Source organism: Pseudomonas sp. ICBG1301, assembly GCF_016918385.1.
Taxonomy (GTDB): domain Bacteria; phylum Pseudomonadota; class Gammaproteobacteria; order Pseudomonadales; family Pseudomonadaceae; genus Aquipseudomonas; species Aquipseudomonas palleroniana.
The window spans coordinates 114,594-170,690 of sequence record NZ_JAEKGB010000009.1 but is presented as its reverse complement, the minus strand read 5'-3'; the positions used below and the strand labels follow the sequence as shown (position 1 = coordinate 170,690).

Genomic DNA, 56,097 nt, shown 5'->3' with positions numbered 1-56,097 from the left:
CTTCGCTGCCGAACAGGTGGAAGAACGGTACGACCTGCCAGGTGCCCTGGGCCGGGTTGAACGGACGCGGTACCGCAGCGAACCAGTTCAGTGAATCACCGGTGCTTTCGATCAGGCGGGTGCCCGGGTCGCCAGCACGGATATGACCACCGACTTCATCCTGGAACTTGTTCCAGGCCTGCGGCGAGTTCCAGCCTGGAGACCAGGCAAACGGCACTTGCTGACGCGGCTCGGCCGAACCCGAGTAACCTTCCATGGAGAAGTTGAACGCGGTATCCGGGTCTTGCGGGGTACGTGGTTCGTGCACGCTGATGTTGGCGCGCATGGCGGTACGACCGGAGTAACGCAGCGGTTCGCGGGCCAGTTTCAAGCCCTTGATGCGGAACGCGGCGGATGGCGCGGCATCGACGATACGCGCCAGTTGCGGTGCGCTTGCGGCGGTAGCGGCGGTGACGTGGTCAAGCTGGGTCCAGTCGATCGGCTGGTTCAGCAGGGTGGCGCGCAGGGCATGCAGCCAGCGCCAGCCTTCGTGGACCAGGATGCTGGCGTCCATGTACTTCGGATCGAACACCTGGAAGAAGCGCTGGGCACGGCCTTCCTGGCTGACCAGGGTGCCGTCGCCTTCAGCGAAGGTGGCAGCCGGCAGCACCAGGTCGGCGCGTTCGCTGGTAGCGGTCTTCTGGTGGTCGGCAACGATCAACACCTTGGCGGCGTTCAGCGCAGCGTCAACCTTGGCCGCATCGGTGCGGGTGTACAGGTCGTTCTCCAGCACCACGATGGCATCGGCGCTGCCGTCGATGACTGCCTGCAGGGCCGCGTCCACGGACTCGCCACCGAGCATGGCCAGGCCAAGGCTGTTGGCTTCCGGCACGACCAGGCTGATGGAACCGTTCTTGTCGCGCAGCTTCAATGCCTTGGCGATGTTGGCCGCGGCTTCGATCAGCGCCTTGGAACCCAGCGAGGTGCCGGCAATGATCAATGGGCGCTTGGCCGCCAGCAGGGCGTCGGCGATACGCTGGGCCAGTGCAGCGGCCTCAGTGTCCAGGCCTTCGACGGCAGGTGCACTGGCGTCGAGGGCGTGGGCCACGGCGAAACCGAGGCGAGCCAGGTCGTCCGGCGCGGCATGGACGCATTCTTCGGCGATGTCGTCGAGCTTGGTTTCAGCCAGGCTTGCGATAAACAGCGGGTTCAGCGCGTGCTGGCCGATATTCTTCACTGCGGCGTCGAGCCAAGGCTGCACGCGCATGGCATCGGCCATGGCTTCGGCCTTGCCTTTGACCGACTGGCGCAGGGACAGGGCGATACGCGCAGCGGTCTGGGTCAGGTCTTCACCGAGCACGAAGATCGCGTCGTGGTCTTCGATGTCGCGCATGTTCGGCACCGGCAGCGGGCTGTCGTTCAGCACCTGCAGGACCAGGCGGATGCGCTCCAGCTCAGCGGCTTCGATACCGGAGTAGAAGTGCTCGGCGCCGACCAGTTCGCGCAACGCGTAGTTGCTCTCGAGGCTGGCGCGGGGCGAACCGATGCCGACGATGTTGCGACCGCGCAGCAGGTCGGCGGCTTTATCCAGCGCCTCGTCCAGGCTCAGCTTGGCGCCACCGGCCAACAGTGGCTGGCGCGGACGGTCTTCGCGGTTGACGTAGCCATAGCCGAAACGGCCACGGTCGCACAGGAAGTACTGGTTGACCGAACCGTTGAAGCGGTTTTCGATACGACGCAGTTCACCGTAACGCTCGCCCGGGGAGATGTTGCAACCGCTGGAGCAGCCATGGCAGATGCTCGGGGCGAATTGCATGTCCCATTTACGGTTGTAGCGCTCGGAGTGGGTCTTGTCGGTGAACACACCGGTCGGGCAGACCTCGGTGAGGTTGCCGGAGAACTCGCTTTCGAGCACGCCGTCTTCAACGCGACCGAAGTACACGTTGTCGTGGGCGCCGAATACACCCAGGTCGGTGCCGCCGGCGTAGTCCTTATAGAAGCGCACGCAACGGTAGCAGGCGATGCAGCGGTTCATTTCGTGGGAAATGAACGGGCCGAGGTCCTGGTTCTGGTGGGTACGCTTGGTGAAGCGATAACGGCGCTCGTTGTGGCCGGTCATCACCGTCATGTCTTGCAGGTGGCAGTGACCGCCTTCCTCACAGACCGGGCAGTCGTGGGGGTGGTTGGTCATCAGCCATTCGACGACGCTGGCGCGGAACGCCTTGGATTCTTCATCGTCGATGGAGATCCAGGTGTTGTCGGTGGCTGGGGTCATGCACGACATGACGATACGACCACGGGTGTCGTTCTCGTCGGTGTACTGCTTGACCGCACACTGGCGACAGGCACCGACGCTACCAAGTGCGGGGTGCCAGCAGAAATACGGGATATCGAGACCGAGTGACAGACAGGCCTGTAACAGGTTGTCCGCCCCATCGACTTCGAGCGCTTTGCCGTCTACGTGGATAGTGGCCATGGTTCAAAGTTCTTCGTTGGCCCGTTGTCAGCGGGCGTGGCTAATGGAATCTTGTTATTCATGTGCATCTACACAGCCATCAAGGCGTCAGCACATGAGAAAGCGAAGGGCACGGACCCTTCGCTTCTTTAAGCGTTACGCGCCGACTACGATCGGCCTTGCCAGAGGCGGGACGGCGGCGCTGACAGGCGCGATGCCGGCTTCGAACTCCGAGCGGAAGTATTTGATTGCGCTGCCCAATGGCTCCACGGCGCCCGGTGCGTGAGCACAGAAAGTCTTGCCCGGGCCGAGGAAGCCGACCAGACCCAGCAGGGTCTCGATGTCACCCTCGCGGCCTTCACCTTTTTCCAGGGCCATCAGCAGCTTCACGCTCCACGGCAGGCCGTCGCGGCATGGGGTGCAGAAGCCACAGGATTCACGGGCAAAGAACTGCTCCATGTTGCGCAGCAGCGAGACCATGTTCACGGTGTTGTCCACCGCCATCGCCAGGCCAGTACCCATACGGGTGCCCACCTTGCCGATGCCGCCGGCATACATTTGTGCGTCGAGGTGCTCGGGCAGCAGGAAGCCGGTGCCGGCGCCGCCTGGCTGCCAGGCTTTCAAGGTGTAGCCGTCGCGCATGCCGCCGGCGTAGTCCTCGAACAGCTCGCGGGCGGTGACGCCGAAGGGCAGTTCCCACAGGCCCGGGTTCTTGACCTTGCCGGAGAAGCCCATGAGCTTGGTGCCCATGTCTTCGCTGCCTTCGCGGGCCAGGGATTTGTACCAGTCCACGCCGTCGGCGATGATCGCCGGCACGTTGCACAGGGTCTCGACGTTGTTCACGCACGTCGGCTTGCCCCACACGCCCACGGCGGCAGGGAAGGGTGGCTTGGAGCGCGGGTTGGCGCGGCGGCCTTCGAGGGAGTTGATCAGTGCGGTTTCTTCACCGCAGATATAACGCCCGGCGCCGGTGTGCACGAACAGTTCGAAATCAAAGCCTGAACCGAGGATGTTCTTGCCCAGCAGGCCGGCGGCCTTGGCTTCTTCCACGGCACGGTTGAGGTGCTTGGCGGCGGTGGTGTACTCGCCACGCAGGAAGATGTAGCCACGGTAGGTTTTCAGCGCGCGGGCGCTGATCAGCATGCCTTCGATCAGCAGATGGGGCAGTTGCTCCATCAGCATGCGGTCTTTCCAGGTGTTGGGCTCCATTTCATCCGCGTTGCACAGCAGGTAGCGGATGTTGATGGATTCGTCCTTGGGCATCAGGCCCCACTTCACGCCCGTGGGGAAGCCTGCACCACCGCGACCTTTAAGGCCGGCGTCCTTCACGGTCTGGACGATATCGTCCTGAGCCATGTCGGCGAAGGCCTTGCGCGCAGCGGCGTAGCCGTTCTTGGCCTGGTACTCGTCGAACCATACCGGCTCGGCATCGTCACGCAGGCGCCAGGTCAGCGGGTGGGTCTCGGGCGAACGCTTGATCAGGTTGGCCGGGCCGAAAGATGTAAGGGTCATGGGTAGCCCTCAAGCAATTGGGTCACGCCAGCGGGCTGCACGTCACCGAATGTGTCGTCGTCGATCATCAACGCCGGCGCCTTGTCGCAGTTGCCCAGGCAGCACACCGGCAGCAGCGTGAAGCGGCCATCCGGGGTGGTCTGGCCGAGGCCGATGCCCAGCTTGTTCTGGATCTCGCTGACCACAGATTCGTGGCCACCGATGTAGCAGACCATGCTGTCGCACACGCGAATGATGTGGCGGCCCACGGGCTGGCGGAAGATCTGGCTGTAGAACGTGGCCACGCCTTCAACGTCGCTGGCAGGGATGCCGAGGATCTCGCCGATGGCGTAGAGCGCGCCGTCCGGCACCCAGCCACGTTCCTTCTGGACGATCTTCAAGGCTTCGATCGACGCCGCGCGCGGGTCTTCGTAGTGATGCAGCTCGTGCTCGATGGCCGAGCGCTCGGTTTCACTCAAGGTGAAACGGTCTGTCTGGATAAGCGTGCTGTTCATGCTTAGCGGTCCACGTCGGCCATAACGAAATCGATACTACCCAGGTACGCAATCAAGTCCGCGACCATCTCGCCTTTGATCACCGAAGGGATCTGCTGCAAGTGGGCGAAGCTCGGGGTACGGATCCGGGTGCGGTAGCTCATGGTGCCGCCATCGCTCGTCAGGTAATAACTGTTGATACCCTTGGTCGCTTCGATCATCTGGAAGGATTCGTTGGCCGGCATGACCGGGCCCCACGAAACCTGCAGGAAGTGCGTGATCAGGGTTTCGATGTGCTGCAGCGTGCGCTCTTTCGGCGGCGGCGTGGTCAGCGGGTGGTCCGCCTTGTACGGGCCTGCCGGCATGTTGCGCATGCACTGCTCGATTATCTTCAGGCTCTGGCGCATTTCTTCGACGCGCACGATGCAACGGTCGTAGGCATCGCCATTGGCCCCCAGCGGTACTTCGAATTCGAAGTTCTCGTAGCCGGAGTACGGGCGCGCTTTACGCAGGTCGAAATCGCAGCCGGTGGAACGCAGGCCGGCACCGGTGACGCCCCATTCCAGGGCCTCTTTGGTGTTGTACTGGGCGACGCCGATGGTGCGGCCCTTGAGGATGCTGTTGTCCAGCGCAGCCTTTTGGTACTCGTCCAGACGCTTGGGCATCCACTCGACGAATTCCTTGACCAGACGCTCCCAGCCGTTCGGCAGGTCGTGGGCAACACCGCCGATGCGATACCAGGCCGGGTGCAGGCGGAAACCGGTGACGGCTTCGATGACCTTGTAGGCGCGCTGGCGGTCGGTAAAGGTGAAGAACACCGGGGTCATGGCACCGACGTCCTGGATATAGGTACCCAGGAACAGCAGGTGGCTGGTGATCCGGAAGAACTCGGCCATCATGATGCGGATGGTGTCGACGCGGTCCGGCACCTTGATACCGGCCAGCTTCTCGACCGAGAGCACGTACGGCAGGTTGTTCATCACGCCGCCGAGGTAGTCGATACGGTCGGTGTACGGGATGAAACTGTGCCACGACTGGCGCTCAGCCATCTTCTCGGCACCGCGGTGGTGGTAGCCGATGTCCGGCACGCAGTCGACGATTTCTTCGCCGTCCAGTTGCAGGATGATACGGAAGGCACCGTGCGCCGAAGGGTGGTTCGGGCCCAGGTTGAGGAACATGTAGTCCTCGTTGGTGCCGGAACGCTTCATGCCCCAGTCTTCCGGACGGAAGCGGGCAGCCTCTTCTTCAAGCTGTTGCTTGGCCAGGTTGAGGCTGAACGGGTCGAATTCGGTCGCGCGGGCAGGGAAGTCCTTGCGCAGCGGGTGACCTTCCCAGGTCGGCGGCATCATGATGCGCGACAGGTGCGGGTGGCCCGGGAAGTCGATGCCGAACATGTCCCAGACTTCACGCTCGTACCAGCTGGCGTTCGGCCAGATGCCGGTTACGGTCGGGATGCTCAGGTCAGTTTCAGACAGCGCGACCTTGATCATCACATCGCTGTTACGTTCCAGCGACATCAGGTGGTAGAACACGGTGAAATCGGCGCCGCTCGGCAGCCCTTGGCGCTTGGTGCGCAGACGCTCGTCCACGCCATGCAGGTCATAGAGCATGACGTACGGCTTGGGCAGGTTGCGCAGGAAGGTCAGGACTTCGACGAGCTTGGCACGCGCCACCCACAGCACCGGCATGCCGGTGCGCGTGGCCTGGGCGGTGAAGGCGTCAGGGCCGAAACGGTTGTTGAGTTCGACGACCACATCCTGGTCGTCTGCCTTGTAAGGCGGGATATACAGAGCACTGCCTGTAGTCATGGTTTTTTATCGCTTTCGGTCAACGTAAAGAATGAAGCCAGGTTTTCGTTCTATAAAAGAAGCGGTGCTGGATCAGACTTCGTCAGGGCTGCGCAGGTTGGTGACTGCGATTCGCTGTTCGCGGCGCTGTTCCTTTTGAGACGGCATCTCGGCGCGATAGACGCCTTGTTCACCGACGACCCAGGACAGTGGGCGACGCTCCTTGCCGATCGATTCCTGCAATAGCATCAAGCCTTGCAGGAACGCTTCAGGGCGAGGCGGGCAGCCAGGCACGTAGACGTCCACGGGCAGGAACTTGTCCACCCCCTGGACAACGGAGTAGATGTCGTACATGCCACCGGAGTTGGCGCACGAACCCATGGAGATAACCCATTTCGGTTCGAGCATTTGCTCGTAGAGACGCTGGATGATCGGCGCCATCTTGATGAAGCAGGTGCCGGCGATAACCATGAAGTCCGCCTGGCGCGGCGATGCCCGGATAACTTCGGCGCCGAAGCGCGCGATGTCGTGGGGCGCCGTGAAGGCGGTGGTCATTTCCACGTAGCAGCACGAAAGACCGAAGTTGTACGGCCACAGGGAGTTCTTACGCCCCCAGTTGACCGCGCCACTCAGCACGTCTTCCAGCTTGCCCATGTAGATGTTTTTGTGGACTTGGTCTTCTAACGGGTCGGAAACGGTTTCCCGTTCGCCGATGGGGTACTGCTCGTTAGGAGCATCCGGGTCGATCCTGGTGAGATTGTATTGCATCGCCAAAGCCTCATTGTTTCAGCTTCGCTTGCCGCTTACGACGAGCTTCCGGAGCCCAGTCAAGGGCGCCCACTCGGAATAGGTAGACAAGGCCTGCCAACAGAATTGCTATGAAAACGAGGGCTTCGACGAATCCGGTCCAGCCGCTTTCGCGGACGGACACAGACCAGGCAAAGAGAAAGAGGGCTTCGATATCGAAGATCACGAACAGCATCGCGACCAGATAGAATTTGGCTGAGAGCCGCAAGCGGGCGCCACCTGTAGGCAGCATGCCGGACTCGAACGGTTCATTCTTGCTGCGGCCCCAGGCTTTTGACCCGAGGAGGCTGGAAACACCGAGCATGAAGGCGCAAAGGCCGACAACACCGAGGAGGAAAATGGCAAAGCCCCAGTTGTGGGCCATGAGTCCTGTCGCTTCGGTCATGCTGGAAATCCTTAACAGAGAGCAAAGGTCTCTGAGCTCGAAAAAGTAACGATGCAGTGACGATATGTCGCACTGCAATCAATCGCGGTGATTTTATGGCTAAACACCGGGCAAGTAAAATTCCGATAGCGAAATTATTCGATGGAATAAGCACATAGTGCACCTTTGTGGGGCTGTAGCCCTTGCGGGGCGGGGATTAGCCGGCTTTTCACCAATTATGTTTTGTTTTAGCTGTAAAGAAGTTCTCATGCTCTAAATGATAATGAATATTGTTTGGGTGGGTTTTAAGCGGATGTTTGTGGTGGGGGCGCAGAAGTTGCCGTTACTTGCTTGAGTGCCGCTTAGTTGCCTGAACGGATCCTTATAACCGACCAGGCTTGCGCAGATACCGCCCTGGATCAATGTTTTGCGCAAAATCCTCAGAAAGCCTGCGTTCCCTGTGGGAGGGGGGGCAGGCAAAAAAAACGCCCCGAACCAGTCGGGGCGTGATTGTTTTGCGGCATTGCGGTTAGGTCTTCCATGCGGCCGCAATGGCCGTTTGCTCGGTGCTTAGTGGAACTGCTCTTCTTCGGTCGAACCGGTCAGTGCGGTCACGGACGAGGTGCCGCCCTGGATCACGGTAGTCATGTCGTCGAAGTAGCCGGTGCCCACTTCCTGCTGGTGCGCCACGAAGGTGTAGCCTTTGGCGGCGTCAGCGAACTCCTGCTCCTGCAGCTTCACGTAGGCGGTCATGTCGTTGCGGGCGTAGTCGTGCGCCAGGTTGAACATGCTGTGCCACATGTTGTGAATGCCGGCCAGAGTGATGAACTGGTGCTTGTAGCCCATGGCTGACAGTTCGCGCTGGAACTTGGCGATGGTCGCGTCGTCCAGGTTCTTCTTCCAGTTGAAAGAAGGCGAGCAGTTGTAGGACAGCAGTTGGTCCGGGTATTCCTTCTTGATCGCTTCGGCGAAACGACGGGCTTCTTCCAGGTCAGGCTTGGCGGTTTCGCACCAGATCAGGTCCGCATACGGCGCATAGGCCAGGCCGCGGGCAATGGCCTGGTCGAGGCCGGCGCGTACCTTGTAGAAGCCTTCCTGGGTGCGCTCGCCAGTGACGAACGGCTTGTCGTACGGGTCGCAGTCCGAGGTCAGCAAGTCGGCGGCGTTGGCATCGGTGCGCGCCAGGATGATGGTTGGCGTGCCGGCGACGTCAGCGGCCAGGCGCGCAGCGGTCAGCTTCTGCACAGCTTCCTGGGTCGGTACCAACACCTTGCCACCCATGTGGCCGCATTTCTTCACCGAAGCCAGCTGGTCTTCGAAGTGCACGCCGGCAGCGCCGGCCTCGATCATGCTCTTCATCAGCTCGTAGGCGTTCAGTACGCCGCCGAAACCGGCTTCAGCGTCGGCCACGATCGGTGCGAAGTAGTCGATGTAGCCTTCGTCACCCGGGTTCTTGCCGGCTTTCCACTGGATCTGGTCGGCACGACGGAACGAGTTGTTGATGCGCTTGACCACGGTCGGCACCGAGTCCACCGGGTACAGCGATTGGTCGGGGTACATGGATTCAGCGGAGTTGTTGTCCGCTGCCACTTGCCAGCCGGACAGGTAGATCGCCTGGATACCGGCTTTTACCTGTTGAACTGCCTGGCCGCCAGTGAGGGCGCCCATGCAGTTGACGAAATCTTTGTCGGGACGGAAGGAAGGCTTGGCACCTTGGGTGACCAGCTTCCACAGCTTCTCGGCGCCGAGTTTTGCAAAGGTGTGCTCAGGTTGAACCGAGCCACGCAGGCGGACGACGTCAGCAGCGGAATAAGCGCGGGCTACGCCTTTCCAGCGTGGGTTTTCAGCCCAGTCTTTTTCAAGGGCTGCAATTTGCTGTTCGCGTGTCAGTGCCATGGGGAAAAACCTCGTCGCATAGGTCTAGGTGGAAAATTCCATTTGCCAGCCACGTAGTAAGTGCGTGGTTTTGGCTGCTCGCTGACCAGAAGCTCAGGTGGTCAAGCCGGGCTTGGCGGGGAAGGCGACGGGATGAACGATTGGCTCAAGGGTGGAATTGAGCAGGTAGGGGCAAACTGCGAACGGTCTTCGGGCGTCGTGGGCCTTGGTACGATCCATCAGTGTGTAGCCGGGTTACCTGGTTGGCTTCCGTCCCTCGGGACAACTTCGTTCCAGTCGCAACCTCGTCAAACACACCTTGTGGGCGGTACAGACACGAATCGGCTCGGGTGGGTAGCTTGGAGCGGCGATCCGAAGGCCCTTGCCAGGGCCCCTGATTAGCGGGAGCGAGGCCATCATGCCCAGGCTTTTTTCGATCGTCAAATGTTTTGTAGTGCTTTTTTTCAAGCACTACATCTTTGGTCTAATACGACTCATCAGTCAGTTTCCGGTGCTTCAGTTCAGGGTGTCGACCTTGACCCGCAAAGTCAGGTCATCGCGGCCCTGGGTAGAGTAGCTGCGGGTTGTAGAGGATTTGTCGGCCTGGGTCTCGCGATTGATACCGGCCAGGGGGATCCACTCGCCCAGGCGCCCGCTGACGGTTGTGTCGGTGCTCTGGACGTTCACTACATCGGGGCGTTCCTGGCTCATGCGGTCACGGTTGGTACTGATGCTCAGGTGTACGGTCTCGCCGGTGACGCTGACGGTGACGTAAAAACCCTGGGTGACGTTGCGATACTGGGTCTGGTTTTGCAGGCGGCCGTAGCTGTCTTGCTGGGTGGTGGTCAGCGGAACGCTCTGGCCGACCTGGATCAATGCGGGCACGCCTTCGCTCGCCTGGATCTGCTGGACACCGCCGTCGCGGCTGGCAGTGCCGTAGCTGATGATGCGAGTCTGGCTGTCGCCGGTGTTTTGCTGATTGTTCTCGTTGGTGTCGACGGTGATCAACAGGCGTTTGGCGGGCGTGTCCAATTGCGCGAGCAGTGCGCGCAGGTCCTGGATCTTGCCGGGGTCGGCCTTGACGATAAGCTGGTTACCGTAGGCGCTGACGCTGCCGTCCTTGCCGATGAAATTCTGCGCCACGGGCAGGAGGTCGGCGCTGGTGCGATTGCTCAGGTTGACGACTTCGGTGTCGGCCACGGCCGGGGCGCTGGCGGCCAGGAGGAGTGCGATGAGCAGGGTGCGTAGGGACATGTCCGTTATCTCTGCGAGTCAATTAGGCGTGATAGTGCCAGTTTGTCGGCCCGGCAGGCCGCAAATTGAATCGTAGACGGCAAAATGCCCTGGCAGGGCAGGGTATTGCTGGTGTTGCTGAAATAGCTATCGGGAGCAAGCCCCCTCCCACATTTTGACCGCGCTCCGAAGAATGACTCGGTCAAGTGTGGGAGGGGGCTTGCTCCCGATGGCAGCGACTCGATCCTGAATCAGCCCTCACGCACCATATCAACATGCGGAATCCCGACTTCCAGGAATTCTTCGCTGACGATCTTGAAGCCCAGCCGCTCATAGAACGGCGCGGCATAGACCTGTGCGCTGAGGAACTGCTTGCGCTGGCCGCGTTGCTCGGCCGCACCGATCACGGCTTCCATCAGCTTGTCGCCGACTTTAAGTCCGCGCCAGTCCTTGAGCACCGATACGCGCCCGATTTCGCCGCTGGGCAGCAGGCGGGCGGTACCGATCGGAAAGTCGCCTTCGAATGCCAGGAAATGCACCGCGCCGGCGTCGTCGGCGTCCCATTCAAGCTCGGGTGGAACCGATTGTTCGGCGATAAATACCGCTTCACGAATGCGCCGAATCTCAGCGATATCCTTTTGCCAGTCCGCGACACTTACGTGAATCTTATTCATCGGCAAACCCCAGGCTTCCTTGCTTGACCAGTTCGCACAGCAGGTCGCGACCGTCTTCGTCGGCGAGCCATTCGCCGAGGTTTTCGCTGTGCAGTGCGTCAGCCGAGCACACCAGCTTCAGCAGTTCGCGCAGTTTGCCCGGCAGGTAACGGCTCTGGCCGCTGGCAAACAGCAGCACATCGTCGTCGACTTCGGACCAGGCCAGGCGCGCACTCGGGTTGCGTACCAAAATCGCACCGTCTTGAAGGGCGTTGATAAAGTCATCTTCACCCAAGTCCTCACCGGCTACCAGTTCCGGGTAGCGTGGCTCGGTCATGAACTGGCCGAACCAGGTCAGCAGCATGCGCTCGTCGCTCATGTGCTCGGCCAGCAGGCTCTTGAGGCGGTCCAGTGCGTCGCCCTGGATCTGGTGCGGGTCGCTGGCCGGTTGGGCGTCGGCGTCGGTGTAGCGCTCTTCGTCAGTCAGGTATTGGCTGAGGAAGTCGGTGAAGTGGGTCAGCACTTCGGCGGCGCTCGGGGCGCGGAAGCCGACGGAGTAGGTCATGCAGTCATCTTCGGCAATGCCGAAATGCGCCAGGCGGGGTGGCAGGTAGAGCATGTCGCCCGGCTCCAGTACCCATTCGGCGCTCTCTTCGAATTCGGCGAGGATGCGCAGGTCGGCGTGTTGCAGCAGCGGGCTCTCGGAGCTGCACATCTGGCCGATCTTCCAGTTGCGCTTGCCTTGGGCTTGCAGCAGGAACACGTCGTAGTTATCGAAATGCGGGCCTACGCTGCCTCCCGGTGCTGCAAAGCTGATCATCACATCGTCGATGCGCCAGCTTGGCAGGAAACGGAATTGCTCCAGCAACTCGGCCACTTCCGGCACGAACTGGTCCACGGCCTGCACCAGCAGGGTCCATTCGCGTTCGGGCAAGGTGCTGAAAGCATCTTCAGCGAACGGGCCGCGACGCAGTTCCCACGGGCGTTCACCGTGTTCGATCACCAGGCGCGACTCGACTTCTTCTTCCAGGGCCAGGCCGGCCAGTTCGTCGGCGTCGATCGGGCTTTCGAAATCAGGGATGGCCTGGCGGATCAGCAGCGGCTTTTTCTGCCAGTAGTCGCGCAGGAATTCCCGTGCTGTGATGCCGCCCAGAAGTTGAAGAGGGATATCAGGATTCATGTGTAACCTATTGAAAAAAAGCACTTTTCAGACTGGAATAAAAACGCCCGGCGCGGCCGGGCGTCTCAAAGGGTCTTGCTATGATCAGATGCGCTTGGCTTGCTCTACAGCGTTGCCGATGTAGTTGGCCGGAGTGAGCAGTTTCAGCTCGGCCTTGGCGGCGGCAGGCATGTCCAGGCCGTCGATGAAAGTTTGCAGGGCTTCGGGGCTGATGCCCTTGCCGCGCGTCAATTCCTTGAGCTTCTCGTAAGGGTTTTCGATGTTGTAGCGGCGCATCACGGTCTGGATCGGCTCGGCCAGGACTTCCCAGCAAGCGTCCAGGTCGGCCGCAATTTTCTGCTCGTTGAGCTCCAGCTTGCTGATGCCCTTGAGGCTGGCTTCGTACGCGATCACGCTGTGTGCGAAACCCACGCCGAGGTTGCGCAGCACGGTAGAGTCGGTCAGGTCGCGCTGCCAGCGGGAGATTGGCAACTTGCTGGCCAGGTGCTGGAACAGGGCGTTGGCGATGCCGAGGTTGCCTTCGGAGTTTTCGAAGTCGATCGGGTTGACCTTGTGCGGCATGGTCGACGAACCGATTTCACCGGCAATGGTGCGCTGCTTGAAGTAGCCCAGGGAGATGTAGCCCCAGATATCGCGATCGAAGTCGATCAGGATGGTGTTGAAGCGTGCAATCGCGTCGAACAGCTCGGCGATGTAGTCGTGCGGCTCGATCTGCGTGGTGTAAGGGTTGAAACCCAGGCCCAGCTCGTCTTCGATGAAGGCGCGGGCATTGGCTTCCCAGTCGATCTCAGGGTAGGCCGACAGGTGGGCGTTGTAGTTGCCTACGGCGCCGTTGATCTTGCCCAGCAACGGTACGGCCGCCACTTGAGCGATCTGGCGCTCCAGGCGGTACACCACGTTGGCCAGTTCTTTGCCCAGGGTGGTCGGCGAAGCCGGTTGGCCGTGGGTACGCGACAGCATCGGCACGTCGGCAAAGCGGATGGCCAGTTCGCGGATGGCGTTGGCGGTCTGGCGCATCAGCGGCAGCATTACGTCATCACGGCCTTCGCGCAGCATCAGGGCGTGGGACAGGTTGTTGATGTCCTCGCTGGTGCAGGCAAAGTGGATGAATTCGCTGACCTGGGCCAGTTCCGGCAGCTTGGCCGCTTGCTCTTTGAGCAAGTACTCGATGGCTTTTACGTCGTGGTTGGTGGTGCGCTCGATCTCTTTGACACGCTCGGCGTGCTCCAGGGAGAAGTTTTCCGCCAGGGTGTTCAATACAGCGTTGGCTTCGGCGGAAAACGCCGGGACTTCGCTGATGGCGGGGTGAGCGGCCAGGCGCTGGAGCCAGCGCACTTCAACCAGAACGCGAGCACGGATCAAACCGTATTCGCTGAAAATCGGGCGCAGGGCCTGGGTTTTGCCGGCGTAGCGGCCGTCAACAGGGGAAACCGCAGTGAGCGAAGAGAGCTGCATGGGGTGTTCTCGGACAGTCGGGCAACGAAATGGGGCGCGTATCATACATGAAAAAATCCGCCGGTCCGTCGCCAACTGACCGGCGTATTACGCGTAATGCTTCAAAACTGGGGTTGCTGCGACTTATTCGTTGCGCATCAACGGGTAAAGCTCTTTGAGCAATTTGCGCCGGCTGATCACCAATTGCCAACGATGACCGCCCAATTGGCGCCACAGCCGCGCCGAACGAATACCGGCCAGGAGCAGGGCGCGGATCTTCGAGGCGTTGTTCGGTTGCTGCAGGTTGCGCATGTCGCCGTGCACCTGGATGCGCTGGCGCAATGTGCTCAAGGTGTCCTGGTATAGCGCGCCACAGGCCGCGATCACGTTTTCGTGGGCCGGGCCGAAGTGTTCCACCTGGGACTGGATCTGCGGCAAGCGTTTGCCGATGGTTTCCAGCATGTCGTCGCGCTTGGCCAACTGGCGCTCCAGGCCCAGCATCGACAGGGCGTAGCGCAGCGGTTCGCGTTGCAGGGTGCTGGGGTCGCGTTCCAGGGCGCCGATCAGTGCGCGATAACCTTCACGCAGCGCCAGGTCATCTCCGCCGTAGACCTCCAGGGTATCCTTGGGGTCGCGGATCAGCAGGCTGCCAAGCATGCAGGTCAGCCCGGCCTCGGTGACCTGGCCGGTCTTGGCGATCTTGTCCACCAGTACCGCGGCGAGGAAAACCCCGCCCAGTGCCGTCAATTGCTCCTGGGTCGGGCTCATGCCGGGCTGCTCCAGGCTTCGGCGACTTCAATCACGCCACCGCCCAGGCAGATTTCACCGTCATAGAAGACGACGGACTGGCCGGGGGTGACTGCGCGCTGCGGGTCATCGAAGGTGGCGCGATAGCCGTTGGCGGTTTTTTCCAGGGTGCAGGGCTGGTCGCTCTGGCGATAGCGCACCTTGGCCGTCAGGCGGCGCGGGGTGCTCAGGTCGATCGGGTTGACCCAGTAGATCTCGGAGGCCAGCAAGGCGCCGGAGAACAGCAGCGGGTGCTCATTGCCCTGGCCAACGATCAGTTCGTTGTGTTCCAGGTCCTTGACCAGCACGTACCACGGCTCTTCCCCGGCATCTTTCAGCCCGCCGATGCCCAGGCCCTGGCGCTGGCCGATGGTGTGGTACATCAGGCCGTGGTGGCGGCCGATCACTTCACCGTCGGTGGTCTTGATCTCGCCCGGTTGCGCCGGCAGGTATTGCTTGAGGAAGTCGCTGAAGCGGCGCTCACCGATAAAGCAGATGCCGGTGGAGTCCTTCTTCTTGGCAGTGGCCAGGCCGTGTTTCTCGGCGATCTTGCGCACTTCTGGTTTTTCCAGCTCGCCCACCGGGAACAGGGTCTTGGCGATCTGTTCGCCGCCGACGGCGTGCAGGAAGTAGCTCTGGTCCTTGTTCGGGTCCAGGCCCTTGAGCAGTTCGGTGCGGCCATCGATATCGCGGCGGCGCACGTAGTGGCCAGTGGCAATCAGGTCGGCGCCGAGCATCATGGCGTAGTCGAGGAACGCCTTGAACTTGATTTCACGGTTGCACAGGATGTCCGGGTTCGGCGTGCGGCCGGCCTTGTATTCGGCCAGGAAGTGCTCGAACACGTTGTCCCAGTACTCGGCGGCGAAGTTGGCGGTGTGCAGCTTGATGCCGATCTTGTCGCACACGGCCTGGGCGTCCGCCAGGTCGTCCATGGCGGTGCAATATTCCGTGCCATCGTCTTCTTCCCAGTTCTTCATGAACAGGCCTTCCACCTCATAACCCTGCTCCATGAGCAGAACGGCGGAAACGGAAGAGTCCACGCCGCCGGACATGCCGACGATGACGCGCTTCTTTGGTGTGTCAGAAGGGGCTGGATCACGCATAGGGTTTCAACGGGTGTCTTGAAAAAGGACGCGATTCTAACAGGCTAGCGCGCGCAAGGCTAAAGGGAAGGGCGGATCAATTCGAGACTGTGGCGCTGTCCGGCCAGATAATCATCGATGCAGCGGATGATCAACTCGCTGCGCCAGTCGTCGCGCAAGGCCATCAGCTCGTCGCGGGTCAGCCAGCGGGCGCGGAGGATGCCTTCGTCGAGTGAATAGTCCGGGTGATGTTTGAGTGCCTTGGCGATGAAGCAGACCCGTTGATAGGTCACACCATTGCTGGGGGCAGTGTACAGGTAGATCCCGACAATGCCGGTGGCTTCGACGTCCCAGCCGGTTTCTTCGAGGGTTTCGCGGATGGCGGCCTCGGTCAGGCTCTCATGCGGGTCGAGGTGACCGGCGGGCTGGTTGAGCACGGCGCGGCCGCCTTTGAGCTCTTCGACCATGAGGAAGCGGCCGTTGTCTTCGACGATGGTGGCGACGGTGATGTGGGGTTGCCAGGTCATGGGAGGCCTCTCGATTCAGAGTGTGGCTCGATCAGTGTGGGAGGGGGCTTGCTCGCGATGGCGGTAGGTCAGTCAATGAGTCTGTTGACTGATACTCCGCCATCGGGAGCAAGCCCCCTCCCACACAGAGATTGTGTTTCTTCAGTTAAACGCTGGAAACAGAAACCCCGGCACGGGGCCGGGGCTTCTTTGCATCCTTACAACCTTACTTCAACTTGGCAATCGCCGCGTTGAGGGTGTTGCTTGGGCGCATGGCTTTGCTGGTCAGTTCTGGGTTCGGCGCGTAGTAGCCGCCGATATCCACTGGCTTGCCCTGTACTGCGTTGAGCTCGGCAACGATGGTTGCTTCGTTCTCGGCCAGGGTTTTTGCCAGTTCGCCAAACTGCGCTTGCAGTGCAGCGTCTTCGGTCTGGGCGGCCAGGGCTTGTGCCCAGTACAGCGCCAGGTAGAAGTGGCTGCCACGGTTGTCGATGTTGCCGACTTTGCGTGATGGCGACTTGTTGTTGTCGAGGAACTGGCCGGTGGCCTGGTCCAGGGTCTTGGACAATACCAGGGCTTTCGGGTTGTTGTACGTCACACCCAAATGCTCAAGCGAGGCGGCCAGGGCCAGGAATTCGCCCAGGGAGTCCCAGCGCAGGAAGTTTTCTTCCAGCAGTTGCTGCACGTGTTTTGGTGCCGAGCCGCCGGCGCCGGTTTCGAACAGGCCGCCGCCATTCATCAGCGGCACGATCGACAGCATCTTGGCGCTGGTGCCCAGTTCCATGATCGGGAACAGGTCGGTCAGGTAGTCGCGCAGTACGTTGCCGGTCACCGAGATGGTGTCCAGGCCCTTGCGGGTACGCTCCAGGGTGAACTTCATCGCGTCGACCGGCGACATGATGCGGATATCCAGGCCTTCGGTGTTGTGGTCTTTCAGGTAAGCCTGAACTTTCTCGACCACGACGCCGTCGTGTGCACGCTTGGGGTCCAGCCAGAAGATTGCCGGGGTATTACTGGCACGGGCGCGGTTGACGGCGAGCTTGACCCAATCCTGGATCGGCGCGTCTTTGGTCTGGCACATGCGGAAGATATCACCGGCCTCGACTTTCTGTTCCATCAGCAGGTTGCCCTTGCTGTCGGTGACGCGAACCACGCCGTCAGCCTTGATCTGGAAGGTCTTGTCGTGGGAGCCGTACTCTTCGGCTTTATTCGCCATCAGGCCAACGTTCGGCACGCTGCCCATGGTGGTCGGGTCGAAGGCGCCATTGGCCTTGCAGTCTTCGATGACGGCCTGGTAGATGGTGGCGTAGCAGCGATCCGGGATCACTGCCTTGGTGTCGTGCAGTTGACCGTCGGTGCCCCACATCTTGCCGGAGTCGCGGATCATGGCCGGCATCGAGGCGTCGACGATCACGTCGCTTGGTACGTGCAGGTTGGTGATGCCTTTGTCGGAGTTGACCATCGCCAGGGAAGGGCGAGCGGCGTAGACCGCTTGAATGTCCGCTTCGATCTGGGCTTGCTGGTCGGCCGGCAGGGTCTTGATGCGGGCGTACAGGTCGCCGATGCCGTTGTTCAGGTTGAAGCCGATCTGCTCGAGCACGGTGGCGTGCTTGGCCAGGGCGTCTTTATAGAACTCGGCAACGATCTGGCCGAACATGATCGGGTCGGAGACCTTCATCATGGTGGCTTTGAGGTGAACCGACAGCAGCACGCCTTGTTTCTTGGCGTCTTCGATCTCGGCGGCGATGAACGAGCGCAGGGCGCTTTTGCTCATCACGGCGGTGTCGATGATCTCGCCGGCTTGCACATTGGTCTTTTCTTTCAGGACGGTGGTGGTGCCGTCTTGAGCAACCAGCGCGATTTTGACGGCGTCAGCGGCCTCGATCTGTACGGCTTTTTCGCTGCCGTAGAAGTCGCCGTTGCTCATGTGCGCAACGTGGGACTTGGAGTCGGCAGCCCAGGCGCCCATTTTGTGCGGGTGCTTGCGTGCGTAGTTCTTGACCGACAGGGGTGCGCGGCGATCGGAGTTGCCTTCGCGCAGGACCGGGTTCACGGCGCTGCCCTTGACCTTGTCGTAACGTGCGCGGGTTTCTTTTTCCGCGTCGGTGGTTACGGTTTCCGGGTAGTCCGGCAGGGCATAGCCCTGGGCCTGCAGTTCCTTGATCGCGGCTTGCAGCTGCGGGGTCGAGGCGCTGATGTTAGGCAGCTTGATGATGTTGGCTTCAGGCGTAACGGCCAGGGCGCCCAGCTCGGCGAGGTGGTCCGGGACGGCCTTGGTGCCCAGTTGCTCGGGGAAGCTTGCCAGGATGCGCGCGGCCAGGGAGATGTCGCGGGTTTCCACGGCAATATCAGCGGAAGCGGTGAAGGCCTCTACGATAGGCAGCAGTGAATAGGTGGCGAGGGCAGGGGCTTCGTCGGTGAAGGTGTAGATGATCTTCGAGCGGGTGGGCATATTCGGATTAACTCTCTTCTTTGCTGAAAGCGTGCGCAGAAACTCGAGATGCGCCGGGTGGAGCGCGTTCGTTCAAAGCCATCCATGAGCGAAATGTCGAGGTTTCTTCGCGGTGATGTTGGGTTGCATCAGTCGAGCGTCAAGCGGGTGGACTATTGTAATAGTCCTGCTTTGCGAGCCGAGGGCACCTGTTCCAGAGCGGTCGGCTGTCGTGACTCTTGGGTCAGCGGCGGCATTATACATAGGTCGCTATGCTTACGCCGAGCCTTCATACAAAAGGTGTGTCGTCCATTGGTCTAAAGGTCGCAGGTACCACGTTGCTACCTTAGTCGCATGATGTGCTCAAGATTGGCGATTTTGCCTTTTGTTTCAAGCTTGTAGGCGACTAAATATGCTGTTTTCGATGCAAATGAGCGTGGCGTGAGGTTTCAGTCGTCATTTATCTGGAGTAGGCTCGAACGCAGCCAGATGTTCAATCCAAAGATGGAGTTCAGCATGGGATACAAGAAGATTCAGGTTCCGGCAGCCGGCGACAAAATCACCGTCAATGCAGACCATTCTCTCAATGTTCCTGATAACCCGATCATCCCCTACATCGAAGGCGACGGCATTGGTGTCGATATCAGCCCGGTGATGATCAAGGTTGTCGATGCAGCTGTTCAAAAGGCGTACGGCGGCAAGCGCAAAATCTCCTGGATGGAGGTTTATGCCGGCGAAAAAGCAACTCAAGTCTACGACCAGGACACCTGGCTGCCCCAGGAAACCCTGGATGCAGTCAAGGATTACGTGGTGTCCATCAAAGGCCCGCTCACCACGCCGGTCGGTGGCGGCATCCGTTCGTTGAACGTGGCCCTGCGTCAGCAACTTGACCTCTATGTATGCCTGCGTCCGGTGCGCTGGTTTGAGGGTGTACCGAGCCCGGTCAAGAAGCCGGGAGATGTGGACATGACCATCTTCCGCGAAAACTCCGAAGACATTTACGCGGGGATCGAGTGGAAAGCCGGTTCCCCGGAAGCGATCAAGGTGATCAAGTTCCTGAAGGAAGAAATGGGCGTCACCAAGATCCGTTTCGATCAGGATTGTGGCATTGGCGTCAAGCCGGTCTCCAGGGAAGGCACTCGGCGCCTGGCGCGCAAGGCCCTGCAATATGTGGTGGATAACGACCGCGATTCGCTGACCATCGTGCACAAAGGCAACATCATGAAATTCACTGAGGGGGCCTTCAAGGAGTGGGCCTACGAAGTGGCGGCTGAAGAATTCGGCGCAACCTTGCTGGATGGCGGTCCCTGGATGCAGTTCAAGAACCCCAAGACCGGCAAGAATGTGGTGGTCAAGGATGCCATTGCCGACGCCATGCTCCAGCAGATCCTGTTGCGCCCGGCTGAATATGATGTGATCGCCACGCTCAACCTGAACGGCGACTACCTCTCCGACGCCTTGGCGGCCGAAGTAGGCGGTATCGGCATTGCCCCGGGGGCCAACCTGTCCGACACCGTGGCGATGTTCGAGGCGACCCACGGTACAGCGCCCAAGTATGCGGGCAAGGACCAGGTCAACCCAGGCTCGCTGATCCTCTCGGCAGAGATGATGCTGCGTCACATGGGCTGGACCGAAGCCGCTGACCTGATCATCAAGGGCACCAACGGCGCCATTTCGGCGAAGACCGTGACCTACGACTTCGAGCGGCTGATGGATGGCGCAAAACTCGTATCGTCATCGGGTTTTGGTGAGGCGCTGATTTCGCATATGTAAGAGGAGGCAAAAAAACGGCCACCCCAAATTGATTAGGGTGGCCGTTTTTTATCGCTGCTCACACGCTCGTGGTCGTTCAGACCGTTAATTTCTTTTCTTTTTGAGCGGTGGGGGTGGCGGTTTTTGTGCTGGCGTCAGCCGCAACTGCACAGATGTTCACGGCGTGCAGTCCTTTCGGTCCCTGAATGATGTCAAAGCTCACCGCTTGGCCCGCTTTCAGTGTTTTATAACCATCCATTTTAATTGCCGAGTAATGCGCAAAAAGGTCTTCTCCGTCCTTGTCGTCTTCATTGATGAAGCCGAAACCCTTGGCATTGTTGAACCACTTGACCTTACCGCTAGTCATGCCCATATCCCTCTGCACCAGACTCCATCACTGGAGTATCATCCAGTTTATCCGTCCTAACCCGAATAAATAAGGTTGACTGCGCGGACCTTTTTTACCCAATGTGGGTTCTATTGGTTGTATCACCGATTTTCCGATAGTCAAGGCGACCAATCGGTCAGAGTTGAAATTCTGGCAAGGCGCCCCCACCACTGTATTTGAACCACTGACGAACCTTTCTTTCCATGCATGCAAATAGCCAGATTCGACTAACATTCAATCAGGATCGCCCGGATCAGGAACATGACGAGGACGGCTCTGCAGGCATTGCTGTTCAGGAGGCCAAGCCTGCTCTACAGGCGCCGCCCATGTACAAGGTGGTTTTGTTTAATGATGACTACACACCGATGGATTTCGTCGTCGAAGTGCTCGAGGTGTTTTTTAACCTGAACCGCGAGTTGGCGACCAAGGTAATGCTGGCCGTTCACACAGAAGGACGGGCAGTATGTGGAGTGTTTACCCGCGACATCGCCGAGACAAAGGCCATGCAGGTCAACCAGTACGCCAGGGAAAGCCAGCATCCGCTACTCTGTGAAATCGAGAAGGACGGTTAACGCCGACCACTTGGGTATGAGGTGAAGCTATGTTAAACCGCGAGCTCGAAGTCACCCTCAATCTTGCCTTCAAGGAGGCTCGCTCGAAACGTCATGAGTTCATGACCGTCGAGCACCTGCTGCTGGCACTTTTGGATAATGAAGCTGCCGCCACCGTTCTGCGTGCGTGCGGCGCCAACCTCGACAAACTCAAGCATGACCTGCAGGAGTTTATCGACTCCACCACGCCACTGATCCCCGTGCATGACGAGGACCGTGAAACCCAGCCGACCCTGGGCTTTCAACGGGTATTGCAGCGTGCTGTTTTCCACGTACAGAGCTCCGGTAAGCGTGAAGTCACAGGCGCCAATGTGCTTGTGGCGATTTTCAGCGAACAGGAAAGCCAGGCAGTGTTCCTGCTCAAGCAGCAGAGCGTTGCCCGTATTGATGTCGTCAACTATATCGCCCACGGTATCTCCAAAGTGCCTGGGCACGGCGATCATTCCGAAGGTGAGCAGGATATGCAGGACGATGAGGGCGGTGAGTCTTCTTCTTCAAGCAACCCGCTGGATGCCTATGCCAGCAACCTCAATGAGCTGGCGCGCCAGGGGCGGATCGATCCGCTGGTGGGGCGTGAGCTGGAGGTTGAGCGTGTAGCGCAGATCCTTGCGCGTCGTCGCAAGAACAACCCGTTGCTGGTCGGCGAGGCCGGCGTAGGTAAAACCGCGATTGCCGAAGGCCTGGCCAAGCGCATCGTCGATAACCAGGTGCCTGACCTGCTGGCCAACAGCGTCGTCTACTCCCTGGACCTGGGGGCATTGCTCGCGGGGACCAAATACCGTGGCGACTTCGAGAAGCGTTTCAAGGCGTTGCTCGGCGAACTGAAAAAACGCCCGCAGGCAATCCTGTTCATTGACGAAATCCACACCATCATTGGCGCCGGTGCGGCATCCGGTGGCGTGATGGATGCGTCCAACCTGCTCAAGCCGTTGCTTTCGTCGGGTGATATCCGTTGCATCGGCTCGACGACGTTCCAGGAATTTCGCGGCATCTTCGAAAAAGACCGCGCGCTCGCACGCCGCTTCCAGAAAGTTGACGTGTCCGAGCCGTCGGTTGAAGACACCATCGGCATTCTGCGCGGCCTCAAGGGGCGCTTCGAGGCGCACCACGGTATCGAGTACACCGATGAGGCGCTGCGTTCGGCGGCTGAGCTGGCGTCGCGCTATATCAACGACCGGCACATGCCCGACAAGGCTATCGATGTGATCGACGAAGCGGGGGCCTTCCAGCGCCTGCAGCCGGTCGAGAAACGTGTGAAACGCATCGACGTGCCTCAGGTTGAGGATATCGTGGCGAAAATCGCACGGATCCCACCAAAACACGTCACCAGCTCCGATAAAGAGCTGCTGCGTAACCTGGAGCGCGACCTCAAGCTGACCGTGTTCGGTCAGGATGCGGCCATCGACTCGTTGTCCACGGCGATCAAGTTGTCCCGTGCGGGGCTCAAATCACCGGACAAGCCGGTTGGTTCGTTCCTGTTCGCCGGCCCGACTGGCGTCGGCAAGACCGAAGCGGCGCGGCAGTTGGCCAAGGCCATGGGCATTGAGCTGGTGCGTTTCGACATGTCCGAATACATGGAGCGTCACACTGTGTCGCGCCTGATCGGCGCGCCTCCGGGTTATGTCGGTTTCGACCAGGGCGGCCTGTTGACTGAAGCGATCACCAAGCAGCCGCATTGCGTATTGCTGCTCGACGAAATCGAGAAGGCCCACCCGGAAGTCTTCAACCTGCTGTTGCAGGTCATGGATCACGGGACTCTGACCGACAACAACGGGCGCAAGGCGGACTTCCGCAATGTGATTGTGATCATGACCACCAACGCCGGTGCCGAAACGGCTGCGCGGGCTTCGATCGGTTTCAGCCATCAGGATCATTCTTCCGATGCCATGGAAGTGATCAAGAAGAGCTTTACACCGGAGTTCCGCAACCGTCTGGACACCATTATCCAGTTTGGTCGCCTCAGCCATGAGGTCATCAAGAGTGTGGTGGACAAGTTCCTCACCGAGCTTCAGGCGCAGTTGGAAGACAAGCGCGTGCAGCTGGATGTTACGGACGCGGCGCGCAATTGGCTGGCCGAAGGTGGCTACGACGCGGCAATGGGTGCTCGCCCAATGGCTCGTCTGATCCAGGACAAGATCAAGCGGCCGTTGGCTGAAGAGATCCTGTTCGGCGAATTGTCCGACCATGGTGGCGTGGTGCATATCGATCTGAAGGACGGCGAATTGACCTTCGAGTTCGAGACCACGGCTGAAATGGCCTGACAGTTTACTGCAGCAGCGCAAAAGCACCTTGTGGGAGGGGGCTTGCTCCCGATAGCGGTGGTTCAGCAACAGATTGGTTGCCTGGTCCATTGTTATCGGGAGCAAGCCCCCTCCCACATGGGTTTTGTGATCTCGGCAAAACTCTATGCAAACAAAAACGCCCGGCATAACCGGGCGTTTTGTATTGACTAGCTTAGCGAGCGCGGTAAGTGATGCGCCCTTTGCTCAAGTCATAGGGCGTCAGCTCGACGCGCACTTTGTCACCGGTAAGAATACGAATGTAGTTCTTGCGCATCTTGCCGGAGATATGCGCGGTTACGACGTGCCCATTTTCCAACTCCACGCGAAACATGGTGTTGGGCAGGGTGTCGACGACAGTGCCTTCCATTTCGAAGCTGTCTTCTTTCGACATGCAGTAAAGCCCTCGGTGTCCAGTGAATGGCCCGGTGCAACTGCGCCAGGCAAAAGCGGCGTGCATTGTGCCCGAAAAAGGGTGTTCCCGCCAAGGGGTTCTAGTTAAGCGTGACCCATCTTTGATTAATCAGCAGCTCAATCGGCCGATATTGGGTCTTATAATTCATCTTTTTGCAGTTTTTTATCCAGTAACCGAGGTACACCGCCTCCAGTTCCAGGCGCAAGGCTTCGCCGATTTGCCACAGGATCGCGAAGCGCCCCAGGCTGCGGCGATCTTCGTCTGGCTCATAGAAGGTGTAGACCGCCGACAGGCCGTTGGGCAGCAGATCGGTTACGGCCACGGCCAGCAGGCGGCCATCCAGGCGGAATTCATAAAAGCGCGAGAAGGGCAGGTCGCGCACCAGGAACGTGGAAAATTGATCGCGGCTGGGCGGAAACATGTCGCCATCGGCGTGGCGTTGCTCGATGTAGCGCTGGTAAAGGTCGAAATATTCTTCGGTATACCGTGGCGTGGTGGCCTTTACCGACAGGTCGGCATTGCGCTTGAGGATGCGCTTCTGATTGCGGTCGGGTAAAAACTGCGCAACCGGGATGCGCGCCGGTACGCAAGCATTGCAGTTCTGGCAATGAGGTCGGTACAGGTGGTCGCCGCTGCGTCGAAAGCCCATTTCCGATAAATCGGCGTACACATGCACATCCATGGGCTGGCTGGGGTCGAGGAACAGCGTGGTGGCCTGCTCATCGGGCAGATAGCTGCAAGAGTGGGCTTGAGTGGCATAAAACTTCAAGCGCGCCAGCTCGGTCATGATCAACCCTCGGGATAAGCTTTGAAATAAGTGTAAGCCAGGTGCGAGGAAGTCGCCTAGGAAACCCACGGGCCAGTGCTGGGTTGATCCAGATGGTTGCGCAGGAAGGCTGCAAATTCGCTGCGCGGTATGGCACGGGCGCCCAGGCTGTGCAGGTGGTTGTTGGGCATCTGGCAGTCGATCAGTACAAAACCCCAGGCCTGCAATTGCCGGGTGAGTGTTGCAAAGCCGACTTTCGAAGCGTTATCGGCGCGGCTGAACATGGATTCGCCGAAGAACAGTTGGCCCATGGCCAGGCCGTACAGGCCGCCGACCAGTGTGCCGTCGTCCCATACCTCCACCGAATGTGCGATCCCGCGCTGATGCAGCGCCAGGTAGGCACTTTGTATGCCCTCGGTGATCCAGGTGCCGTCGGCGTAGGCTCTAGGCGCCGCGCAGGCCCGGATGACGGCTGCGAAGTCCTGGTCGAAGGTCACGCTGTAGCGCTGTTGGCGCAGCAGCTTTTCGAGGCTGCGAGAAACATGCAGCTCGTCAGGGAATATGACCGTGCGTGGGTCCGGCGACCACCAGAGGATCGGCTGGCCTTCCGAGAACCAGGGGAAGCACCCGTGGCGATAAGCCTGGATCAGCCGTTCGGCCGACAGGTCGCCACCGGCGGCCAGCAGGCCATTGGGTTCGCGCATGGCCTTGGCCAGCGGCGGAAATGTGAGGGAGTCGCGTTGCAACCAGGTCAGCATGGCATCCAGGCTTACGGTAGGGGAGGGGAGTGGCAGGTCGGGCGCCTGCCGCGCAAGGGGGATTATTATCGACGCAGCGCTGCGGGGCCAGCCCGAATCGGGCGTTGGCGTGGTTTGGCGTAAGCGGGTGTTTCTGCAACTCTGTGCGTGAGGTGTGGTCGTAATCGGGTCTGAGCCCTGCAGGCCAATTGCCAAGCTTGCCTGGATTGATAAAAACACCTCATAAGCCTTTGTCAGCAAAGACAATGCGTGCTCAAATTGAACATGCTGTGACACTTGGATTGGCGGTGCTGCTCGGCGACGGGCGAGGGCGTGGCATCAGGCACACAAACCCGTACAATGCGGGCATTGTGGCGTTATCGCCGTTTCATCCAGCCACCGCTCGGTGTTAAAAGTAGATTCAACGACGTTCGTTCATTTTTCAGCTGCTCGGATTGGGCAGTATTTACAGTTATTCAACAGATGGACGCGCTAAAGCGCAGGAATAGACCCGTTTTGAAGAAATCCGCCGCAACACCTAAAGCAGCAGTCGTGCCGGCCTGGCGCCAGCACCTGCATTATCGACTCAAGGAAGGTGCGCTGATCGCCATCGGCGCGCTCTGCCTGTTCCTGATGATGGCCTTGCTCACGTACGGCAAGGACGATCCGGGCTGGAGTCACAACAGCAAGATCGAAGACGTGCAGAACTTCGGCGGCCCGGCCGGTTCCTACAGCGCCGATATCCTGTTCATGGTGCTGGGTTACTTCGCTTACATCTTCCCGTTGCTGCTGGCGATCAAGACCTGGCAGATCTTCCGTCAACGGCATGAACCTTGGCAGTGGAGCGGCTGGCTGTTCTCCTGGCGCCTGATCGGCCTGGTCTTCCTGGTGCTGTCCGGCGCGGCGCTGGCCCATATTCATTTTCATGCACCCACCGGCCTGCCGGCCGGCGCGGGCGGTGCGCTGGGTGAGAGCCTGGGCGACCTGGCGCGCAGGACCTTGAACATCCAAGGCAGCACCCTGATGTTCATCGCCTTGTTCCTGTTTGGCCTCACCGTGTTCACCGACCTTTCATGGTTCAAGGTGATGGACGTGACCGGAAAGATCACCCTGGACCTGTTCGAACTGTTCCAGGGCGCCGCCAACCGCTGGTGGGCGGCTCGGGTCGAGCGCAAGCGCATGGTTGCGCAGTTGCGCGAGGTCGATACCCGCGTCAACGAAGTCGTGGCCCCGAGCACGCCGGACCGCCGCGAGCAGGCCAAGGTCAAGGAGCGCCTGATCGAACGCGAGCAGGCGCTGAGCAAGCACATGTCGGACCGCGAGAAACAGGTGCCGCCGGTGATCGCTCCTGCGCCCGTCAAGGCGCCCGAGCCCAGCCATCGTGTGCAAAAAGAGAAACAGGCACCGTTGTTTATCGACAGCGCGATCGAAGGCACCTTGCCGCCGATCTCGATTCTCGATCCGGCCGAAAAGAAACAACTCAACTATTCGCCCGAATCCCTGGCGGCCGTCGGTCACCTGCTGGAAATCAAGCTCAAGGAGTTCGGCGTGGAAGTGGCGGTGGACTCCATCCACCCAGGCCCGGTGATTACCCGCTACGAAATCCAGCCGGCCGCCGGCGTGAAGGTCAGCCGCATCGCCAACCTGGCCAAGGACCTGGCCCGCTCCCTGGCCGTGACCAGTGTGCGTGTGGTGGAAGTGATCCCGGGCAAGACCACCGTGGGTATCGAGATTCCTAACGAAGACCGTCAGATCGTGCGCTTTTCCGAGGTGCTGTCGACGCCGGAATACGACAACTTCAAGTCGCCGGTCACCCTGGCCCTCGGCCATGACATCGGCGGCAAGCCGGTGATCACTGACCTTGCGAAAATGCCGCACCTGCTGGTGGCCGGTACCACCGGTTCCGGTAAGTCGGTGGGTGTGAACGCGATGATCCTGTCGATCCTGTTCAAATCCGGCCCGGACGACGCCAAGCTGATCATGATCGACCCGAAGATGTTGGAACTGTCGATCTACGAAGGCATCCCGCATCTGCTGTGCCCGGTGGTCACCGACATGAAGGACGCCGCCAATGCCCTGCGCTGGAGCGTCGCCGAGATGGAGCGCCGCTATAAGCTCATGGCGAAGATGGGCGTGCGCAACCTGTCGGGCTTCAATGCCAAGATCAAGGAAGCCCAGGAGCGCGGCGAGACCATTGATGATCCTCTGTACAAGCGTGAAAGCATTCACGACGAAGCGCCGAAACTGACCAAGCTGCCGACCATCGTAGTGGTGGTCGACGAATTCGCCGACATGATGATGATCGTCGGCAAGAAGGTCGAAGAGCTGATCGCCCGTATCGCCCAGAAGGCTCGTGCGGCCGGTATTCACTTGATCCTGGCGACCCAGCGTCCCTCGGTGGATGTGATCACCGGTCTGATCAAGGCCAACATCCCGACACGCATGGCGTTCCAGGTCTCGAGCAAGATCGACTCGCGTACCATCATCGACCAGGGCGGCGCCGAGCAACTGCTGGGTCACGGTGACATGCTCTACATGCCACCGGGTACCAGCCTGCCGATCCGGGTTCACGGTGCGTTCGTCTCCGACGATGAAGTGCACCGCGTGGTGGAGGCCTGGAAACTGCGTGGCGCTCCCGAGTACAACGACGACATCCTCAACGGCGTCGAAGAAGCCGGCAGCGGCTTTGAGAACGGCGGCGGCGGGGGAGACGACGATGCTGAAACCGACGCCCTCTACGACGAAGCCGTGGCGTTCGTACTGGAAAGCCGCCGCGCCTCGATTTCTGCCGTGCAGCGCAAACTGAAAATCGGCTACAACCGCGCCGCCCGCATGATCGAAGCCATGGAAATGGCCGGTGTCGTGACCGCAATGAATACCAACGGCTCGCGTGAAGTCATCGCCCCCGGGCAGATGCGCGACTGATCCCGCGCCGTGTGGCCACACACGGCGCGCCCTGACACTCAATGAGGACTCCCATGCGTCTTATCCGCATGCTGTTGTTGCCGGCACTGGCCCTGACCGCTGTTTCGGCTCACGCTGACCCGGCCTCCGTCGCCAGCCTGAAGAACCTGTTGGACAAATCCCAGACCCTGACCGCGCGCTTCTCCCAGTTGACCCTGGATGCCGGTGGTACCCAGTTGCAGGAAACCGCAGGCGAAATGGCCGTGCAGCGTCCTGGCCTGTTCTATTGGCATACGGAAGGCAAGTCTGAGCAGACCATCGTCTCCGACGGCCAGAAGGTCACCCTGTGGGACCCGGACCTGGAGCAGGCGACCATCAAGAAGCTCGACCCGCGCCTGAACCAGACGCCGGCGCTACTGCTGTCGGGCGACGTATCGAAAATCAACGACAGCTTCGATATCACGTCCAAGCAAACCAGCAACGTGATCGAGTTCACCCTCAAGCCCAAATCCAAGGACACGCTGTTTGATACGCTGTCGTTGTCATTCGGCAATGGCGTGATCAACAACATGCGCCTGGTCGACAGTGTCGGCCAGCGCACCGACATCCTGTTCTCTGGCGTCAAGGCCAACCAGCCTGTCCCCGCTTCCAAGTTCAAGTTCGACATCCCCAAGGGTGCCGACGTGATCCAGGAATAAATCTCCCAGAGGTTTCAAACGCTGCCCATGGATCTGTTTCGAAGTGACCCGATTGCTCAGCCCCTGGCCGCGCGCTTGCGCTCGACCAACCTGGACGAGTACGTCGGGCAGGAACACCTGCTCGCTCGCGGCAAGCCATTGCGTGAAGCCCTGGAGCAGGGTGCGCTGCATTCGATGATTTTCTGGGGGCCGCCGGGGGTGGGCAAGACCACCCTGGCGCGGCTTCTGGCAAAAGTCTCGGATGCTCACTTCGAAACGGTCTCGGCGGTACTCGCCGGGGTCAAGGAGATCCGCCAGGCGGTGGAAGTCGCCAAGCAGCAGGCCGGGCAGTACGGCAAGCGCACCATCCTGTTCGTTGACGAAGTCCATCGCTTCAACAAGTCGCAGCAGGATGCGTTTCTGCCGTATGTCGAAGACGGCACGCTGATCTTTATCGGCGCTACCACCGAAAACCCATCGTTTGAACTCAATAACGCCTTGCTCTCGAGGGCGCGGGTCTACGTGCTCAAGAGCCTGGATGAAGCGGCGATGCAAAAGCTGCTGCACCGAGCCTTGAGCGAAGACAAGGGCCTGGGCAAGCGTCAACTGACGGTTGGCGACGAAGCCTTCAAGATTTTGCTGACCGCCGCCGACGGTGATGGCCGACGCTTTCTCAACCTGCTGGAAAACGCCTCCGACCTGGCCGAGGACGGCCACGAAATCGGCGTCGAGCTGCTACAAAGCCTGCTAGGTGACACCCGCCGTCGTTTCGACAAGGGCGGCGAGGCGTTCTACGACCAGATCTCCGCGCTGCACAAGTCGGTGCGTGGCTCCAACCCCGATGGCGCGTTGTATTGGTTTGCACGCATGATCGACGGTGGTTGCGACCCGCTCTACCTGGCGCGGCGCGTGGTGCGCATGGCCAGTGAGGACATCGGCAACGCCGACCCGCGTGCCTTGAGCCTGTGCCTCGCTGCATGGGAAGTGCAGGAACGCCTCGGCAGCCCGGAAGGCGAACTGGCCGTGGCCCAGGCCATTACTTACCTGGCGTGCGCCCCGAAAAGCAACGCGGTGTACATGGGGTTCAAGTCGGCCTTGCGCGCCGCCGCCGAGCATGGCTCGCTCGAAGTGCCGCTGCACCTGCGCAATGCGCCGACCAAGCTGATGAAGCAGTTGGGTTACGGCGACGAATACCGTTACGCCCACGACGAACCCGATGCCTATGCCGCCGGTGAAGACTACTTCCCCGACGCGCTGGACCCGCAGCCGTTCTACCAGCCGGTGCCCCGGGGCCTGGAGCTGAAGATCGGTGAAAAGCTCAATCACCTCGCTCAACTCGATCGACTCAGCCCCAGGCAGCGGAGAAAGTAGTGCTCAAGACGATTCTTGCCGTGTCCGTCGCCGGCATCGCTGGTACATTATTGCGTTTCGCCACGGGTACCTGGGTCAGCGCCAATTGGCCGAAGCATTTTTACATGGCGACGCTGGCGGTCAACCTGGTTGGTTGCCTGATCATCGGGCTGTTGTACGGCTGGTTCCTGTTGCGCCCGGAAGTGCCGATTGAAATTCGCGCCGGCTTGATTGTCGGCTTTGTAGGCGGTCTGACGACCTTTTCATCCTTTTCACTGGATACGGTGCGCCTGCTGGAAAGCGGGCAGGCCCTGGTAGCCTTCGGTTACCTGGGCATCAGCGTGTTCGGCGGGCTGCTCGCCACCTGGGCCGGCCTGTCCTTGACCAAACTTTGATAAACGAGAGACCGACATGCTCGATTCCAAACTGTTACGTAGCAACCTTCAGGACGTAGCGGACCGCCTGGCATCCCGTGGCTTTGCCTTGGATGTTGCGCGCATCGAAGCGCTGGAAGAACAGCGCAAGACCGTCCAGACCCGCACCGAAGCACTGCAGGCTGAACGAAATGCGCGTTCCAAATCCATCGGTCAGGCCAAGCAGCGCGGTGAAGACATCGCGCCGTTGATGGCGGACGTCGAGCGTATGGGTACTGAGCTGTCCGAAGGCAAGGTCGAGCTGGACAAGATCCAGTCCGAGCTGGATTCGATCCTGCTGGGCATCCCTAACATCCCGCACGAATCGGTGCCGGTCGGTGAAGACGAAGACGGCAACGTCGAAGTGCGCCGTTGGGGCACGCCAAAAGCCTTTGATTTCGAGATCAAGGACCACGTTGCCCTGGGCGAACTGACCGGCGGCCTGAATTTCGAAACCGCCGCCAAGATGTCCGGCGCGCGTTTCTCCTTGCTGCGTGGCCCGGTGGCCCGCCTGCATCGCGCCCTGGCGCAGTTCATGATCAACCTGCACACCGCCGAGCACGGTTACGAGGAAGCCTACACGCCTTACCTGGTGCAGGCCCCGGCGTTGATGGGCACCAGCCAGCTGCCGAAGTTCGAAGAGGACCTGTTCAAGATCAGCCGCGAAGGCGAGGCCGACCTGTACCTGATCCCGACCGCCGAAGTGTCGCTGACCAACATCGTCTCCGGCGAGATCCTCGACGCCAAGCAACTGCCGTTGAAGTTCGTGGCTCACAGCCCATGCTTCCGTAGCGAAGCCGGTGCATCGGGCCGCGACACCCGCGGCATGATCCGCCAGCACCAGTTCGACAAGGTCGAGATGGTGCAGATCGTCGAGCCATCGACCTCGATGGACGCCCTGGAAGGCCTGACCGCCAACGCCGAACGCGTCCTGCAACTGCTCGAGCTGCCATACCGCGTACTGGCGCTGTGCACCGGCGATATGGGCTTCAGCGCCGTGAAGACCTACGACCTCGAAGTGTGGGTGCCGAGCCAGGGCAAATACCGCGAGATTTCGTCGTGCTCCAACTGTGGCGACTTCCAGGCCCGTCGTATGCAGGCGCGTTTCCGTAACCCGGAAACCGGCAAGCCGGAGCTGGTACACACACTCAACGGTTCGGGGCTGGCGGTAGGCCGTACCCTGGTGGCCGTGCTGGAAAACTACCAGCAGGCTGACGGTTCGATCCGCGTGCCGGAAGTGCTCAAGCCGTACATGGCGGGCGTTGAGGTCATCGCCTAAATGGAATTTCTGCCGCTGTTTCATAACCTGCGCGGCAGTCGAGTGTTGGTCGTCGGTGGCGGGGAGATTGCCTTGCGCAAATCCCGGCTGCTGGCCGACGCCGGTGCGTTGCTGCGGGTGGTTGCTCCCCAGATCGAAGACCAGTTGCGTGAACTGGTGCTGGGCAGTGGCGGGGAACTGATTTTGCGCGGTTATCAGGAGGCCGACCTCGACGGTTGCACCCTGATCATCGCGGCAACCGACGACGAGCCCCTGAACGCGCAAGTGTCCAGCGATGCCAAGCGCCGTTGCGTGCCGGTCAATGTGGTGGACGCGCCGGCCTTGTGCAGCGTGATCTTCCCGGCGATTGTCGACCGCTCGCCGCTGGTGATTGCCGTCTCCAGCGGTGGCGATGCGCCGGTGCTGGCGCGGTTGATCCGGGCCAAGCTGGAGACCTGGATTCCGTCCACCTACGGCCAGTTGGCCGGGTTGGCGGCGCGTTTTCGTGCGCAGGTCAAGGGCTTATACCCGGATGTTCAGCAACGCCGGGCGTTTTGGGAAGAGGTGTTCCAGGGTCCGATTGCCGACCGCCAACTGGCCGGGCAGGGCGCTGAAGCCGAGCGCCTGCTGATCGAGAAGGTCAACGGTGCACCGCCCTATGCACCGGGCGAGGTGTATTTGGTGGGTGCAGGCCCAGGTGACCCCGACCTGCTGACATTTCGTGCCCTACGCTTGATGCAGCAAGCCGATGTGGTGCTGTATGACCGCTTGGTGGCACCGGCGATTCTCGAACTGTGCCGTCGCGATGCCGAGCGCGTGTATGTCGGCAAGCGTCGCGCCGACCATGCCGTGCCGCAGGACCAGATCAACCAGCAACTGGTGGACCTGGCCAAGCAAGGCAAGCGCGTGCTGCGTCTCAAAGGGGGCGACCCGTTCATCTTTGGTCGTGGCGGCGAAGAGATCGAGGAACTGGCGGCCCATGGCATTCCATTCCAGGTGGTGCCGGGAATCACGGCCGCCAGTGGTTGCGCGGCGTATGCCGGGATTCCCCTGACGCACCGCGATTATGCGCAGTCGGTGCGTTTTATCACTGGGCACCTCAAAGACGGGACTTCGGACCTGCCTTGGCTGGACCTGGTAGGGCCGTCGCAGACCCTGGTGTTCTACATGGGGTTGATTGGCTTGCCGATCATCTGCGAGCAGTTGATCAAGCACGGGCGCTCGGCCGACACCCCGGCGGCGCTGATCCAGCAGGGCACCACGTCCAACCAGCGCGTGTTTACCGGCACCCTGGCCGATTTACCACGCATGGTGGCGGAGCATGAAGTGCATGCGCCGACGTTGGTCATCGTCGGTGAAGTGGTCGTGTTGCGCGAAAAACTCAAGTGGTTCGAGGGCGCTCAGGAACAGCTTTAAGCCTCAAGAGCATCGGGAGCAAGCCCCCTCCCACATTGGAATGCATTCCAGAGTGTGGGAGGGGGCTTGCTCCCGATGAGGCCCTCAAGCGCAGCCCATTTTCCGGATCAGCTCCAAACACCTTGACCGGCTAATCGCTCGCGATCATGTTCGGCATCAAACGCTTGCAATGGGCCTTTGGGCACAATCCCCGTCGGATTGATCGTACGGTGACTGGCATAGTAATGCCCCTTGATATGCTCGAAATCCACCGTCTCGGCTACGCCCGGCCACTGATACATTTCCCTCAGCCAGTTCGACAGGTTCGGATAATCCGCAATCCGGCGCAGGTTGCATTTGAAATGGCTGTAATACACCGCGTCAAAGCGAATCAGGGTGGTGAACAGCCGCACGTCGGCCTCGGTCAGGTATTCGCCGGCCAGGTAGCGATGGTCGCCCAAGTGCTGTTCCAGGTGGCTGAGTTCGGCAAACACATCATCAAACGCACTTTCGTACGCCTGCTGCGAGGTGGCGAAACCGGCGCGGTATACGCCGTTGTTCACGGCAGGGTAGATGCGTTCGTTCAGCGCATCGATAGTGGGGCGCAGGGCCTCGGGGTAAAAATCCAGCGTGTTGCCGGTCAGTTCGTTGAACGCACTGTTGAACATGCGGATGATCTCCGCCGATTCATTGCTGACAATGCGCTTGAGCTGCTTGTCCCACAGCACCGGCACCGTGACGCGGCCGGTGTAGTCGGCGGTGTCGGCGGTATAGCGTTGGTGCATGAATTCGAAACCCTCCAGCTTGTCGCCGGTAGAACCGTGGGCCTTGTCGAAGGTCCAGCCGTTTTCCAGCATCAACCAGCTGACCACCGACACGTCGATCAGGCTTTCCAAACCCTTGAGCTTGCGCAGGATCAAGGTGCGGTGAGCCCAGGGGCAGGCGAGCGACACATACAGATGGTAGCGTCCGGCCTCGGCCTTGAAGCCACCTTCACCACTGGGGCCAGGCCTGCCGTCGGTGGTGACCCAGTTGCGGCGTTGCGCCTGTTCCCGTTGGAACGCACCGTCCGCGCTACTTTCGTACCACTGGTCTTTCCAATGTCCTTTGATCAGCAAGCCCATGACTGGCTCCTCGACTAATAAGTAAGCGTTGGAGGCCAGTTTAAAGGGCTGAGTTCGATTTAAAAGCGCAAAGACCGGGCGTTAATGATCGACTAAATCGATTTATCCCGAGCATCCCAGTATTGCTGGGCCAACGCGAATGCCTGCTCGCGGGGATGCCCCAGGCCACGCAACGCCAGGGCCATGGTGGCGATCAACGCCAGTTGCGGATAACTGTCCTCGACGTCGCCGCGCCACAGCGCCTTCAGGTGCTCGGGTTCGAGCGTGGCCGGTTTGACGTGGCGCTGGGTGGAGAGGGCGGGCCACTCTTCATCCCAGCTTTCGCCGCCGATGGTGCCATAGAGATGGCTCGCAGCGTCGGGGTTGATCTCGATTTCGCCGCCGTCACCCTTCACCACGATCACATTGTCGCCCAGCAGGCCGCTGGCATCACGGTGCACACCCTGGTAACCGGGATGGAAAATGCTTTGCAGGCCAAGGCGTGCATTCAGCGGGTTGAGCAGGCGCGCCAGGGAGTGGATCGGCGAGCGCAGGCCCAGGGTGTTGCGCAGGTCAATCATGCGTTGCAGTTGCGGTGCCCAGTCACCCAGTGGGATAAACGCCAGGTTGCCGTGCGCATAGGCCGCTTCCACCTGGCGCCAGTTGCGGCACAGCGGAATCTGCAAGCCTTCCAGCAATTGCTCGGTGTACAGCCGGCCTGCCGTATGGGCGCCACCCCCGTGCATGAGGATGCGCACACCGTTTTGTGCCAGGCATTTGGTCGCCAGCAGGAACCAGGGCAGGTGGCGTTTCTTGCCGGCATAGGACGGCCAATCGATATCCACGTTCAGCGCCGGAGCCTGCAAACGCTCGCGGACGGCCTCGGTGAAGCCGGCGAGCTCTTGCGGGCTTTCTTCCTTATGGCGCAGCAGCATCAGGAACGCACCGAGCTGGGTGTCTTCGACTTGTTCGTCGAGCAACATGCCCATGGCCTCGCGGGCCTCTTCGCGGGTGAGGTTGCGCGCACCGCGCTTGCCTTTGCCCAGGATGCGTACGAACTGTGCAAACGGGTGCTCGGCAGGCGTTTCGAGGGGCAGCGGGGCAAAGTCGGTCATAGGCAATTCGTCGGTCTGGGCAGGCCCGCCAGCTTGGCGGCGAGTTTGGCGGGAGTGCCGTTGAACAGTTTGTTGAGGTACAGGCTGTTGCCCTTTTCCGGGCCCAGCTTCAAGGCGGTGTACTTGATCAGCGGACGCGTGGCGGGGGACAGCTGGAACTCGGCGTAGAAGCCGCGCAGCAGTTCGAGGATTTCCCAGTGCTCCGCCGTCAGCGCCAACGCTTCGGCGGCGGCCAGGGCGTTGGCGACCTCGGCGGACCATGCGTTCAGGTCGACCAGATAACCGTCCTTGTCCAGTTCGAGGGTGCGCGAACCCACGGTCAGCGTATTCATAGCCAGGTGTTGACCTTGTCGTAGTCGATCGACAGTTGTACGAAGCCTGGATAGTCGACGCTGTCGGCCCAGTCCGGCAGGGGCAGGTTACGCGCCTGCAGGTCTTCGGCCAGCACCCATACCTTCAGGCCCTTGGTTTGCAAGGCTGCATTGTGCAGCGCATAGGCGCCGTCGCCGCAGAGCAGGATCGCGTCATCGGCAGCGCAGATGCGCAGGCAACTGGCGAGCCGGCTGTCGGTGAAGGGGGAGTGAGATACCACATGGAGAGTCGACATCAGAGGGTGATCACCTGGTCGTAACGGTCAATCAGTTGGGAGATTTGTGCACTGCCCAGCGCTTCGGCACTGGCCGGCGCCGCGAGCCCGCGTTCGGCGAGGCTGTGTTGGCAGGCGAAGACCTCATCGATGCCGAACAGCCCCAACGCCTGCAGGTTGGCGCTCAGGTCTTTTTGTTGCACGGCCTTGGCGTCCTGATGCGGCGCCAGCTGGAACACGCCGTCATCCATGAACAATAAACCGATGGGCAGATCGAACGCGCCGCCGGCCAGCACGATATCCAGCGCTTCACGCGCGCTCGGCCCGGACCACGGTGCCTGGCGGCTGATCACCAGTAAAGATTTGGACATGTCATGGCCCTCCAAAGCAGATCAGGCGGTCGGCCGCCTGGGCGGCGTCGTGCAATTGCCCCAGGCCCGAGAGTGCCCACGGTGCCTCCAGGTTCACGGCACTGCGTTGGTAGCGCGTGGCCTCTTCACTGTTGAGCACGCCACGGCGCAAGGCGGCGGCAATGCACACCACGCCGTCGAGCTGGTGCGCGCTGACGAATTCGCGCCACTGGCGCGCAATGTCTTGCTCATCCTGGGGCGCAACCACGTTGTTGGAGGCGCTATAGACGCCATCCTGATAAAAAAACAGCCGCACGATCTCATGCCCGGCCGCCAGCGCCGCCTGAGCGAACAGCAAGGCGCGGCGTGAGGAGGGCGCATGGGCGGCGGAAAACAGCGCTATCGCGAACTTCATGGGACACTCTGCCAGCAAACGTGGGCCAATGATAAAGCCGCCGCCGCGAAAAAGCCCGCCGTGATCAAAACGGTCACCGTCGCTGATCGTTCCGGCGATTGCCGGTAGGCGCAAGGCTGCCTAGTCTAGGGGCATTCGAAGTGCAAACGGAGTCTCCATGTCTGGTCCCTTGGCGTCCCTCAAAGTGCTGGATTTTTCCACCTTGCTGCCTGGCCCCTTTGCTTCGCTGATGCTGGCGGACATGGGCGCTGAAGTGCTGCGCATCGAGTCGTCCACGCGCAAGGACCTGTTACGCGTGCTGCCGCCCCATGATCAGGGGACCTCGGCGAGCCATGCGTACCTCAACCGCAATAAGCGCAGCCTCGCGTTGGACCTGAAACGCGCCGAAGCACTGGAGATCGTGCGTGAACTGGTCAAGGGCTACGACATCCTCGTCGAACAGTTCCGCCCAGGGGTGATGGCGCGCCTGGGCTTGGGCTACGAGGCGCTGAAGGCGATCAACCCTCGGCTGATTTACGTATCGATCACCGGCTACGGCCAAACCGGCCCCTACAAGGACCGCGCCGGGCACGATATCAACTACCTCGCGTTGGCGGGCGTGGCCAGTCATACCGGGCGCCAGGACAGCGGGCCAGTGCCGCTGGGCGTGCAGTTGGCGGATGTGGCTGGGGGTTCGCTGCACGCGGTGGTCGGGCTGCTGGCGGCGGTCGTCGCTCGACAGCAGAGCGGCGTCGGCCAGCATCTGGATGTGAGCATGACCGACTGTTCGTTCAGCCTGAACGCCATGGCCGGTGCGGGCTACCTGGCCTGTGGGGTGGAACCGGGGCGCGAGAATCATGTGCTCAATGGCGGCAGCTTTTACGACTACTACCGCACGCGAGATGGGCGCTGGATGTCGGTCGGCAGCCTGGAACCGGGGTTTATGCAGCAATTATGCGTGGCCTTGGGACGGCCGGAGCTGGCGGCCCAGGGCCTGTCACCCAGGCCGGAGCAGCAAAAGGCCCTTAAGCTGGCGCTGCAGATCGAGTTCGAGAAGCGCAGCTTCGATGAGCTGTGTGAGTTGTTTGCCGGGGTGGATGCTTGCGTGGAGCCTGTGCTCAGCTTGAGTGAGGCGGTGCAGCATCCGCAGTTGAAAGCCCGTGAGCTGGTGTGCCAGGTGCCAAGGGCCGATGGCTCGACCCAGGCGCAAATCGCCTGCCCGTTGAAATTTTCAGAGGGCTTGCCGGCGCCTCGACATATCGGGGTGGCGGTCGGTGCCCATAGTGACGAGGTGCTGACGGAGCTGGGGATCAGTGCGCAGCGGATAGCCGAGTTGCGGGGTGCCAACGTGGTTGGGTAGTACCTGAACGGGCGCTATCGGGAGCAAGCCCCCTCCCACAGTTGACAGGCGGCGCGGTCAAAATGTGGGAGGGGGCTTGCTCCCGATGAGGCCCTCACTCCACCCGAGTTTCCCCGGTGAACACCAGGGTCTGCCGACACCGCCGACACAGATACCGCCTGCCCTGGGCCACCATGCCGTGGCGCTGTGGCGAAAACGGAAAGTCACTGTCGGCACACGGGCATCGGTAGATATAGCGGGTGACTTGCCGGCGCTTCACGGCATAGGTGTGGCAACGATCCGGCGGCAGTTCGTAAACCCCGCGCATGATCAATTGCCATTCTTCCCCATGGGGTTGGATGCGCTCGCCAAACAACTGGTGGGCGATCAGGTGCGCGACTTCGTGGGCCACGGTCTGTTTCAGGAAGTGTTGGCTGTTTTCTCGGTACAACTGGGGGTTGAAACGCAGCAGGTTCTCGTGCAAATGCGCGACACCGGCTTTCTGGCCCCGCAGCTTGAGGCTGACCTGGGGGCGTTTGAAACTTCGTTTGAAAAAGGATTCGGCTAGCAGGAAACACTCTTCGACGCGGGTATTGAGTTGCTCGGGCATGCGGTACTGATCTCCAGAGACGCCCAGTATGCCGCAAAGCTGGGTGTTTCCGAATCTGTCAGGCGCCGAATGGTCATGCATAAAGCACAAAGCCACCTTACGGTGGCCTTGCCCAGGTCGATAAACGGATCAGTTGGTATAAATCGGGCCGACGCCCAGGCCCCAGACGATCACGGTAAACGCCATGATCGCCACCAGGACTACCAGCCCCACGGCCAGCACCGAACTGGAGAACAGGAAACCCTCATCCGGGTCGATGTTCATGAAGGTCGGCAATCCCACATACAACAGGTAGACCGTGTAGCAAATGGCTGCCGTGCCCACCATCATGCCCAGCCACATATGCGGATAGAGCGCCGCCAACCCGCCGATAAACAGCGGTGTCGCGGTGTAGGTCGCAAAGGCCACGCAGCGTGACATGCTGGGGCTGGCGTCATAGGTGCGGGCCATCCAGTGAATGAACGCGCCCATTACCGCCACGCCGCCGAGCATGGCTGCGTACGACATGATCGTCATCCAGAGCGCGCTTTCCTGGGTCAGCATCACCGGCGCGCGGCTGCCGATGACCCAGCCGACCTGGGTAGTGCCGATAAAGGCGGAAACGGCGGGGATCGCCGCGAGAATCAGGGTGTGAGTGAGGTACATGTGGCCGATGCTTTCTTCCTTATCGCCACGGATTTCCCGCCATTCCTGGTCGGGATGGGTAAACAGCCCCACGACGTGATGGATCATGCCAGTCACTCCTGTCGTTATTACCATCGCCCCCCATCGGAGCGCCTACGGGCCAGATGGCCTCAAAGGTCTGGATAGATATGCGACCTCAAGTCGCAGTATAGGAAGTGATGACCCGAAAAACTGTAAGGCTTTAGAGCAAATCGCACTGTAAACATTGGCCCTAATCGCGGTGCGGTCTGTTGACGGGAGCGCGGCTCGCTCCCACATTGAATGTCGGCACTCGACATCGGTAAAATGCTGGGCTTTTCGTCACACACTTCTAGCGGATCCAAGCGCCATGGGCACTCTTACAGTCAACCAGAACAAACTGCAAAAACGCCTGCGTCGCCTGGCCGGTGAAGCGGTCACCGATTTCAACATGATCGAGGACGGCGACAAGGTCATGGTTTGCCTCTCCGGCGGCAAAGACAGCTACACCATGCTCGACGTGCTGTTGCACCTGCAGAAGGTCGCTCCGATCAAGTTCGAGATCGTCGCCGTCAACATGGACCAGAAACAACCGGGTTTCCCGGAGCACGTACTGCCGGCCTATCTCAAAGAGCTGGGCGTCGAGTACCACATCGTGGAAAAAGACACCTACTCGGTGGTCAAGGAGTTGATCCCGGAAGGCAAGACCACCTGTTCGTTGTGCTCGCGCCTGCGCCGTGGCACGCTCTACACCTTTGCCGATGAGATTGGCGCGACCAAGATGGCCCTGGGTCATCACCGTGATGACATCGTCGAAACCTTCTTCCTCAACATGTTTTTCAACGGCTCGCTCAAGGCCATGCCGCCCAAGCTGCGCGCCGATGATGGGCGCAACGTGGTGATCCGTCCGCTGGCGTACTGCAGCGAGAAGGACATCCAGGCCTACTCCGACCTCAAGCAATTCCCGATCATCCCGTGCAACCTGTGCGGTTCCCAGGAGAACCTGCAGCGTCAGGTGGTCAAGGAAATGCTGGTGGACTGGGAACGCAAGACCCCTGGCCGAACCGAAAGCATCTTCCGCAGCCTGCAGAACGTGATCCCGTCGCAATTGGCCGACCGCAGCCTGTTCGACTTCACCAGCCTGACGATCGACGAGACGGCGGCTTCGCGCTTCGTCAATGTAGTGAACCTCTGAGCCATTTCAACGCTCTGACACACGGCGCTCACGGGCGCCGTTTTCAATTCGATTGCCAGGAGAGGGCATGCGCGATTACAAGTGGCTGCACGAATATTGTCTGAACCGCTTCGGTTCAGCGGCCAAGCTGGACGCCCACCTGCCGGTGCCCAAGACCGCAGCGCAATTGCGCAAGATCAGTGATGACCGTTACCTGTCGACCCTGGCGCTGCGCGTGTTTCGCGCGGGCTTGAAACACAGCGTGGTGGACGCCAAGTGGCCGGCCTTCGAGCAGGTGTTTTTTGGCTTCGACCCGGAAAAGGTCGTGCTGATGGGCGCCGAACACCTGGAGCGTTTGATGCAGGACACGCGCATCATCCGTCACCTGGGCAAACTCAAAAGTGTGCCGCGCAATGCGCAGATGATCCTCGACATCGAGCAGGAGAAGGGCAGCTTCGGCGCATTCATCGCCGACTGGCCGGTGACCGACATCGTCGGGTTGTGGAAGTACCTGAGCAAGCACGGCCACCAGTTGGGCGGCCTGTCGGCGCCGCGCTTTTTGCGCATGGTGGGCAAGGATACCTTTGTGCCGAGCGATGACGTGGTGGCGGCTTTAAATGCGCAGAAGATCGTCGACAAGGCACCGACCAGCCTGCGCGACCTGGCGACGGTGCAGGCTGCTTTCAACCAGTGGCATGCCGAGAGCGGGCGGCCGATGTGCCAGTTGTCGATGATGTTGGCCTACACCGTCAATCATTGAGTGCGTAGCGCCGATCGAGCTGGTGCCACCAGCGCACATAGAGCAGGGCGGTGCAAAACACCGCCAGGCTCGCCAGCATCTCCAGCACCCCGAACACTTGCCGGTTCGGGTCATACGCGGCCAGCGCGCCCTTGATGAAATACAGGTTTACCACAAAGCACATCCACGAATGCCCACGGGCACTGCCCAGCAGCATCCCCGGCGCCAGTACCAGCAACGGCACCAACTCGATCAGCAGGATCACCCAGGGACGGGCGCCGTGCAGGTCGGCAACGCACAGGTAGTACACGCACAGCAATCCCACCAGGCCCAGGAATGCCAGCAGGCTCAGCGCCCGTGCCACCTTGACCCGAGGTTCCAGCCACGCTTGCGACGGCAGGACCTTAGGCTTTCTGGCCACGGCCGTTCTCCAGCAGCAAGGCGGTGTTTGCCAGGCGCAGGCCCAGGGCGCGGCACAGCGTGATTTCATGTTGATCAAGCATGCGCTTGCCATCCGGCCCGGCATGGTGGCTGGCGCCATACGGCGTGCCGCCGCCCTGGGTATCGAGCAGCGCCTGTTCGCTGTAGGGCAGGCCGGTGATCAGCATGCCGTGATGCAGCAAGGGCAGCAGCATCGACATCAGCGTGGTCTCCTGGCCGCCGTGCAGGCTGGCGGTGGAGGTGAACACCCCAGCGGGTTTGCCGACGAGGGCGCCGGTCAGCCACAGGTTGCTGGTGCCGTCGAGGAAATACTTGAGCGGCGCGGCCATGTTGCCGAAGCGGGTCGGGCTGCCCAGGGCCAGGCCCGAGCAGTTTTTCAGGTCTTCGAGGCTGGCATACAGCGCGCCTTCATCCGGGATGCTCGGCGCTACGGCTTCGCACTCGGTAGAGATCGCCGGCACGGTGCGCAGACGCGCCTCCAGGCCGGCTTGCTCGATGCCCCGGGCAATTTGCCGGGCCATCTCGCTGACCGAGCCATTGCGGCTGTAATACAGCACCAGCACATACGGAGTCGTCACGGCAGGATCTCCAATACGTTCTCCGGCGGGCGACCGATGATGGCTTTGTCGGCGGTCTCCAGGATCGGGCGTTCCATCAGCTTTGGATGCGCGGCGATGGCGGCGATCAATTGCGTTTCGCTGAGGCCGGCGTCGGCCAGGTTGAGCGTTTTGTATTCGTCTTCACCGGTGCGCAGCAATTGGCGTGCGCTGATGCTGAGCTTGCTCAGCAGAGCCTTCAGTTGCGCGGCGTCCAGCGGGGTTTCCAGGTAGCGCACGACGGTCGGGGCGAGGCCGCGAGCCTCCAGCAGTTCGAGCGCACCGCGGGATTTCGAGCAGCGCGGGTTGTGATAAAGCGTCAGATCGGTCATGTGCGGGTCGCATCTTGCGTAAGGTGGCGGGTATTCTACCTGCGCTGCGGCTCGCTCTTAAACCGTAAGAGGCGATCGGTCGCAGACAATGTTCATTTTACGAAGGATTACCCCATGACTAGGCGACTGATCGGTGCATTGGCGATCATCACAACCCTGCTGCTCAGTGGCTGCGGCAATGACTATGGCGTTGACCAATACGGCCAGAAGGTGGCGGCCGAACGTCTGGACAAGCAGTGGGTGGTGGTCAACTACTGGGCTGAATGGTGTGGCCCGTGCCGCACGGAAATCCCGCAGCTCAATGCCTTGGCCGAGCAGTTGAAAGCGCAGAATGTGGGGGTGTTCGGGGTCAATTTCGACAATGTGCAGGGTGAGGAACTCAAGGCGGCCAGCGAGAAGCTGGGGATCAAGTTCACCGTCCTGGCGCAGAACCCGGACGGGATCTTCGATATCCCGCGCAGCGAGGCATTGCCGGTGACCTACATCATCGATGACAAGGGCAAGGTGCGTGAACAGTTGATGGGCGAGCAGACGGCAGAGGGGGTGCTGGCCAAGCTCAAGGCTTTGCGCGGGTAAAGCGACGACTCAGGGCAAGTGTGGGCCGCTGTGATGATTCGACTTGCTGCCGATGGCGGTGTGTCAGTCAGCTGATGTATTGACTGGCACATCGCTATCGGGAGCAAGCCCCCTCCCACAATTGGGTCTCATCAGTCCACAGATCGGCGGATCAGCCTTCTTCCAGCCACAGGCGGATCGGCTTGCCCTCGGCCGGCCAGAAGCGGGTCTGTTCGATCGGCGAGATATCCCAGCGCTCAACGCCTTGCAGGGCCTGGAAGAAGCGGTGTTCCTGCTCCATCAAGGCCTCGGCGCAGAGCTTGCGGGTGCTGCCGAGCTTGCCGAAACTGAGTTTCTGGCCATCGACGGTGTACGGCGCAAACCAGTGGTTGCAGCCACCATTGCCATAGGCGCGACCATCGGCACCCAGAGTCACGGTCAGGTGCGCGTAGTCCATCAAGGGCCGCTCACCAATCCACTCCACCACGTAGCTGTGATCCTGCTCCAGCTTCGCCGTGTCGCTGGCGCAGCCGCCCAGGCCGATGCCGATGGCGGCAAGCAGCAGCGGGGCTTTCATTGTGCGGCCTGCTGGCATTTCGGGCAGCGGTGCTTGTCGCCTTCGCCGGCCCAGCCCAATTCCTTGATGCGCGCGTTGGCGGCCTGGGGGAGTGGCTCTTTGGTCAGCTTGGTTTCCACTGCAAATTCGAACTCCAGCACGCTCTCGCAGCTGTCGCAGTTGACCTTCCAGGTGTGAATCTCCAGCTCGCCGAATTTCGGCCCCTGGGCCATGGCGACCCATTGGCCCGCCGGGCGGATGGAATAGCGCGCGTCACCTTCGACGGTCAGGCGCATCGACAGGGTTTTACTGCCGCGCAGGGTGACGATCAGTACGTCGCCATGCTTGATCGAACCACCGTTGCCGGTGACCTGATAACGGCCCGGCACCAGGGCACGGCATTCGATCAGGGTGTGTTGCGGGCTCAGCAAGCTGAAGCGGAAATCGTGTTCGGCCATGGGTCCTCCAATTAGGCGCGGCATCCTATCACGGGTGCCGGCCTATCATGAGCCTGGTATGTGACCGCTGATCAGCCCTCCACCAGGTTCTGTGGCAGACCCTCGGCCCAGGCAGCGATGTTAGCCAGCGTCGTGCCGGCAATCGCCGCCAACGCTTCGCGCGTCAGGAACGCCTGGTGGGCGGTGATGATCACATTGGGAAAGGTCAGCAGGCGTGCAAGCACATCGTCTTGCAAGGGCAGGTCGGAGCGGTCTTCGAAGAATAGCTGGGCTTCTTCCTCGTACACATCCAGCCCCAAATAACCGAGTTGCCCCTGCTTGAGTGCATCGATCAGTGCCGGTGTGTCGACCAGCCCCCCGCGCCCGGTATTGATCAGCATCGCACCCGGCTGCATCTGGGCCAGGGACCGTGCGTTGATCAGGTGTTGGCTGTCGTGGGTGAGCGGGCAGTGCAGGCTGATGATCTGCGCCTCGGCCAGCAACTCCGGCAGGCTCGTGTAGCGGGCGCCAAGGGCCTGCACCTGGGGGTTGGGGAAGGGGTCGTAGGCCACCAGCCGGCAGCCGAAACCGGCCATGATCCTGGCGAATGCCGCGCCGATCTGCCCGGTGCCGACGACGCCGACGGTCTTGCCGACGAGGTCGAAACCGGTCAGCCCGTGCAGGCTGAAATCACCGTCGCGAGTGCGGTTGTAAGCACGATGCAAACGGCGGTTGAGGGCCAGGATCAACGCCACCGCATGCTCGGCCACCGCGTGGGGCGAATAGGCCGGCACGCGGACGATGGCCAGTCCCAGGCGCTTGGCGGCGGCCAGGTCGACATGGTTGTAGCCGGCCGAACGCAGGGCGATCAGGCGCGTACCGCCGTTGGCCAAGTGTTCCAGCACCGGGGCGCTGAGGTCATCGTTGATGAAGGCACACACCACCTCGTGATGCTCGGCCAGGGCCACAGTGTCGAGGTTGAGGCGGGCGGGCTGGAAGTGCAGCTCAACGCCGGCGGGCAGCGGCTCACCGAGAAAACTGTCGCGGTCGTAGTGCTGGCTGCTGAAAAGAATGACGCGCATCAAATGGAGCTCCCTATCATTTGCGAGTTGGAAATGCCTCCCACACGGATTCCTGTCAATCAGGCGCTGACCCGCGCTTCACTGGCCAGGCGGGCAATTGCCATGTCCAGCTCGTCGAGTGCGGTCATGGCCTTGGCGTCGTCCTGCTTGAGCAGGGTTTCGGCGCGCTGGCAGGCGGCACGTAGTTGCGGCACACCGCAATAGCGCGTGGCGCCGTGCAGGCGGTGAACGCGCTCGATCAAGGCGTTGTTGTCATTGGCTTCGCGGGCGGCGGTGATGGCCTGGCGGTCGGCTTCCAGCGACGCCAGCAGCATGGCCAGCATATCGGCGGCCAGATCGGCTTTGTTGGCGGCCAGGCGCAAGCCTTCCTCGTGGTCCAGCACTTGCAGTCGCACGCCGGGGGCCAAACCGTCAGGGGCGCGCTCCGGCCCCTGGTTGCGCAGGGCCAGGCCGGTCCACTTCAACACCACCTGGGCCAGTTGCCGTTCGCTGATAGGTTTGGTCAGGTAATCGTCCATGCCACTTTGCAACAGGGCGCGTTTTTCATTGGCCATGGCGTGGGCGGTGAGGGCGACCACCGGCAATGGCGTGCCGTGGCGCTCGCTTTCCCACTGGCGAATCGCCTCGGTGCTCTGGCGGCCGTCCATGCCGGGCATTTGTACGTCCATCAGCACCAGGTCGAAAGTTTCCTGTTTCACCGCATCGATGGCGGCGTAACCGCTTTCCACGGCCAGCACCTTGGCGCCCATGTCTTCCAGCAAGGTTTGCACCAGCAACAGGTTCGCCGGGTTGTCATCCACGCACAGCACACGCGGTGCTCGGCTGGACAGCGGTTCACCCGGTTCACTGCGCGAAGGGCGCGGGCTGATCAGGTCGGCGAGCGCCCGGCGCAGCTTGCGCGTACAGGCAGGCTTGGCCTGCAATTGGCTGTTGGGGTTGGGCACCGACTGGTTGAACAGCATCTGCTCGGTGGTCGGGCACAGCACCAGCACTTTGCAGCCCAGGTGTTCGAGGTCCCACAGGTGCTGGTTGAGGCGTTCGGGAGGGATGTCATTGGCGGTGACGCCGAGTACCGCCAGGTCAATGGCCTGCTCGGTCTGATGCGCGCTGGTAATGCCGTTGGTGAGGTTTTCCAGGGAGTTGAACGGCGTGACTTCAAGCCCGCAGTCTTCCAGCTGATGTTGCAGGGCCTGGCGCGCCAGCTCGTGATTTTCCAGTACGGCCACCCGGCGACCGAGCAATGGCGCGGCGGGCAGGTCTTCAACGTCGTCGCGGGTTTTGGGCAGGTTCAGGCTGATCCAGAACTCCGAACCTTCACCCGGCGTGCTGTCAACGCCGATTTCACCACCCATCTGTTCGATCAGGCGCTTGGAAATCACCAGCCCCAAGCCGGTGCCGCCTGGCTGGCGCGACAGCGAGTTGTCGGCCTGGCTGAACGCCTGGAACAGTGCGCGTACATCCTGGTTGGAAAGGCCGATGCCGGTGTCCTGCACGCTGATGCGCAGTTGTACGCTGTCTTCCTGTTCGTCCTCGATCATCGCCCGGGCGACAATGGTGCCTTCGCGGGTGAACTTGATCGCGTTGCTGACCAGGTTGGTCAGGATCTGCTTGAGGCGCAGCGGGTCGCCGACCAACGCCAATGGCGTGTCGCGGTACACCAGGCTGACCAGTTCCAGCTGCTTGGCATGGGCGGCAGGCGCGAGGATGGTCAGGGTGTCTTGCAGCAAGTCCCGCAGGTTGAAGGGCACGCTGTCGAGCACCAGCTTACCGGCCTCGATCTTCGAGAAATCGAGGATCTCGTTGATGATGCCCAACAGGTTGTCGGCGGATTTTTCGATGGTGCCCAGGTAATCCAGCTGGCGTGGTGACATCTCGCTTTTCTGCAACAGGTGGGTGAAACCCAGGATGCCATTGAGCGGGGTGCGGATCTCATGGCTCATGTTGGCCAGGAACTCCGATTTGATGCGGCTGGCTTCCAGGGCTTCCTTGCGCGCCAGGTCCAGTTCGATGTTCTGGATCTCGATGGTCTCCAGGTTCTGGCGCACGTCTTCGGTGGCCTGGTCGATGCTGTGTTGCAGTTCTTCCTGGGCATTCTGCAGGGTTTCGGCCATACGGTTGATGCCCGAGGCCAACTGGTCCAGTTCCTGGCTGCCCAACGGTGGCAAGCGGGTTTCGAGGTTGCCGTCCTTGAGTTGGGCCACGGCCAATTTGATCTGGCTGATGGGTGAATTGATCGTGCGGCTGATGCGCAGTGCCAGGGCGGCGGTGCAGATCAGGCCGATGGCGATCAACAGCAAGCTGGCGAACAGGCTGCGATAGCCGCGCAGCAACATGCCGTTGTGGGACAGTTCCACCTCGACCCAGCCCAGCAGGCGGTCGGATTCATCGGGGATCAGTTCGCCGGCGAGGTTGCGATGGCGGCCGAACACCGGCAGCAGGTAGCGCGTGGCGTCGTTGCCGGTGCGCTGCAACAGGTGCGAGCTGTTGCCGATAGGTGGCTGATTGAGCATGGTCGGGCCGGCGTGGGCCAGGGATGAGCGGTCCGGCGCAAGGAACGACACGGTGCGCACGTCCGGTTGTTCCAGGGATTGGGTGGCGATGCGTTCCAGCAGATCGGTGTTTTTGCTGCTCAGGGGTGGTGCCACCAGCGGCGCCAATTGCTCGGCGATCATCTCGCCGCGTTGCAGCAACTGGGTCTGCAGTTCCGACAGTTGCATCCAGGTGAAGTAGCCTCCCAACAACAAGGCCATCAGGCTGGTCGGTAATAAGGTCAGCAACAGTACGCGGCCTTTGATCCCCATTTTTCTAAGCACGCCACTCTCCTGCTACCACATTGATATCAATCATTCACGCAGGCATCCGGCCCGCGCCACCTGCGCAGTGTAGCCATTTGCGCCGGGTGGATTCTCGTAAATTAATGACAGAGAGCAATCTTCGGGCCATTCGTCGCCGGCTGGCGATTGCCTGGCACGGTTTAATCTTGAATAATCAGTCATTGAGAATGACTTGCAGACGCTAATGAATCCCGCAGCCGTTGGCCCACCCAGTATCCTGACCATCGAAGATGACCCTGTATTGGGCGCCTATGTGCATGAGCACTTGGGACGTTGCGGTTTCCAGGTGACGTGGTGCCAGAATGGCCGGCAAGGTTTGCAGATGGCCCGTGACCAGGCGTTCGATGTGGTGTTGATGGACATCCTGCTGCCGGGCCTGGACGGTTTGTCGATCCTCACGCATTTGCGCCAGAGCCATGCGGTGCCCGTGATCCTGATGTCGGCCCTGGGCGCCGAGGCGGATCGCATCAGCGGCTTTCGCCTGGGAGCCGACGACTACCTGCCCAAGCCGTTCAGCATGATCGAGTTGCGCGTGCGCATCGAGGCGATCCTGCGCCGCGTCGCCCTGGACCGGCGCCCGCAGCCGGCCCTGATACCAGCGCGTGAAGACGTGCAGACCCTGCGCTTTGACGATGAACAGTGCGATGTCTTTCACCGGGAGCAATGGGGCGGGCTGACGCGCAGTGAGTACCGCCTGCTGGAAACCCTGCACCGTAATACCGAAGAGGTGCTCAGCAAGGCTTTCCTTTACCAGCATGTACTACAGCGCGGCTATGCCCCGCACGATCGCAGCCTGGATATGCATATCAGCCAGATTCGTCGCAAGCTCAAGGCAATTGGCTACAGCGAGCGTGAAGTGCGCACCGTTTGGGGCAAGGGCTACGTATTGAGCGGTGCTGATGAAGGGCTTTGAGCGCTTGCCCGGCAAGCACTCGCTGTTCTGGAAGCTCGCCTGCCTGCTGATCGCCTTCTGCTTGCTGATGATCTGGCTCAGTTGGTCCTGGGGCCAGTATCTGGAGGAGCAGAGCGCCAATGTGGCTGAAGAGTCCCGCGAGGTGTTGCGGGGCTACGCAGCGGGTGCCGAACTGGCCTGGAAGACGCAAGGCCGTGACGGTGTCGACGCGTGGCTGCAACTGATGGCCACGCGTGAGACCACCTGGATCGGTGTGATCGGCAAGGATTTGCAGTCCCTGAGCAGCACACCCTTGAGCGACAAGGAGAGCCAGCGCCTGACGTTTCTGCGTGGCCTGGAGTGGCCGGTCAGCCGACATGTCAAAGGGCTGCCCTGGCTCAAGATTCCGTTTCCGGTGGACCCCGGCGCAGGCTCGTTGGTGATCGAGCTGCCGCAACGCTTCATGCCCGGGCGTTATCAACTGCTCTGGCGGGTTTTAACGAATGGCGTGATTCCCGGTTTGTTTACCTTGCTGTTGTGCGTGGGCCTCTATCGGCTGCTGATCATGCCCCTTAATCAATTGCGTGAGCAGGCCAACGCCTGGCGTGCTGACCAGTTGAATACGCGCATGTCCCGCGAGGCCACCAGTCGCCAGGATGAGCTGGGCGAGTTGAGCCGGGCCTTTGATCATATGTCCGAGCGCTTGCAGGGCACCGTGGTGATACAACAACAGTTACTGCGCGATATGTCCCACGAGCTACGCACACCCTTGAGCCGCCTGCGCGTAGCCTGCGACAGTGAACAAGACCTGGTGCAACTGCGTGAGCGGTTAAGCCGCGAAATCGACGGCATGCAGCGCCTGGTGGAAGACAGCCTGCAACTGGCTTGGCTGGACAGTGAGCGCACGCCGTTGCCGAACGAAGATATCCAGATCCAGGCGTTGTGGGACATGCTGCGCGAAAACGCCTGCTATGAAAGTGCTTGGCCGGCATCGCGCCTGCCATGCCGCCTGGTGGATGACTGCTGGGTGCGGGGCAACCTGAATGCACTGGCCCAAGCGTTGGAAAATATCCTGCGCAACGCGATACGACATTCGCCTGCCCACGGGGTGGTGCAACTGGATGGCTATCGCGAAGGAGACTACTGGCATCTCTGGCTGGAAGACCAGGGCGGCGGCATTGACGAGCAAGACGTGGAGCGGATCTTTGCGCCCTTCACCCGGCTGGAGGGTTCACGTCCCGGCGACGGCGGTTTCGGCCTTGGCTTGAGCATCGCCCGCAACGCCGTGCAGCGCCAGGGTGGGCGTTTATGGGCGGAAAATACCGGGCAGGGCCTGCGTGTGCACCTGCGACTGCTGGCCCGCTAGCCTTCAGGTGCGTCGCTGTTTGCGCTTTTTCCACTGGTGGCCAACCCACCAGCGCCAGTACAGCATCGTCAGGCAATAGGCCAGAGCTCCCAACAACAGCCCGCACACGACTGAACCCAACAGAAACGGCTGCCACAGCGTGCTGAGCTGGCCGCTGATCCATTCCCAGGTCAGGTTATCGGGCAGGCTGCGTGGCGGCACGTTCATCAGCCAGGCGCCTGTCAGGTAAGTACCGACAAACACAAACGGCATGGTGATCGGGTTGGTCAGCCACACCAGGCTGACAGCGATCGGCATATTCGCGCGCACGCTGATGGACAGGGCGGCCGCCAGCAGCATCTGAAAGGGAATCGGAATAAACGCGGCAAACAGGCCAACCGCCATGGCACGTGCGACGGAGTGTCGGTTCAGGTGCCAGAGGTTGGGGTCATGCAGCAACGTGCCGAGAAATCGTAAGGACTTGTGTTCCCTGATACTACTGGGATCGGGCATGTACCGTTTGAATAAGCGCCGTGGCATAAGGGGTCCCGGTCAATTCGAGGGGCAAGTATGCGCGCATTCTATAAACAGAAAATTCAGACTTTGTGACAAAACATCATAGGCCGTGCCGGACGCCCAGCTAAGACTGAGTGGATCACTGGAAAAGGATGATCCATGAGAACAGGGATGTTCGCACTCGCGCTCGGTTTGCTGACGTTGCGCTGGTTGCCGGCACTGCCGCCGGTCGGCGGGGTGTTGGCGATGCTGGTGCTGGCCTTGATGTTATTGCCGTGGCGCAGCTATCCACTGGCGTTCTTTCTGCTGGGCCTGAGCTGGGCTTGCATCAGTGCGCAGTGGGCGCTGAATGATCGATTGCTACCCGCGCTGGACGGGCAGACCCGCTGGGTCGAGGGCCGTGTCACCGGGCTGCCGCAGCAGACGAGCAGCGGCGTGCGCTTCGAACTCAGCGACAGTCGGTCGCGCCATGCGCGTTTGCCCAAGCGTATCCGGGTGTCCTGGCACGGTGGACCGGCGGTACGCAGTGGCGAACGCTGGCGCCTGGCAGTGACGCTCAAGCGACCGTCCGGCCTGCTCAACTTTCACGGTTTTGACTATGAGGCGTGGTTGCTGGCCCAGCGCATTGGCGCCATTGCGTCTGTCAAGGACGGCCAGCGCCTGGCGCCGGCTCGCGATGCGTGGCGCGATCGCCTGCGCCAGCGGCTGATGAGCGTGGATATGCAAAATCGCCAAGGCGCCGTGACGGCGTTGGTGCTGGGGGACGGTTCCGGCTTGGATGCGCAGGATTGGCGCGTGCTGCAGGACACCGGGACCGTGCACCTGCTGGTGATTTCCGGCCAGCATATCGGTTTGCTGGCAGGGTTGATTTACGGCCTGGTGGCCGGGTTGGCGCGCTATGGTGGCTGGCCCCATGCGCTGCCGTGGCTGCCATGGGCATGCGGTTTGGCGTTTGCCGCCGCGCTAGGTTATGGCCTGCTCGCCGGGTTGGGTGTGCCGGTGCAGCGGGCCTGCATGATGGTCGCCCTGGTGTTGCTGTGGCGCCTGCGGTTCCGGCATTTGGGCGGCTGGTGGCCGTTGTTGCTGGCATTCAATGCGGTGCTGGTGTTCGAGCCCTTGTCCAGCCTGCAGCCGGGGTTCTGGTTGTCGTTTGCCGCGGTTGCGGTGCTGGTGCTGGCCTTCGGTGCACGTCTGGGTCCCTGGAGCGTCTGGCAGGCATGGACCCGGCCCCAATGGCTGATCGCCCTCGGGTTGTTTCCGGTGTTGCTGGTGCTCGGCCTGCCCATCAGCCTCAGCGCGCCGGTCGCCAACCTGTTTGCTGTGCCGTGGGTCAGCCTGGTGGTGTTGCCGCTGGCGCTGCTGGGCACTGTGCTGCTAGGGGTGCCATTTGTCGGGGAGGGCCTGCTGTGGCTGGCCGGTGGGGCGCTGGATGGACTGTTCCAGGGTTTGACACTGTTGGCTGCGCGCGTGCCCGCCTGGATACCGGCCGAAGTGCCGTTGGGGTATTGGCTGGTGAGCCTCGTGGGTACCGTGGTATTGCTGCTGCCCAAGGGCGTGCCGTTCCGCTTGCTGGGTTGGCCGATGCTTCTGTTGGCAGTGTTTCCTCCCAGGGACCCGGTGCCCCATGGGCAGGTTGACGTGGTGCAACTGGACGTCGGCCAGGGCCAGGCATTGATTCTGCGCACCCGTCATCACAGCTTGCTCTACGATGCCGGCCCTCGATCCGGAATGGTTGATTCAGGGGCGCGAGTGGTCTTGCCATCGTTGAAGAAACTCGGGGTCGAGCGGTTGGACGTGATGTTGCTCAGCCATGCCGACGCCGACCATGCCGGCGGTGCGGTCGCGGTAGCCGAGGGGCTGCCCGTCGGCCGGGTAGTGGGTGGCGAGACCGAAGGGCTGCCGGCTGTTCTCGCGGCTCGGCCCTGTATCAGTGGCGAGACATGGGTGTGGGACGGTGTGTCGTTCGCGTTATGGCAATGGCCGGGTGCGCTCGACGGTAACCCCAGGTCATGTGTGTTACAGGTACAGGCCAATGGTGAGCGCCTGCTGCTCACCGGCGATATCGACCGTGCGGCAGAACGGGCTTTTCTCGACACGCCGCTGGCGACGCCCACCGACTGGCTGCAAGCCCCCCATCATGGCAGCCGCAGTTCTTCCTCCTGGCCCTTCGTGCGACGGCTGGCACCCAAGTCGGTACTGATCTCTCGAGGGTGGGGCAATGCATTCGGCCACCCTCATGCGTCGGTAATGGAACGTTATCGGGCCACGGGCAGTCGGGTCTACGACAGCGCCGAGCAGGGCGCGGTGCGTGTGCAATTGGGCGCCTTCAAGCCACCGGTCGTTGCGCGCAGTCAACGCCGTTTCTGGCGCGAACCGTTACCTTAGCCCAGTGTTATCAACGACCGGCACCTGCGACGGACGGGGCGTGGGGCGACGAACCCCGCCGCTGAACCTATATGGTAAAGTGGCGCACTTTTTCGAGGGGACATTCACTGTGTGGGAATTGGTCAAATCCGGTGGCTGGATGATGTTGCCGATCATTCTGAGCTCCATCGCCGCACTCGGCATCGTTGCTGAACGCCTGTGGACCTTGCGCGCCAGCCGCGTCACCCCCGAGCACTTGCTGGGGCAGGTCTGGGGCTGGATCAAGAACAAGCAACTCGACAAGGATAAACTCAAGGAGCTGCGCGCCAACTCGCCCCTGGGGGAAATCCTCGCCGCCGGCCTTGCCAACTCCAAGCATGGTCGCGAGATCATGAAAGAGTGCATCGAAGAAGCCGCTGCCCGGGTCATTCATGAGTTGGAACGCTACATCAACGCCCTCGGTACCATTGCCGCGATGGCGCCGTTGCTCGGCTTGCTGGGGACGGTGCTGGGTATGATCGACATCTTCAGCTCGTTCATGGGCTCGGGCATGACCACCAACGCCGCGGTGTTGGCCGGTGGTATTTCCAAGGCGTTGATCACCACGGCAGCCGGCCTGATGGTCGGTATTCCATCGGTGTTTTTCCATCGCTTCCTGCAACGGCGCATCGATGAACTGGTGGTCGGCATGGAGCAGGAAGCCATCAAGCTGGTGGAAGTGGTGCAGGGCGACCGCGATGTGGACCTAGTTGAGGGCAAAGCGTGAAATTTCGCCGCAAGCAACGGGAAAATGTCGATATCAACCTCGCGTCGCTGATCGACGTGGTGTTTATCCTGCTGCTGTTTTTTGTCGTCACCACCACTTTCACCCGGCAGACCGAGCTGCGGGTCGATCTGCCGGAAGCGGTCAGCGGCTCGCCGGCCGAAGATCAGCAGGTCAAGCAACTGGATATCGCCATCAGCGCCGATGGGGTGTTTTCGGTGAATAACCAGTTGCTGGAAAAGAACGACCTCAACAGCCTGATGGAAGCCTTGCAGAAGGAGTCCGGTGGTGACACCACGATGCCGCTGTCGATCAGTGCCGATGGCAAGACCCAGCATCAAGCGGTGATCACAGCGATGGATGCTGCCGGCAAATTGGGCTTCAGCCATTTGCGCATGTCCACCGTCGAGGCGGCGAGCGCACCCTGATGCCTCTTTCCGATCGATTGCTCAAGGCGTGGTACGAGGGCCATCCGGCTCTCGCGCTGTTGCGGCCGCTGGAGTCCTTGTATCGCCGAGTGGTGCAGCGCAAGCGTGCACGGTTCCTGGCGGGTGAGGGCGACATCTACCAATCACCGGTGCCGGTGGTGGTGGTCGGTAATATCACCGTGGGCGGCACGGGCAAGACGCCGTTGATCCTGTGGCTGATCGAGCACTGTCGGCGCAGTGGTTTGCGCGTGGGGGTCGTCAGTCGCGGATACGGTGCCAAACCGCCGCAATTGCCTTGGCGGGTCGACGCCGGCCACAGCGCCGAGGTGGCCGGCGACGAACCGTTGCTGATCGTGCAGCGGTGCGGTGTCCCGTTGATGATCGACCCTGATCGCAGTCGCGCCGTGAAGGCGTTACTGGCCAGCGAGACCCTGGACCTGATCCTTTCAGACGATGGAATGCAACATTACCGCCTGGCCCGCGACCTAGAGCTGGTCTTGATCGATGCTGCGCGGGGGCTTGGCAACCGCCGTTGCCTGCCTGCCGGGCCGTTACGCGAGCCCGTTGAGCGTCTGCAGGGTGTGGATGCGTTGCTTTACAACGGCGCCGTAGCGGATCGTGACGACGGCTTTGCCTTCCGCCTGATGCCCACCGCGTTGATCAACCTGAGTACCGGTGAGCGCCAGCCGATCGATTATTTTCCGCCGGGCCAGGCGGTGCACGCGGTCGCCGGCATCGGCAATCCGCAACGTTTCTTCAATACCCTTGAAACGCTACACTGGCAGCCGATACCCCATGCATTTGCCGACCATGCGCCCTACAGCGCCGAGGTCTTGAATTTTACGCCGTCATTGCCGCTGGTCATGACCGAAAAGGACGCGGTGAAGTGCCGCGCCTTTGCCCAGCCTGACTGGTGGTACCTTGCGGTGGATGCGGCGCCGTCGCCGGCGTTTGTCGCCTGGTTCGACACGCAACTGATGCGCCTGCTGCCTGACCGTCTCTTGCCTTAAAACGCTTCTTTCCAGGAAACCTTCATGGACACCAAATTGCTCGACATCCTCGCTTGCCCGATCTGCAAAGGCCCGCTCAAGCTCAGCGCCGACAAAACCGAGCTGATCAGCAAAGGTGCTGGCCTGGCTTACCCGATCCGCGATGGCATCCCGGTCATGCTGGAAAGCGAAGCCCGCACCCTGACGACCGATGAGCGCCTGGATAAATGACCACTGCCTTTACCGTTGTCATTCCTTCGCGTTATGCATCGACCCGCCTGCCGGGCAAGCCGCTGCAAATGATCGGCAACAAACCGATGATCCAGCTGGTATGGGAACAGGCCAGTAAAAGCAGCGCCGAACGCGTGGTGGTAGCGACCGACGACCCGCGTATCATCGCGGCCTGCCAAGGC

56 protein-coding genes (2 of these 56 running past the window's edge) are annotated in these 56,097 nt (G+C 61.1%); 21 read left to right on the top strand and 35 right to left on the bottom strand.

What is annotated here, in order from left to right:
* The 15 genes from nuoG to JBE38_RS21655 form a co-directional block, all read right to left on the bottom strand.
* Window positions 1–2,455, bottom strand: the 5' portion of a protein-coding gene (nuoG, locus tag JBE38_RS21725) for an NADH-quinone oxidoreductase subunit NuoG (RefSeq protein ID WP_205345100.1). The gene continues 260 nt to the left of window position 1, outside the view; the window shows 2,455 of its 2,715 coding nt (coding positions 1–2,455); its start codon is at window positions 2,453–2,455; its stop codon lies beyond the left edge, outside the window.
* A 135-nt stretch (window positions 2,456–2,590) separates the two neighbouring features.
* Window positions 2,591–3,946, bottom strand: a complete 1,356-nt coding sequence (nuoF, locus tag JBE38_RS21720; protein WP_205345099.1) for an NADH-quinone oxidoreductase subunit NuoF — start codon at window positions 3,944–3,946, stop codon at window positions 2,591–2,593.
* Complete coding sequence (gene nuoE, locus JBE38_RS21715) at window positions 3,943–4,440, bottom strand: NADH-quinone oxidoreductase subunit NuoE (RefSeq protein ID WP_003174721.1); 498 nt, start codon at window positions 4,438–4,440, stop codon at window positions 3,943–3,945. Before nuoE ends, nuoF begins: the two co-directional genes overlap by 4 nt.
* A 2-nt stretch (window positions 4,441–4,442) precedes the next feature.
* Complete coding sequence (nuoC, locus tag JBE38_RS21710; RefSeq protein ID WP_060755666.1) at window positions 4,443–6,227, bottom strand: NADH-quinone oxidoreductase subunit C/D; 1,785 nt, start codon at window positions 6,225–6,227, stop codon at window positions 4,443–4,445.
* A 72-nt stretch (window positions 6,228–6,299) separates the two neighbouring features.
* Window positions 6,300–6,974, bottom strand: coding sequence for a NuoB/complex I 20 kDa subunit family protein (locus tag JBE38_RS21705; protein WP_060755665.1), 675 nt, complete (start codon window positions 6,972–6,974; stop codon window positions 6,300–6,302).
* Window positions 6,975–6,984: 10 nt separating this feature from the next.
* Entirely contained in the window at window positions 6,985–7,398 is a 414-nt protein-coding gene (locus JBE38_RS21700) for an NADH-quinone oxidoreductase subunit A (RefSeq protein WP_003219575.1), read from the bottom strand.
* Window positions 7,399–7,947: 549 nt separating this feature from the next.
* Window positions 7,948–9,273: an isocitrate lyase gene (gene aceA / locus JBE38_RS21695; RefSeq protein ID WP_205345098.1), complete on the bottom strand. Its 1,326-nt coding sequence runs from the start codon at window positions 9,271–9,273 to the stop codon at window positions 7,948–7,950.
* A 495-nt stretch (window positions 9,274–9,768) separates the two neighbouring features.
* On the bottom strand, window positions 9,769–10,506 hold the full coding sequence (locus tag JBE38_RS21690; protein ID WP_205345097.1) for a secretin N-terminal domain-containing protein: 738 nt from the start codon (window positions 10,504–10,506) through the stop codon (window positions 9,769–9,771).
* 230 nt (window positions 10,507–10,736) lie between these two features.
* A complete protein-coding gene (locus JBE38_RS21685) occupies window positions 10,737–11,159 on the bottom strand; it encodes a GNAT family N-acetyltransferase (RefSeq protein WP_060755662.1) in 423 nt (140 codons plus the stop codon).
* Window positions 11,152–12,318: a ribosomal protein uL16 3-hydroxylase gene (locus tag JBE38_RS21680; RefSeq protein WP_205345096.1), complete on the bottom strand. Its 1,167-nt coding sequence runs from the start codon at window positions 12,316–12,318 to the stop codon at window positions 11,152–11,154. The genes JBE38_RS21685 and JBE38_RS21680 overlap by 8 nt, the downstream gene beginning before the upstream one ends.
* 84 nt (window positions 12,319–12,402) lie before the next feature.
* A complete protein-coding gene (purB, locus tag JBE38_RS21675) occupies window positions 12,403–13,773 on the bottom strand; it encodes an adenylosuccinate lyase (RefSeq protein ID WP_010209589.1) in 1,371 nt (456 codons plus the stop codon).
* Between the two features lie 123 nt (window positions 13,774–13,896).
* Entirely contained in the window at window positions 13,897–14,520 is a 624-nt protein-coding gene (gene hflD / locus JBE38_RS21670; protein WP_046068637.1) for a high frequency lysogenization protein HflD, read from the bottom strand.
* Window positions 14,517–15,641, bottom strand: coding sequence for a tRNA 2-thiouridine(34) synthase MnmA (gene mnmA, locus JBE38_RS21665; RefSeq protein WP_090370265.1), 1,125 nt, complete (start codon window positions 15,639–15,641; stop codon window positions 14,517–14,519). Before mnmA ends, hflD begins: the two co-directional genes overlap by 4 nt.
* A gap of 59 nt (window positions 15,642–15,700) precedes the next feature.
* Complete coding sequence (locus JBE38_RS21660) at window positions 15,701–16,147, bottom strand: NUDIX hydrolase (RefSeq protein ID WP_090370268.1); 447 nt, start codon at window positions 16,145–16,147, stop codon at window positions 15,701–15,703.
* Between the two features lie 205 nt (window positions 16,148–16,352).
* Window positions 16,353–18,578, bottom strand: coding sequence for an NADP-dependent isocitrate dehydrogenase (locus tag JBE38_RS21655; RefSeq protein WP_060755658.1), 2,226 nt, complete (start codon window positions 18,576–18,578; stop codon window positions 16,353–16,355).
* Between the two features lie 495 nt (window positions 18,579–19,073).
* On the opposite strand from JBE38_RS21655, the gene icd reads away from it, so the two are divergent.
* Window positions 19,074–20,330 (top strand): NADP-dependent isocitrate dehydrogenase, encoded by a 1,257-nt coding sequence (gene icd, locus JBE38_RS21650; protein ID WP_205345095.1) that lies wholly within the window; start codon window positions 19,074–19,076, stop codon window positions 20,328–20,330.
* Window positions 20,331–20,406: 76 nt separating this feature from the next.
* Here icd and cspD read toward each other — a convergent pair whose 3' ends face one another.
* Entirely contained in the window at window positions 20,407–20,676 is a 270-nt protein-coding gene (gene cspD, locus JBE38_RS21645; RefSeq protein WP_145977759.1) for a cold shock domain-containing protein CspD, read from the bottom strand.
* 224 nt (window positions 20,677–20,900) lie between these two features.
* Between cspD and clpS the strand changes: the two genes are divergently transcribed.
* Together clpS and clpA are read left to right on the top strand one after the other, a co-directional pair.
* Complete coding sequence (gene clpS, locus JBE38_RS21640; protein WP_060755656.1) at window positions 20,901–21,269, top strand: ATP-dependent Clp protease adapter ClpS; 369 nt, start codon at window positions 20,901–20,903, stop codon at window positions 21,267–21,269.
* Window positions 21,270–21,298: 29 nt separating this feature from the next.
* Entirely contained in the window at window positions 21,299–23,569 is a 2,271-nt protein-coding gene (clpA, locus tag JBE38_RS21635; protein ID WP_060755655.1) for an ATP-dependent Clp protease ATP-binding subunit ClpA, read from the top strand.
* Between the two features lie 193 nt (window positions 23,570–23,762).
* On the opposite strand, the gene infA is transcribed toward clpA, so the two are convergent.
* The 3 genes from infA to aat form a co-directional block, all read right to left on the bottom strand.
* Entirely contained in the window at window positions 23,763–23,981 is a 219-nt protein-coding gene (gene infA / locus JBE38_RS21630; protein ID WP_002553999.1) for a translation initiation factor IF-1, read from the bottom strand.
* 100 nt (window positions 23,982–24,081) lie between these two features.
* Complete coding sequence (locus JBE38_RS21625; RefSeq protein WP_060755654.1) at window positions 24,082–24,789, bottom strand: arginyltransferase; 708 nt, start codon at window positions 24,787–24,789, stop codon at window positions 24,082–24,084.
* Between the two features lie 56 nt (window positions 24,790–24,845).
* Window positions 24,846–25,526, bottom strand: a complete 681-nt coding sequence (gene aat, locus JBE38_RS21620; RefSeq protein WP_090370272.1) for a leucyl/phenylalanyl-tRNA--protein transferase — start codon at window positions 25,524–25,526, stop codon at window positions 24,846–24,848.
* 495 nt (window positions 25,527–26,021) lie between these two features.
* Here aat and JBE38_RS21615 point away from each other — a divergent pair, with 495 nt between their 5' ends.
* The 6 genes from JBE38_RS21615 to cysG are packed head-to-tail and all read left to right on the top strand — an operon-like array spanning window position 26,022 to window position 33,523.
* Window positions 26,022–28,430, top strand: a complete 2,409-nt coding sequence (locus tag JBE38_RS21615) for a DNA translocase FtsK (RefSeq protein ID WP_060755652.1) — start codon at window positions 26,022–26,024, stop codon at window positions 28,428–28,430.
* Between the two features lie 53 nt (window positions 28,431–28,483).
* The gene (gene lolA, locus JBE38_RS21610; RefSeq protein ID WP_060755651.1) at window positions 28,484–29,107 is read left to right on the top strand and encodes an outer membrane lipoprotein chaperone LolA; all 624 of its coding nucleotides are present in this window, start codon (window positions 28,484–28,486) and stop codon (window positions 29,105–29,107) included.
* A 27-nt stretch (window positions 29,108–29,134) separates the two neighbouring features.
* Window positions 29,135–30,457 (top strand): replication-associated recombination protein A, encoded by a 1,323-nt coding sequence (locus JBE38_RS21605; protein ID WP_060755650.1) that lies wholly within the window; start codon window positions 29,135–29,137, stop codon window positions 30,455–30,457.
* Window positions 30,457–30,831, top strand: a complete 375-nt coding sequence (crcB, locus tag JBE38_RS21600) for a fluoride efflux transporter CrcB (protein WP_060755649.1) — start codon at window positions 30,457–30,459, stop codon at window positions 30,829–30,831. Before JBE38_RS21605 ends, crcB begins: the two co-directional genes overlap by 1 nt.
* A gap of 16 nt (window positions 30,832–30,847) precedes the next feature.
* Complete coding sequence (serS, locus tag JBE38_RS21595) at window positions 30,848–32,128, top strand: serine--tRNA ligase (protein WP_060755648.1); 1,281 nt, start codon at window positions 30,848–30,850, stop codon at window positions 32,126–32,128.
* On the top strand, window positions 32,129–33,523 hold the full coding sequence (gene cysG, locus JBE38_RS21590) for a siroheme synthase CysG (RefSeq protein ID WP_060755647.1): 1,395 nt from the start codon (window positions 32,129–32,131) through the stop codon (window positions 33,521–33,523). It begins immediately after the preceding gene.
* 107 nt (window positions 33,524–33,630) lie between these two features.
* Here cysG and JBE38_RS21585 read toward each other — a convergent pair whose 3' ends face one another.
* The 6 genes from JBE38_RS21585 to tusD all read right to left on the bottom strand — a co-directional run bounded on the left by JBE38_RS21585 (window position 33,631) and on the right by tusD (window position 37,071).
* Window positions 33,631–34,626, bottom strand: coding sequence for a glutathione S-transferase family protein (locus JBE38_RS21585; protein WP_060755646.1), 996 nt, complete (start codon window positions 34,624–34,626; stop codon window positions 33,631–33,633).
* A gap of 92 nt (window positions 34,627–34,718) precedes the next feature.
* Window positions 34,719–35,720 (bottom strand): glycosyl transferase family protein, encoded by a 1,002-nt coding sequence (locus JBE38_RS21580; RefSeq protein ID WP_205345094.1) that lies wholly within the window; start codon window positions 35,718–35,720, stop codon window positions 34,719–34,721.
* Entirely contained in the window at window positions 35,717–36,052 is a 336-nt protein-coding gene (locus JBE38_RS21575; RefSeq protein WP_126851484.1) for a TusE/DsrC/DsvC family sulfur relay protein, read from the bottom strand. The genes JBE38_RS21580 and JBE38_RS21575 overlap by 4 nt, the downstream gene beginning before the upstream one ends.
* On the bottom strand, window positions 36,049–36,327 hold the full coding sequence (gene tusB, locus JBE38_RS21570; protein WP_205345093.1) for a sulfurtransferase complex subunit TusB: 279 nt from the start codon (window positions 36,325–36,327) through the stop codon (window positions 36,049–36,051). The genes JBE38_RS21575 and tusB overlap by 4 nt, the downstream gene beginning before the upstream one ends.
* On the bottom strand, window positions 36,327–36,677 hold the full coding sequence (gene tusC / locus JBE38_RS21565) for a sulfurtransferase complex subunit TusC (protein ID WP_205345092.1): 351 nt from the start codon (window positions 36,675–36,677) through the stop codon (window positions 36,327–36,329). The genes tusB and tusC overlap by 1 nt, the downstream gene beginning before the upstream one ends.
* Window position 36,678: 1 nt before the next feature.
* Entirely contained in the window at window positions 36,679–37,071 is a 393-nt protein-coding gene (gene tusD / locus JBE38_RS21560; RefSeq protein ID WP_060755641.1) for a sulfurtransferase complex subunit TusD, read from the bottom strand.
* 157 nt (window positions 37,072–37,228) lie between these two features.
* Here tusD and JBE38_RS21555 point away from each other — a divergent pair, with 157 nt between their 5' ends.
* Complete coding sequence (locus tag JBE38_RS21555) at window positions 37,229–38,410, top strand: CaiB/BaiF CoA transferase family protein (RefSeq protein ID WP_205345091.1); 1,182 nt, start codon at window positions 37,229–37,231, stop codon at window positions 38,408–38,410.
* 94 nt (window positions 38,411–38,504) lie between these two features.
* On the opposite strand, the gene JBE38_RS21550 is transcribed toward JBE38_RS21555, so the two are convergent.
* Both JBE38_RS21550 and JBE38_RS21545 read right to left on the bottom strand, forming a co-directional pair.
* Window positions 38,505–38,999, bottom strand: a complete 495-nt coding sequence (locus tag JBE38_RS21550; protein ID WP_010567929.1) for a SprT family zinc-dependent metalloprotease — start codon at window positions 38,997–38,999, stop codon at window positions 38,505–38,507.
* A 129-nt stretch (window positions 39,000–39,128) separates the two neighbouring features.
* A complete protein-coding gene (locus JBE38_RS21545) occupies window positions 39,129–39,731 on the bottom strand; it encodes a Yip1 family protein (RefSeq protein WP_090370282.1) in 603 nt (200 codons plus the stop codon).
* A gap of 280 nt (window positions 39,732–40,011) precedes the next feature.
* Between JBE38_RS21545 and ttcA the strand changes: the two genes are divergently transcribed.
* Both ttcA and JBE38_RS21535 read left to right on the top strand, forming a co-directional pair.
* On the top strand, window positions 40,012–40,836 hold the full coding sequence (ttcA, locus tag JBE38_RS21540) for a tRNA 2-thiocytidine(32) synthetase TtcA (protein ID WP_060755638.1): 825 nt from the start codon (window positions 40,012–40,014) through the stop codon (window positions 40,834–40,836).
* Window positions 40,837–40,903: 67 nt separating this feature from the next.
* On the top strand, window positions 40,904–41,575 hold the full coding sequence (locus tag JBE38_RS21535) for a DNA-3-methyladenine glycosylase I (protein WP_205345090.1): 672 nt from the start codon (window positions 40,904–40,906) through the stop codon (window positions 41,573–41,575).
* Here JBE38_RS21535 and JBE38_RS21530 read toward each other — a convergent pair.
* Genes JBE38_RS21530 through arsC form a run of 3 tightly spaced genes read right to left on the bottom strand, consistent with a single transcriptional unit; the run spans window position 41,565 to window position 42,923 of the window.
* Window positions 41,565–41,975, bottom strand: a complete 411-nt coding sequence (locus JBE38_RS21530; protein ID WP_205345089.1) for a DUF2069 domain-containing protein — start codon at window positions 41,973–41,975, stop codon at window positions 41,565–41,567. The two genes, JBE38_RS21535 and JBE38_RS21530, sit on opposite strands and share 11 nt — an antisense overlap.
* The gene (gene wrbA, locus JBE38_RS21525; protein ID WP_205345088.1) at window positions 41,959–42,573 is read right to left on the bottom strand and encodes an NAD(P)H:quinone oxidoreductase; all 615 of its coding nucleotides are present in this window, start codon (window positions 42,571–42,573) and stop codon (window positions 41,959–41,961) included. Before wrbA ends, JBE38_RS21530 begins: the two co-directional genes overlap by 17 nt.
* Window positions 42,570–42,923 (bottom strand): arsenate reductase (glutaredoxin), encoded by a 354-nt coding sequence (gene arsC, locus JBE38_RS21520; RefSeq protein WP_205345087.1) that lies wholly within the window; start codon window positions 42,921–42,923, stop codon window positions 42,570–42,572. Before arsC ends, wrbA begins: the two co-directional genes overlap by 4 nt.
* Window positions 42,924–43,037: 114 nt before the next feature.
* On the opposite strand from arsC, the gene JBE38_RS21515 reads away from it, so the two are divergent.
* Entirely contained in the window at window positions 43,038–43,499 is a 462-nt protein-coding gene (locus JBE38_RS21515) for a TlpA disulfide reductase family protein (protein WP_205345086.1), read from the top strand.
* 151 nt (window positions 43,500–43,650) lie between these two features.
* Here the strand turns inward: JBE38_RS21515 and JBE38_RS21510 are convergent, their stop codons facing one another.
* The 4 genes from JBE38_RS21510 to JBE38_RS21495 form a co-directional block, all read right to left on the bottom strand.
* A complete protein-coding gene (locus JBE38_RS21510; protein WP_060755632.1) occupies window positions 43,651–44,055 on the bottom strand; it encodes an META domain-containing protein in 405 nt (134 codons plus the stop codon).
* Entirely contained in the window at window positions 44,052–44,492 is a 441-nt protein-coding gene (locus JBE38_RS21505; RefSeq protein WP_060755631.1) for a hypothetical protein, read from the bottom strand. The genes JBE38_RS21510 and JBE38_RS21505 overlap by 4 nt, the downstream gene beginning before the upstream one ends.
* Window positions 44,493–44,563: 71 nt before the next feature.
* Window positions 44,564–45,553: a 2-hydroxyacid dehydrogenase gene (locus JBE38_RS21500; RefSeq protein ID WP_060755630.1), complete on the bottom strand. Its 990-nt coding sequence runs from the start codon at window positions 45,551–45,553 to the stop codon at window positions 44,564–44,566.
* 59 nt (window positions 45,554–45,612) lie between these two features.
* A complete protein-coding gene (locus JBE38_RS21495) occupies window positions 45,613–48,366 on the bottom strand; it encodes a response regulator (protein WP_060755629.1) in 2,754 nt (917 codons plus the stop codon).
* Between the two features lie 205 nt (window positions 48,367–48,571).
* On the opposite strand from JBE38_RS21495, the gene JBE38_RS21490 reads away from it, so the two are divergent.
* The gene (locus tag JBE38_RS21490) at window positions 48,572–49,300 is read left to right on the top strand and encodes a response regulator transcription factor (protein WP_205345085.1); all 729 of its coding nucleotides are present in this window, start codon (window positions 48,572–48,574) and stop codon (window positions 49,298–49,300) included.
* Window positions 49,287–50,645, top strand: a complete 1,359-nt coding sequence (locus tag JBE38_RS21485; RefSeq protein ID WP_205345084.1) for a sensor histidine kinase — start codon at window positions 49,287–49,289, stop codon at window positions 50,643–50,645. The genes JBE38_RS21490 and JBE38_RS21485 overlap by 14 nt, the downstream gene beginning before the upstream one ends.
* Before the next feature lie 3 nt (window positions 50,646–50,648).
* Here JBE38_RS21485 and JBE38_RS21480 read toward each other — a convergent pair whose 3' ends face one another.
* Window positions 50,649–51,164 (bottom strand): DUF2062 domain-containing protein, encoded by a 516-nt coding sequence (locus JBE38_RS21480; protein WP_090370293.1) that lies wholly within the window; start codon window positions 51,162–51,164, stop codon window positions 50,649–50,651.
* 135 nt (window positions 51,165–51,299) lie between these two features.
* Between JBE38_RS21480 and JBE38_RS21475 the strand changes: the two genes are divergently transcribed.
* The 6 genes from JBE38_RS21475 to kdsB form a co-directional block, all read left to right on the top strand.
* The gene (locus tag JBE38_RS21475) at window positions 51,300–53,525 is read left to right on the top strand and encodes a DNA internalization-related competence protein ComEC/Rec2 (protein ID WP_205345083.1); all 2,226 of its coding nucleotides are present in this window, start codon (window positions 51,300–51,302) and stop codon (window positions 53,523–53,525) included.
* 109 nt (window positions 53,526–53,634) lie between these two features.
* The gene (locus tag JBE38_RS21470; protein ID WP_060755624.1) at window positions 53,635–54,270 is read left to right on the top strand and encodes a MotA/TolQ/ExbB proton channel family protein; all 636 of its coding nucleotides are present in this window, start codon (window positions 53,635–53,637) and stop codon (window positions 54,268–54,270) included.
* Window positions 54,267–54,695 (top strand): ExbD/TolR family protein, encoded by a 429-nt coding sequence (locus tag JBE38_RS21465; RefSeq protein ID WP_104994120.1) that lies wholly within the window; start codon window positions 54,267–54,269, stop codon window positions 54,693–54,695. Before JBE38_RS21470 ends, JBE38_RS21465 begins: the two co-directional genes overlap by 4 nt.
* Window positions 54,695–55,705: a tetraacyldisaccharide 4'-kinase gene (gene lpxK / locus JBE38_RS21460; RefSeq protein WP_060755622.1), complete on the top strand. Its 1,011-nt coding sequence runs from the start codon at window positions 54,695–54,697 to the stop codon at window positions 55,703–55,705. The genes JBE38_RS21465 and lpxK overlap by 1 nt, the downstream gene beginning before the upstream one ends.
* Before the next feature lie 24 nt (window positions 55,706–55,729).
* Window positions 55,730–55,915 carry a Trm112 family protein gene (locus JBE38_RS21455; protein ID WP_003174668.1) on the top strand — a complete coding sequence of 62 codons (186 nt, stop codon included), beginning with the start codon at window positions 55,730–55,732 and terminating at the stop codon, window positions 55,913–55,915.
* Window positions 55,912–56,097: the 5' end (the start) of a 3-deoxy-manno-octulosonate cytidylyltransferase gene (gene kdsB, locus JBE38_RS21450; RefSeq protein WP_104994118.1), read on the top strand. The gene runs 579 nt beyond the window's last position; 186 of the gene's 765 nt are visible here — the first part of the coding sequence; it begins with the start codon at window positions 55,912–55,914; its stop codon lies off the right edge, out of view. The genes JBE38_RS21455 and kdsB overlap by 4 nt, the downstream gene beginning before the upstream one ends.

Coding starts and splice junctions, on each gene's coding strand:
- serS (WP_060755648.1), top strand. CDS start 30,848: ATGCTCGATTCCAAACTGTTACGTAGCAACCTTCAGGACGTAGCGGAC.
- JBE38_RS21480 (WP_090370293.1), bottom strand. CDS start 51,164: ATGCCACGGCGCTTATTCAAACGGTACATGCCCGATCCCAGTAGTATC.
- JBE38_RS21515 (WP_205345086.1), top strand. CDS start 43,038: ATGACTAGGCGACTGATCGGTGCATTGGCGATCATCACAACCCTGCTG.
- purB (WP_010209589.1), bottom strand. CDS start 13,773: ATGCAGCTCTCTTCGCTCACTGCGGTTTCCCCTGTTGACGGCCGCTAC.
- JBE38_RS21690 (WP_205345097.1), bottom strand. CDS start 10,506: ATGTCCCTACGCACCCTGCTCATCGCACTCCTCCTGGCCGCCAGCGCC.
- tusB (WP_205345093.1), bottom strand. CDS start 36,327: ATGTCGACTCTCCATGTGGTATCTCACTCCCCCTTCACCGACAGCCGG.
- JBE38_RS21455 (WP_003174668.1), top strand. CDS start 55,730: ATGGACACCAAATTGCTCGACATCCTCGCTTGCCCGATCTGCAAAGGC.
- JBE38_RS21545 (WP_090370282.1), bottom strand. CDS start 39,731: ATGATCCATCACGTCGTGGGGCTGTTTACCCATCCCGACCAGGAATGG.
- nuoC (WP_060755666.1), bottom strand. CDS start 6,227: ATGACTACAGGCAGTGCTCTGTATATCCCGCCTTACAAGGCAGACGAC.
- JBE38_RS21625 (WP_060755654.1), bottom strand. CDS start 24,789: ATGACCGAGCTGGCGCGCTTGAAGTTTTATGCCACTCAAGCCCACTCT.
- JBE38_RS21705 (WP_060755665.1), bottom strand. CDS start 6,974: ATGCAATACAATCTCACCAGGATCGACCCGGATGCTCCTAACGAGCAG.
- JBE38_RS21555 (WP_205345091.1), top strand. CDS start 37,229: ATGTCTGGTCCCTTGGCGTCCCTCAAAGTGCTGGATTTTTCCACCTTG.
- clpS (WP_060755656.1), top strand. CDS start 20,901: ATGCATGCAAATAGCCAGATTCGACTAACATTCAATCAGGATCGCCCG.
- JBE38_RS21700 (WP_003219575.1), bottom strand. CDS start 7,398: ATGACCGAAGCGACAGGACTCATGGCCCACAACTGGGGCTTTGCCATT.
- JBE38_RS21685 (WP_060755662.1), bottom strand. CDS start 11,159: ATGAATAAGATTCACGTAAGTGTCGCGGACTGGCAAAAGGATATCGCT.
- JBE38_RS21575 (WP_126851484.1), bottom strand. CDS start 36,052: ATGAATACGCTGACCGTGGGTTCGCGCACCCTCGAACTGGACAAGGAC.
- arsC (WP_205345087.1), bottom strand. CDS start 42,923: ATGACCGATCTGACGCTTTATCACAACCCGCGCTGCTCGAAATCCCGC.
- aat (WP_090370272.1), bottom strand. CDS start 25,526: ATGCTGACCTGGTTGCAACGCGACTCCCTCACATTTCCGCCGCTGGCC.
- hflD (WP_046068637.1), bottom strand. CDS start 14,520: ATGAGCCCGACCCAGGAGCAATTGACGGCACTGGGCGGGGTTTTCCTC.
- JBE38_RS21485 (WP_205345084.1), top strand. CDS start 49,287: ATGAAGGGCTTTGAGCGCTTGCCCGGCAAGCACTCGCTGTTCTGGAAG.
- JBE38_RS21505 (WP_060755631.1), bottom strand. CDS start 44,492: ATGGCCGAACACGATTTCCGCTTCAGCTTGCTGAGCCCGCAACACACC.
- lolA (WP_060755651.1), top strand. CDS start 28,484: ATGCGTCTTATCCGCATGCTGTTGTTGCCGGCACTGGCCCTGACCGCT.
- JBE38_RS21510 (WP_060755632.1), bottom strand. CDS start 44,055: ATGAAAGCCCCGCTGCTGCTTGCCGCCATCGGCATCGGCCTGGGCGGC.
- JBE38_RS21680 (WP_205345096.1), bottom strand. CDS start 12,318: ATGAATCCTGATATCCCTCTTCAACTTCTGGGCGGCATCACAGCACGG.
- JBE38_RS21500 (WP_060755630.1), bottom strand. CDS start 45,553: ATGCGCGTCATTCTTTTCAGCAGCCAGCACTACGACCGCGACAGTTTT.
- infA (WP_002553999.1), bottom strand. CDS start 23,981: ATGTCGAAAGAAGACAGCTTCGAAATGGAAGGCACTGTCGTCGACACC.
- cysG (WP_060755647.1), top strand. CDS start 32,129: ATGGAATTTCTGCCGCTGTTTCATAACCTGCGCGGCAGTCGAGTGTTG.
- JBE38_RS21655 (WP_060755658.1), bottom strand. CDS start 18,578: ATGCCCACCCGCTCGAAGATCATCTACACCTTCACCGACGAAGCCCCT.
- JBE38_RS21550 (WP_010567929.1), bottom strand. CDS start 38,999: ATGCCCGAGCAACTCAATACCCGCGTCGAAGAGTGTTTCCTGCTAGCC.
- mnmA (WP_090370265.1), bottom strand. CDS start 15,641: ATGCGTGATCCAGCCCCTTCTGACACACCAAAGAAGCGCGTCATCGTC.
- JBE38_RS21605 (WP_060755650.1), top strand. CDS start 29,135: ATGGATCTGTTTCGAAGTGACCCGATTGCTCAGCCCCTGGCCGCGCGC.
- nuoF (WP_205345099.1), bottom strand. CDS start 3,946: ATGACCCTTACATCTTTCGGCCCGGCCAACCTGATCAAGCGTTCGCCC.
- aceA (WP_205345098.1), bottom strand. CDS start 9,273: ATGGCACTGACACGCGAACAGCAAATTGCAGCCCTTGAAAAAGACTGG.
- JBE38_RS21585 (WP_060755646.1), bottom strand. CDS start 34,626: ATGGGCTTGCTGATCAAAGGACATTGGAAAGACCAGTGGTACGAAAGT.
- cspD (WP_145977759.1), bottom strand. CDS start 20,676: ATGACTAGCGGTAAGGTCAAGTGGTTCAACAATGCCAAGGGTTTCGGC.
- tusD (WP_060755641.1), bottom strand. CDS start 37,071: ATGAAGTTCGCGATAGCGCTGTTTTCCGCCGCCCATGCGCCCTCCTCA.
- nuoE (WP_003174721.1), bottom strand. CDS start 4,440: ATGAACAGCACGCTTATCCAGACAGACCGTTTCACCTTGAGTGAAACC.
- JBE38_RS21490 (WP_205345085.1), top strand. CDS start 48,572: ATGAATCCCGCAGCCGTTGGCCCACCCAGTATCCTGACCATCGAAGAT.
- lpxK (WP_060755622.1), top strand. CDS start 54,695: ATGCCTCTTTCCGATCGATTGCTCAAGGCGTGGTACGAGGGCCATCCG.
- JBE38_RS21475 (WP_205345083.1), top strand. CDS start 51,300: ATGAGAACAGGGATGTTCGCACTCGCGCTCGGTTTGCTGACGTTGCGC.
- JBE38_RS21660 (WP_090370268.1), bottom strand. CDS start 16,147: ATGACCTGGCAACCCCACATCACCGTCGCCACCATCGTCGAAGACAAC.
- clpA (WP_060755655.1), top strand. CDS start 21,299: ATGTTAAACCGCGAGCTCGAAGTCACCCTCAATCTTGCCTTCAAGGAG.
- JBE38_RS21580 (WP_205345094.1), bottom strand. CDS start 35,720: ATGACCGACTTTGCCCCGCTGCCCCTCGAAACGCCTGCCGAGCACCCG.
- icd (WP_205345095.1), top strand. CDS start 19,074: ATGGGATACAAGAAGATTCAGGTTCCGGCAGCCGGCGACAAAATCACC.
- tusC (WP_205345092.1), bottom strand. CDS start 36,677: ATGTCCAAATCTTTACTGGTGATCAGCCGCCAGGCACCGTGGTCCGGG.
- JBE38_RS21535 (WP_205345090.1), top strand. CDS start 40,904: ATGCGCGATTACAAGTGGCTGCACGAATATTGTCTGAACCGCTTCGGT.
- ttcA (WP_060755638.1), top strand. CDS start 40,012: ATGGGCACTCTTACAGTCAACCAGAACAAACTGCAAAAACGCCTGCGT.